Annotated in this window: 55 protein-coding genes and 1 tRNA gene (1 of these 56 only partly in view); 27 read left to right on the top strand and 29 right to left on the bottom strand. The window is 67.7% G+C overall.

The window, feature by feature from the left end; genetic code table 11:
* Both BCY78_RS16640 and BCY78_RS16635 read left to right on the top strand, forming a co-directional pair.
* Positions 1–1,648 carry the 3' portion of an ABC transporter transmembrane domain-containing protein gene (locus BCY78_RS16640; protein ID WP_068304162.1) on the top strand. Its footprint begins 149 nt before the window's first position, so the window shows 1,648 of its 1,797 coding nt (coding positions 150–1,797); its start codon lies beyond the left edge, outside the window; the stop codon is at positions 1,646–1,648.
* Between the two features lie 74 nt (positions 1,649–1,722).
* Positions 1,723–2,721: an LLM class flavin-dependent oxidoreductase gene (locus BCY78_RS16635; RefSeq protein ID WP_068304160.1), complete on the top strand. Its 999-nt coding sequence runs from the start codon at positions 1,723–1,725 to the stop codon at positions 2,719–2,721.
* Here BCY78_RS16635 and BCY78_RS16630 read toward each other — a convergent pair.
* Positions 2,718–3,617: an EamA family transporter gene (locus BCY78_RS16630; protein WP_068304157.1), complete on the bottom strand. Its 900-nt coding sequence runs from the start codon at positions 3,615–3,617 to the stop codon at positions 2,718–2,720. The two genes, BCY78_RS16635 and BCY78_RS16630, sit on opposite strands and share 4 nt — an antisense overlap.
* Positions 3,614–4,555: a hypothetical protein gene (locus BCY78_RS16625; protein ID WP_068304154.1), complete on the bottom strand. Its 942-nt coding sequence runs from the start codon at positions 4,553–4,555 to the stop codon at positions 3,614–3,616. Before BCY78_RS16625 ends, BCY78_RS16630 begins: the two co-directional genes overlap by 4 nt.
* 104 nt (positions 4,556–4,659) lie before the next feature.
* Here BCY78_RS16625 and BCY78_RS16620 point away from each other — a divergent pair, with 104 nt between their 5' ends.
* Positions 4,660–5,136 carry an MgtC/SapB family protein gene (locus tag BCY78_RS16620; protein ID WP_068304153.1) on the top strand — a complete coding sequence of 159 codons (477 nt, stop codon included), beginning with the start codon at positions 4,660–4,662 and terminating at the stop codon, positions 5,134–5,136.
* A gap of 1 nt (position 5,137) precedes the next feature.
* Here the strand turns inward: BCY78_RS16620 and ftsY are convergent, their stop codons facing one another.
* The gene (gene ftsY, locus BCY78_RS16615; protein WP_068304152.1) at positions 5,138–6,169 is read right to left on the bottom strand and encodes a signal recognition particle-docking protein FtsY; all 1,032 of its coding nucleotides are present in this window, start codon (positions 6,167–6,169) and stop codon (positions 5,138–5,140) included.
* A 112-nt stretch (positions 6,170–6,281) separates the two neighbouring features.
* Between ftsY and BCY78_RS16610 the strand changes: the two genes are divergently transcribed.
* Both BCY78_RS16610 and BCY78_RS16605 read left to right on the top strand, forming a co-directional pair.
* The gene (locus BCY78_RS16610) at positions 6,282–7,328 is read left to right on the top strand and encodes an alkane 1-monooxygenase (RefSeq protein WP_158515947.1); all 1,047 of its coding nucleotides are present in this window, start codon (positions 6,282–6,284) and stop codon (positions 7,326–7,328) included.
* Between the two features lie 99 nt (positions 7,329–7,427).
* Positions 7,428–7,889 carry a hypothetical protein gene (locus BCY78_RS16605; RefSeq protein WP_083195093.1) on the top strand — a complete coding sequence of 154 codons (462 nt, stop codon included), beginning with the start codon at positions 7,428–7,430 and terminating at the stop codon, positions 7,887–7,889.
* A 97-nt stretch (positions 7,890–7,986) separates the two neighbouring features.
* Here BCY78_RS16605 and doeB read toward each other — a convergent pair whose 3' ends face one another.
* Positions 7,987–8,979 (bottom strand): N(2)-acetyl-L-2,4-diaminobutanoate deacetylase DoeB, encoded by a 993-nt coding sequence (gene doeB / locus BCY78_RS16600; RefSeq protein ID WP_068304150.1) that lies wholly within the window; start codon positions 8,977–8,979, stop codon positions 7,987–7,989.
* A 102-nt stretch (positions 8,980–9,081) separates the two neighbouring features.
* On the opposite strand from doeB, the gene BCY78_RS16595 reads away from it, so the two are divergent.
* Positions 9,082–10,452 carry an aspartate aminotransferase family protein gene (locus BCY78_RS16595; RefSeq protein WP_068304148.1) on the top strand — a complete coding sequence of 457 codons (1,371 nt, stop codon included), beginning with the start codon at positions 9,082–9,084 and terminating at the stop codon, positions 10,450–10,452.
* Positions 10,453–10,639: 187 nt separating this feature from the next.
* Here BCY78_RS16595 and BCY78_RS16590 read toward each other — a convergent pair whose 3' ends face one another.
* Genes BCY78_RS16590 through BCY78_RS16580 form a run of 3 tightly spaced genes read right to left on the bottom strand, consistent with a single transcriptional unit; the run spans position 10,640 to position 13,392 of the window.
* On the bottom strand, positions 10,640–11,458 hold the full coding sequence (locus tag BCY78_RS16590; RefSeq protein WP_068304146.1) for a DMT family transporter: 819 nt from the start codon (positions 11,456–11,458) through the stop codon (positions 10,640–10,642).
* A gap of 1 nt (position 11,459) precedes the next feature.
* A complete protein-coding gene (locus BCY78_RS16585) occupies positions 11,460–12,608 on the bottom strand; it encodes an aminotransferase class V-fold PLP-dependent enzyme (RefSeq protein ID WP_068304145.1) in 1,149 nt (382 codons plus the stop codon).
* Positions 12,609–12,657: 49 nt separating this feature from the next.
* On the bottom strand, positions 12,658–13,392 hold the full coding sequence (locus tag BCY78_RS16580) for a polysaccharide deacetylase family protein (RefSeq protein ID WP_068304144.1): 735 nt from the start codon (positions 13,390–13,392) through the stop codon (positions 12,658–12,660).
* Between the two features lie 110 nt (positions 13,393–13,502).
* Here BCY78_RS16580 and BCY78_RS16575 point away from each other — a divergent pair.
* From BCY78_RS16575 to BCY78_RS16565, 3 genes are all read left to right on the top strand, one after another.
* Positions 13,503–13,576: transfer RNA gene (locus BCY78_RS16575), tRNA-Gly, on the top strand.
* A gap of 181 nt (positions 13,577–13,757) precedes the next feature.
* A complete protein-coding gene (recA, locus tag BCY78_RS16570; RefSeq protein ID WP_068304142.1) occupies positions 13,758–14,825 on the top strand; it encodes a recombinase RecA in 1,068 nt (355 codons plus the stop codon).
* Entirely contained in the window at positions 14,822–15,397 is a 576-nt protein-coding gene (locus BCY78_RS16565) for a hypothetical protein (protein WP_199523173.1), read from the top strand. Before recA ends, BCY78_RS16565 begins: the two co-directional genes overlap by 4 nt.
* A gap of 115 nt (positions 15,398–15,512) precedes the next feature.
* Here BCY78_RS16565 and BCY78_RS16560 read toward each other — a convergent pair whose 3' ends face one another.
* Positions 15,513–15,935, bottom strand: a complete 423-nt coding sequence (locus BCY78_RS16560) for a metallopeptidase family protein (RefSeq protein ID WP_083195092.1) — start codon at positions 15,933–15,935, stop codon at positions 15,513–15,515.
* A complete protein-coding gene (locus BCY78_RS16555; RefSeq protein ID WP_068304138.1) occupies positions 15,914–16,879 on the bottom strand; it encodes a helix-turn-helix domain-containing protein in 966 nt (321 codons plus the stop codon). Before BCY78_RS16555 ends, BCY78_RS16560 begins: the two co-directional genes overlap by 22 nt.
* 59 nt (positions 16,880–16,938) lie before the next feature.
* Here BCY78_RS16555 and BCY78_RS16550 point away from each other — a divergent pair, with 59 nt between their 5' ends.
* The 3 genes from BCY78_RS16550 to BCY78_RS16540 all read left to right on the top strand — a co-directional run bounded on the left by BCY78_RS16550 (position 16,939) and on the right by BCY78_RS16540 (position 19,731).
* Positions 16,939–17,664: an alpha/beta fold hydrolase gene (locus BCY78_RS16550; RefSeq protein ID WP_068304136.1), complete on the top strand. Its 726-nt coding sequence runs from the start codon at positions 16,939–16,941 to the stop codon at positions 17,662–17,664.
* An 89-nt stretch (positions 17,665–17,753) separates the two neighbouring features.
* Entirely contained in the window at positions 17,754–19,079 is a 1,326-nt protein-coding gene (gene gltX, locus BCY78_RS16545; RefSeq protein WP_068304134.1) for a glutamate--tRNA ligase, read from the top strand.
* A 70-nt stretch (positions 19,080–19,149) separates the two neighbouring features.
* The gene (locus BCY78_RS16540; RefSeq protein WP_083195091.1) at positions 19,150–19,731 is read left to right on the top strand and encodes an N-acetyltransferase; all 582 of its coding nucleotides are present in this window, start codon (positions 19,150–19,152) and stop codon (positions 19,729–19,731) included.
* Positions 19,732–19,767: 36 nt separating this feature from the next.
* Here BCY78_RS16540 and BCY78_RS16535 read toward each other — a convergent pair whose 3' ends face one another.
* The 3 genes from BCY78_RS16535 to BCY78_RS16525 all read right to left on the bottom strand — a co-directional run bounded on the left by BCY78_RS16535 (position 19,768) and on the right by BCY78_RS16525 (position 22,876).
* On the bottom strand, positions 19,768–21,669 hold the full coding sequence (locus BCY78_RS16535; protein WP_068304132.1) for a VWA domain-containing protein: 1,902 nt from the start codon (positions 21,667–21,669) through the stop codon (positions 19,768–19,770).
* Between the two features lie 100 nt (positions 21,670–21,769).
* Positions 21,770–22,468 (bottom strand): NUDIX hydrolase, encoded by a 699-nt coding sequence (locus tag BCY78_RS16530; RefSeq protein ID WP_068304216.1) that lies wholly within the window; start codon positions 22,466–22,468, stop codon positions 21,770–21,772.
* Positions 22,469–22,477: 9 nt separating this feature from the next.
* Complete coding sequence (locus tag BCY78_RS16525; protein WP_068304131.1) at positions 22,478–22,876, bottom strand: DUF983 domain-containing protein; 399 nt, start codon at positions 22,874–22,876, stop codon at positions 22,478–22,480.
* A gap of 277 nt (positions 22,877–23,153) precedes the next feature.
* Between BCY78_RS16525 and BCY78_RS16520 the strand changes: the two genes are divergently transcribed.
* The 4 genes from BCY78_RS16520 to BCY78_RS16505 all read left to right on the top strand — a co-directional run bounded on the left by BCY78_RS16520 (position 23,154) and on the right by BCY78_RS16505 (position 25,426).
* Positions 23,154–23,816, top strand: a complete 663-nt coding sequence (locus BCY78_RS16520; protein ID WP_068304127.1) for a hypothetical protein — start codon at positions 23,154–23,156, stop codon at positions 23,814–23,816.
* A gap of 104 nt (positions 23,817–23,920) precedes the next feature.
* Entirely contained in the window at positions 23,921–24,490 is a 570-nt protein-coding gene (locus BCY78_RS16515; RefSeq protein WP_068304126.1) for an RNA polymerase sigma factor, read from the top strand.
* Positions 24,487–24,918 carry a hypothetical protein gene (locus tag BCY78_RS16510; RefSeq protein WP_068304124.1) on the top strand — a complete coding sequence of 144 codons (432 nt, stop codon included), beginning with the start codon at positions 24,487–24,489 and terminating at the stop codon, positions 24,916–24,918. Before BCY78_RS16515 ends, BCY78_RS16510 begins: the two co-directional genes overlap by 4 nt.
* A gap of 7 nt (positions 24,919–24,925) precedes the next feature.
* On the top strand, positions 24,926–25,426 hold the full coding sequence (locus tag BCY78_RS16505; RefSeq protein WP_068304122.1) for a periplasmic heavy metal sensor: 501 nt from the start codon (positions 24,926–24,928) through the stop codon (positions 25,424–25,426).
* A gap of 69 nt (positions 25,427–25,495) precedes the next feature.
* On the opposite strand, the gene BCY78_RS16500 is transcribed toward BCY78_RS16505, so the two are convergent.
* Positions 25,496–26,893 (bottom strand): diguanylate cyclase, encoded by a 1,398-nt coding sequence (locus BCY78_RS16500; protein WP_068304120.1) that lies wholly within the window; start codon positions 26,891–26,893, stop codon positions 25,496–25,498.
* Between the two features lie 213 nt (positions 26,894–27,106).
* Here BCY78_RS16500 and BCY78_RS16495 point away from each other — a divergent pair, with 213 nt between their 5' ends.
* The 4 genes from BCY78_RS16495 (at position 27,107) to BCY78_RS16480 (ending at position 29,862) form a co-directional block, all read left to right on the top strand.
* Positions 27,107–27,385 carry a DUF3572 domain-containing protein gene (locus tag BCY78_RS16495; RefSeq protein WP_158515946.1) on the top strand — a complete coding sequence of 93 codons (279 nt, stop codon included), beginning with the start codon at positions 27,107–27,109 and terminating at the stop codon, positions 27,383–27,385.
* A gap of 23 nt (positions 27,386–27,408) precedes the next feature.
* Complete coding sequence (locus BCY78_RS16490) at positions 27,409–28,095, top strand: HAD family hydrolase (protein WP_068304116.1); 687 nt, start codon at positions 27,409–27,411, stop codon at positions 28,093–28,095.
* Between the two features lie 75 nt (positions 28,096–28,170).
* A complete protein-coding gene (locus tag BCY78_RS16485) occupies positions 28,171–28,797 on the top strand; it encodes a heme NO-binding domain-containing protein (protein WP_068304114.1) in 627 nt (208 codons plus the stop codon).
* Positions 28,798–28,812: 15 nt separating this feature from the next.
* Positions 28,813–29,862: a GGDEF domain-containing protein gene (locus tag BCY78_RS16480; protein ID WP_068304111.1), complete on the top strand. Its 1,050-nt coding sequence runs from the start codon at positions 28,813–28,815 to the stop codon at positions 29,860–29,862.
* A gap of 90 nt (positions 29,863–29,952) precedes the next feature.
* Here BCY78_RS16480 and BCY78_RS16475 read toward each other — a convergent pair whose 3' ends face one another.
* From BCY78_RS16475 to BCY78_RS16430, 10 genes are all read right to left on the bottom strand, one after another.
* Entirely contained in the window at positions 29,953–31,119 is a 1,167-nt protein-coding gene (locus tag BCY78_RS16475) for a M24 family metallopeptidase (protein WP_068304109.1), read from the bottom strand.
* 53 nt (positions 31,120–31,172) lie between these two features.
* The gene (locus BCY78_RS16470) at positions 31,173–32,306 is read right to left on the bottom strand and encodes a DNA recombination protein RmuC (protein ID WP_068304107.1); all 1,134 of its coding nucleotides are present in this window, start codon (positions 32,304–32,306) and stop codon (positions 31,173–31,175) included.
* Between the two features lie 10 nt (positions 32,307–32,316).
* The gene (gene mutL, locus BCY78_RS16465) at positions 32,317–34,233 is read right to left on the bottom strand and encodes a DNA mismatch repair endonuclease MutL (RefSeq protein ID WP_068304105.1); all 1,917 of its coding nucleotides are present in this window, start codon (positions 34,231–34,233) and stop codon (positions 32,317–32,319) included.
* A 39-nt stretch (positions 34,234–34,272) separates the two neighbouring features.
* A complete protein-coding gene (locus BCY78_RS16460; RefSeq protein WP_068304103.1) occupies positions 34,273–35,598 on the bottom strand; it encodes a pitrilysin family protein in 1,326 nt (441 codons plus the stop codon).
* Entirely contained in the window at positions 35,595–36,923 is a 1,329-nt protein-coding gene (locus BCY78_RS16455) for a pitrilysin family protein (RefSeq protein ID WP_068304102.1), read from the bottom strand. The genes BCY78_RS16460 and BCY78_RS16455 overlap by 4 nt, the downstream gene beginning before the upstream one ends.
* A 118-nt stretch (positions 36,924–37,041) precedes the next feature.
* On the bottom strand, positions 37,042–37,572 hold the full coding sequence (locus BCY78_RS16450; RefSeq protein WP_068304101.1) for a DUF3035 domain-containing protein: 531 nt from the start codon (positions 37,570–37,572) through the stop codon (positions 37,042–37,044).
* Positions 37,573–37,636: 64 nt separating this feature from the next.
* A complete protein-coding gene (gene lspA, locus BCY78_RS16445; RefSeq protein ID WP_068304099.1) occupies positions 37,637–38,107 on the bottom strand; it encodes a signal peptidase II in 471 nt (156 codons plus the stop codon).
* Positions 38,108–38,111: 4 nt separating this feature from the next.
* A complete protein-coding gene (gene purH, locus BCY78_RS16440) occupies positions 38,112–39,695 on the bottom strand; it encodes a bifunctional phosphoribosylaminoimidazolecarboxamide formyltransferase/IMP cyclohydrolase (protein WP_068304098.1) in 1,584 nt (527 codons plus the stop codon).
* Between the two features lie 14 nt (positions 39,696–39,709).
* The gene (locus tag BCY78_RS16435) at positions 39,710–41,464 is read right to left on the bottom strand and encodes a heparinase II/III family protein (protein ID WP_068304097.1); all 1,755 of its coding nucleotides are present in this window, start codon (positions 41,462–41,464) and stop codon (positions 39,710–39,712) included.
* A gap of 45 nt (positions 41,465–41,509) precedes the next feature.
* Entirely contained in the window at positions 41,510–42,733 is a 1,224-nt protein-coding gene (locus BCY78_RS16430) for an RsmB/NOP family class I SAM-dependent RNA methyltransferase (RefSeq protein WP_068304096.1), read from the bottom strand.
* Positions 42,734–42,810: 77 nt separating this feature from the next.
* On the opposite strand from BCY78_RS16430, the gene BCY78_RS16425 reads away from it, so the two are divergent.
* Complete coding sequence (locus tag BCY78_RS16425) at positions 42,811–42,987, top strand: DUF1674 domain-containing protein (protein ID WP_068304094.1); 177 nt, start codon at positions 42,811–42,813, stop codon at positions 42,985–42,987.
* 73 nt (positions 42,988–43,060) lie between these two features.
* Here BCY78_RS16425 and BCY78_RS16420 read toward each other — a convergent pair whose 3' ends face one another.
* From BCY78_RS16420 to rbfA, 4 genes are read right to left on the bottom strand one after another with little or no spacing between them, the layout of a single operon-like run.
* Entirely contained in the window at positions 43,061–43,405 is a 345-nt protein-coding gene (locus tag BCY78_RS16420) for a hypothetical protein (RefSeq protein WP_068304092.1), read from the bottom strand.
* A 45-nt stretch (positions 43,406–43,450) separates the two neighbouring features.
* Positions 43,451–44,899, bottom strand: a complete 1,449-nt coding sequence (locus BCY78_RS16415; protein WP_369808706.1) for a YdiU family protein — start codon at positions 44,897–44,899, stop codon at positions 43,451–43,453.
* A 52-nt stretch (positions 44,900–44,951) separates the two neighbouring features.
* Positions 44,952–45,719, bottom strand: coding sequence for a phosphodiester glycosidase family protein (locus BCY78_RS16410; protein WP_083195099.1), 768 nt, complete (start codon positions 45,717–45,719; stop codon positions 44,952–44,954).
* Positions 45,706–46,137 (bottom strand): 30S ribosome-binding factor RbfA, encoded by a 432-nt coding sequence (gene rbfA, locus BCY78_RS16405; protein ID WP_068304088.1) that lies wholly within the window; start codon positions 46,135–46,137, stop codon positions 45,706–45,708. Before rbfA ends, BCY78_RS16410 begins: the two co-directional genes overlap by 14 nt.
* Before the next feature lie 90 nt (positions 46,138–46,227).
* On the opposite strand from rbfA, the gene dapB reads away from it, so the two are divergent.
* On the top strand, positions 46,228–47,037 hold the full coding sequence (gene dapB / locus BCY78_RS16400) for a 4-hydroxy-tetrahydrodipicolinate reductase (protein ID WP_068304086.1): 810 nt from the start codon (positions 46,228–46,230) through the stop codon (positions 47,035–47,037).
* Positions 47,038–47,112: 75 nt separating this feature from the next.
* Positions 47,113–47,640 carry a GNAT family N-acetyltransferase gene (locus BCY78_RS16395; RefSeq protein WP_068304085.1) on the top strand — a complete coding sequence of 176 codons (528 nt, stop codon included), beginning with the start codon at positions 47,113–47,115 and terminating at the stop codon, positions 47,638–47,640.
* Between the two features lie 95 nt (positions 47,641–47,735).
* On the opposite strand, the gene BCY78_RS16390 is transcribed toward BCY78_RS16395, so the two are convergent.
* A complete protein-coding gene (locus tag BCY78_RS16390; protein ID WP_068304083.1) occupies positions 47,736–49,991 on the bottom strand; it encodes a DEAD/DEAH box helicase in 2,256 nt (751 codons plus the stop codon).
* 118 nt (positions 49,992–50,109) lie between these two features.
* Between BCY78_RS16390 and BCY78_RS16385 the strand changes: the two genes are divergently transcribed.
* From BCY78_RS16385 to BCY78_RS16375, 3 genes are read left to right on the top strand one after another with little or no spacing between them, the layout of a single operon-like run.
* Positions 50,110–50,955, top strand: coding sequence for a GyrI-like domain-containing protein (locus tag BCY78_RS16385; protein ID WP_068304212.1), 846 nt, complete (start codon positions 50,110–50,112; stop codon positions 50,953–50,955).
* Positions 50,952–51,545, top strand: a complete 594-nt coding sequence (locus tag BCY78_RS16380; protein WP_068304081.1) for a GyrI-like domain-containing protein — start codon at positions 50,952–50,954, stop codon at positions 51,543–51,545. The genes BCY78_RS16385 and BCY78_RS16380 overlap by 4 nt, the downstream gene beginning before the upstream one ends.
* Complete coding sequence (locus tag BCY78_RS16375) at positions 51,538–51,924, top strand: DUF1801 domain-containing protein (protein ID WP_068304079.1); 387 nt, start codon at positions 51,538–51,540, stop codon at positions 51,922–51,924. The genes BCY78_RS16380 and BCY78_RS16375 overlap by 8 nt, the downstream gene beginning before the upstream one ends.
* A gap of 177 nt (positions 51,925–52,101) precedes the next feature.
* On the opposite strand, the gene BCY78_RS16370 is transcribed toward BCY78_RS16375, so the two are convergent.
* Entirely contained in the window at positions 52,102–53,061 is a 960-nt protein-coding gene (locus tag BCY78_RS16370; RefSeq protein ID WP_068304078.1) for an L-malyl-CoA/beta-methylmalyl-CoA lyase, read from the bottom strand.
* Positions 53,062–53,390: 329 nt separating this feature from the next.
* On the opposite strand from BCY78_RS16370, the gene dgcN reads away from it, so the two are divergent.
* Positions 53,391–54,392, top strand: coding sequence for an N-acetyltransferase DgcN (gene dgcN / locus BCY78_RS16365; RefSeq protein WP_068304077.1), 1,002 nt, complete (start codon positions 53,391–53,393; stop codon positions 54,390–54,392).
* Positions 54,393–54,573: the final 181 nt, after the last annotated feature.

The raw sequence follows: 54,573 nt of genomic DNA, 5'->3' as shown, positions 1-54,573 counted from the left end.
GCCCTTGGCGGTGCGCCGGGTGGTCGATGGCTTCGGCTCGGGCGAGCTGGTGCTGCTCAACCAGTATTTCGTCGCGGCCCTCGCGCTGGCGGGGTTGCTCGCCGTGGGGACAGGCCTGCGCTACTACATGGTCACCCGGTTGGGGGAACGCGTGGTGGCCGATATCCGCAAGGCGCTGTTCGCCCGTGTGATCGGCATGTCGCCCGCCTTCTACGAGCGGATCCTGTCAGGTGAGGTGCTGTCGCGCATCACCACCGACACGACGCTGATCCAGTCGATTGTCGGCTCCTCCGTTTCGGTGGCGCTTCGCAACGTACTGATGCTGTTCGGTGGTCTGATCCTGCTGGCGCTGACCTCGCCCAAGTTGACGGGCCTTGTGCTGCTGCTGGTCCCCGCCGTGATCATTCCCATCGTCACCTTGGGCCGCCGCCTGCGCCGCCTCTCGCGCGAGAATCAGGACTGGATCGCACAATCGTCGGGCAATGCCTCCGAGGCCATCGGCGCCGCGCAGACCGTGCAGGCCTTCACGCATGAGACCCGCTCCATCGCCGCCTTCGACACGGTGACGGAGAAGAGCTTCGACATCGCCATGATCCGCATCGCCACCCGCGCGATGATGACCGTGGTGATCATAGCGCTGGTGTTCTCGGGCATTGTCGGCGTGTTGTGGATCGGGGCCATCGACGTGCGCGAAGGCAGCATGTCCATCGGCGAGCTGGTGCAGTTCGTGATCTACTCGGTGCTGGTCGCCGGTTCGGTCGGCGCCTTGTCCGAGATCTGGGGCGAGCTGCAACGCGCCGCCGGCGCAACCGAGCGTCTGATCGAGATGATGGAGGCCATCGATGCCGTGCAGGACCCGGCCCAGCCGCGCCTGCTGGCCGCGCCGGTGCAGGGCGCCGTCGCCTTTGACAACGTGCGGTTCCACTATCCCTCGCGCCCGACGCAATCGGCGCTGGACGGGATTTCGCTCAGCGTGAAGCCCGGCGAGACGGTGGCGCTGGTCGGCCCCTCGGGCGCGGGCAAATCCACGATCATCCAGCTGTTGATGCGTTTCTACGACCCGCAGGAAGGGGCGGTGACGCTGGACGGCCACGACCTGCGCGACCTGTCGCGCGCGGATCTGCGCGGCGCGATGGCGCTGGTGCCGCAGGACCCGGTGATCTTCGCCACCTCGGCGCGCGAGAACATCCGTTTCGGCCGCCCCGATGCCACGGATGCCGAAATCGACGAGGCCGCCCGCGCCGCTGCCGCGCATGACTTCATCACCAAGCTGCCCGAGGGGTATGAGACCCAGCTGGGCGAGCGTGGGGTGATGCTCTCGGGTGGCCAGAAGCAGCGCATTGCCATTGCCCGCGCCATCCTGCGCGACGCGCCGGTGTTGTTGCTCGACGAGGCGACCTCGGCGCTGGATGCGGAAAGCGAGCGTCTGGTGCAGGATGCCGTCGACCGGCTGTCCGAGGGGCGCACGACCATCGTCGTCGCCCACCGTCTGGCCACCGTGCGCAAGGCTGACCGGATCGTGGTCTTCGATCAGGGCCGCATCGCCGCCGAGGGCACCCATGCCGAGCTGGTGGCGCAGGGCGGCCTCTATGCCCGGCTGGCGCGGCTGCAGTTCACCGACGGTGCGGCGGAACTGACCGAGGGGTAAGCGGGCGCGAAGCCGCCGCCCCGGGTCTTGTTCGGGGCGGGCCACGGCTTAGGTCAGGGCAAAGGAGATCCGCTTTGCACCACGTTTCCATCCTCGATCTGTCGCCGGTGCCCGAAGGCAGCACCCCCGCCGATGCGCTGAAGGCCACGGTCGCGCTGGCGCAGGCCGCCGAGCGGCTGGGCTATCACCGCTTCTGGCTGGCCGAACATCACAACATGCCCGGCATCGCCAGCGCCGCGACAGCTGTCGTCATCGGCCATGTCGCGGGCGCAACCAGCCGTATCCGCGTGGGCGCGGGCGGGATCATGCTGCCGAACCATTCGCCGCTGACGGTGGCCGAGGCCTTCGGCACTTTGGAGACGCTCTATCCGGGCCGTATCGACCTCGGGCTCGGCCGGGCGCCGGGGACCGACCAGATCACCATGCGCGCGCTGCGCCGCCACATGCAGGCCGAGGATACCTTCCCACAGGACGTGATGGAGCTGCTGGCCTATTTCGGCGAGAATGCCGAAGCGCGGGTGCAGGCCGTGCCCGGCACCGGGACCAACGTGCCGCTCTATATCCTTGGCTCCAGCCTCTATGGCGCGCAGCTGGCGGCCTATCTGGGCCTGCCCTATGCCTTCGCCTCGCATTTCGCACCGCAAGCGCTGGACGAGGCGCTGGCGATCTACCGCTCCAGCTTCCGGCCCTCGGATTACTTGAAGCGCCCCTATGCCATCGTCGCCGCGGGCTGCTTCGCCGCCGAGACGGATGACGAGGCGACCTATCTGCGCTCGTCGATGCTGCAAAGCTTCGCGCGGCTGCGCTCGGGTCAGCCGGGCAAGCTGCCGCCGCCGATCCGCGATGTCGAGGCCGAGATCCCGGCAGCGATCATGCATCAGGTGCAGGGCGCACTCAGCTTCTCGGCCACCGGCGGGCCCGAGACGCTGGAGACGCAGCTCAAGGGCCTGATCGCCCGCACCCAGCCCGACGAGCTGATCCTGACAGGCGCGATCTGGGACCCGGCGAAGCGCATCCGCTCGATCGAGATCGCGGCCGAGGTGGTGCAGGGCCTGCTGGAACCGGTGGCTTAAGCCGCCAATTGGACGATGATCGCCCCCGCGGCGATCATCCCCATCAGGGCGACGCGGCGCGGGCCGGTACTTTCGCCCAGCATCAGCCAGCCGATGAGCGCGGCGAAGACCGTCGAGGTCTCGCGCAGCACCGCTGCCTGCCCGACGGGCCCGAGGCGCGTCGCCAGCATGATGCCGCCGAAGCTGGCGAAGGCCACCAGCGCGCCGATGAAGCCCCGTTTGAGCAGGTTCGCCCGATCCGCCGGTGCCATCCGTGCCATGCGCCGGGCGAAGACGATCGGCATGGTGAAGGCGTCGATCATGAAGAACCACGCCAAGAACGTGAACGGGTCGGCGGTCGAGCGGATGCCATAGGCGTCATAGGTCGTGTAGACCGCGACCATCGCCCCCGTTGCCACGGCAAAGCCGAGCGCCGGGACCAGCGTGTCTCGGTTCACGGTGATCTTGCGCAGGTTGTACAGCGCGAGGCCGTAGATCCCCGCCAGCAGCACGCCCACCCCGGCCCATTGCCAGAGGTTGAAGCTCTCGCCGAAGAAGATGATCGCGCCGATCACCGCGAACAGCGGGCCGGTGCCGCGCACGACCGGGTAGACGACGGTATAGGCCCCACGTTCGTACGTCAGGCCCTGCAGGATCTTGTAGACGAGGTGGATGACATAGACGCCCGCGAAGATCGGCCACATGTGGGGCTCGGGCCAGGGGACCACGAACAGCGCCACCGGGGCGGACATCAGGAAGGCGAAGATGTCGATGCCCGCGCGCGAGAGCCACGGATCGTGGCGGCCCTTCTGCAAGGCGCCGAAGATCGCATGCAGCACCGCCGCGGCGAGGGCGAAGGTCATCGACAGGTAGAGACCCGTCTGCGTGCCCTCGTGCGAAATCAGCCAGTCACTCAATCGGGGGCGCCTTCGGATATCGGGTCATAGGAAATCCCGATCTGCACCCCCTCGAAGGCAGAGGCAAGCGCCTCGGCCCCTTCCAGCCCGCCCAGATGGCCGAGTTGCGTCAAGCGCATACCGTCTGGTGCATCGAGCGTGATCCCCAGATCGCCGCGCGGATTGGGGAAATCGGCGATGAAGGCGGCCATCGCGGCGCGGGTTTCGGGGGGGAAACTGGCCTCGGGCAGGGCGGTGACCAGCGCGGTTGCCTGCGCGCGCTGCATGTCGGCCTGAGGCTCCATCGGCAGGGCCGGGTCGAAATACGCGGTGACAATGGGGGCCAGGAGATAGCGTTCGAACAGGCCGGCGGTGTGGATGTCCAGTCGCGCGGTCTGCAGCAATGCTCCGGCTGGCGTTGCCGGGTCGATCCCGGTCAGCGTGGCGGTCAGGCTGGCGCGGCTGTCATCGGGGAAATCGATATCGGCTTGCGACACGGTCACGACGCCCTCGCGATGGGTGACGCTGAGGCGCAGGGCCATCCCGGCTGAGGCGCGCGATTGCGCCAGCATCACATAGTCCCAGACCGGCTGATCGACATGCGACAACATGCCGAAGCCCTCGGCCACCAGATCGATCCGGTCAGGCAAGGCGCCCTGCATCAGCGCCTCCAGCCCCGAGGCCGCCCAGCTGATGCGCTCTGCGTGGAAGATGTGGCGGGGGCTACGCACCAACACATTGTCGACGCGGCAATGCCCCTCCTCGGTCACCGGTGCCGCGAGGGGTTCGCCTTCCGGCGGGGTTGCGCCCAGGAAGGCCATCAGCAGCGCCCAGCTGGACAGGCAGGCGTTGCTCTCCATCATCGGGGCCTCGGGCGGGAAGGGGAAGGTCTGGGCCTGTGCCGTCGGGGCGGCGGTCATCGTAAGGGCAAGGGCGGCAGCAAGGGCGGAGCGGGTCATCGGGGCGTCCTTTGCGGATACGGTTACGCGGGTACAGAAGGCGATCTGCGCGACAGGGACGCCGCCCACTGGACGGATAACGCGCGGGCCCTAGAAAAGGTCTCATGTTGGAGATGATAATCGCCGAATTCACCCCGGTTCAATCCGCCGTCGCCGCCCCGGTCGCGGCGTTGCGGCTTTGCGTGGCCGTGGTGTTGGGCGCCGTCATCGGCATCGAGAGAGAGTGGCGGCGCAAGGCGGCGGGGCTGCGGACGCATATCCTCGTGTCGGTCGCGGCCTGCCTGTTCGTGATCCTCGGGCTGGAGATCAGCGCGCTCGATTTCGGCACGGCCGGCGAGCAGCGCAACGATCCCCTGCGCATGATCGAGGCGGTGACGGCGGGTGTGGCCTTCCTTGCCGCGGGCACGATCTTCACGGCGAAGGGCGAGGTGAAGAACGTCACCACCGGCGCCTCGCTGTGGTTGGCGGGCGCGGTCGGTCTGGGCTGCGGCACCGGGCAAGAGCTGCTGGCCGCGATGGCCACGGTGATCGTGGTCGCGGTCTTGGCCCTGCTGCGGCTGGTCGAGCGGGACGAGGGCTAGGTTACTTCGACAGGCCGGTCAGGGCGTCGGCGAAGTCCTGCGGGTCGAAGGCGGACAGGTCGTCGATCTGCTCGCCCACGCCGATCGCATGGATCGGCAAGCCGAAGCGGTCTGCCAAGGCCACCAGCACACCACCGCGCGCCGTGCCGTCGAGCTTGGTCATGATCAGACCCGAGACATCGGCCATCTGCCGGAAGACCTCGACCTGCGTGACCGCGTTCTGGCCGGTCGTCGCGTCCAGCACCAACAGCGTGTTATGCGGCGCGGTCTCGTCCTTCTTGCGGATCACGCGGACGATCTTCGCCAGCTCTTCCATCAGGTCGGCGCGGTTCTGCAAACGGCCTGCGGTGTCGATCATCAGCAGGTCCGCGCCCTCGGCCTGCGCGCGGGTCAGCGCGTCGAAGGCCAGCGACGCGGGGTCCGAGCCCTCGGGCGCGGTCATCACCGGCACGCCGGCGCGTTCGCCCCAGACCTGCAGTTGCTCGACCGCGGCGGCGCGGAAGGTGTCGCCGGCGGCGATGATCACCTTCTTGCCGGCGGCGCGGAATTGCGAGGCGAGCTTGCCGATGGTCGTGGTCTTGCCCGCGCCGTTGACGCCGACGACCAGCACGACCTGCGGCTTTCTCGGGTACAGGGGCAGGGGACGCGCGACCGGCTCCATGATCCGGGCGACCTCGTCGGACAGGGCGCGCTTGATCTCGTCGGTGGTGACGCGCTTGCCGAAACGGCCAGCGGCGATATTGGCGGTGACCTTCAATGCGGTCTCGACGCCCAGATCAGCCTGAACCAGCAGGTCCTCCAGCTCTTCGACAAATTCGTCATCCAGCACCCGGCGCGGCGCGTCCTGCCGACCGGTCAGGCGCGACAGCAGACCCGGTTTCGCGGCGTCCGGCGCGATGATCGGCGCGGGCGAGGGGACGGGGGCATCGGGCGCCTCGGGTTCGGGCGCGGCCGAGACCAAGGCATCCAACCCCTCGTCGAGTTTCGAGGAGGAGCGGAACATCCGTTCCTTGAGCTTGCCGAAGAAGGACATGGGCTCTCCCGTCGCTTGCGCCGTTACTTATTGTGCAGTTAGCCTCTGAGTCGCATGGATGGAAGAGGCGTGAAGCCTTATGTTCGCCGTGTTCGCCTGCCAAGGTAGTGTCATGCGCCTGTTCATCTACACTTTCGCCACATTCCTGCCCGCCATCCTGCTGATCCCGGGGGCTTTGTACGGTGGCCCGGTCCTCTGGGCCGCGCCGTTTTCCATCGGCCTGATGTGGATCGTGATGGACCAATTGCCAGACCCCACTGATGGGCGCGAGCTGCCCGTGGGCGACGGTCTGTTGGTGGTGCTGGGGATACTGCAGCTGACGCATCTGCCGCTGGGCGTCTGGGCGATGAGCTCGAACCTGCATGGCTTCGACTGGCTGATGGGGATGATCGGCTTCGGCCTGTTCTTCGGGCAGGTCGGCAATCCGGCCTCGCATGAGCTGATCCACCGCTCGGACCGGCTGATGACGCGGCTGGGGACCACGGTCTACATCGCTTTCCTGTTCGGCCACCATGTCTCGGCCCACCGGCTGGTGCATCACCCCTATGTGGCGACGCCGCAGGACCCGGTCTCGGCCACCAAGGGCACCGGCTTTTGGTCCTATCTGCCCTTTGCCTGGTACGGCAGCTTCATGTCGGGCTACAAGGCCGAGAAGGCCCTGCGCCAGCGCGGTCAGGCGCGCCGCCGCAATCCCTATGTCTTCTACGTGGTGGGCGAGTTGTCGCTGGTCCTTCTGACCTTAGTGCTGGCCGGGCCGTGGGGGCTGTTCATCTATGTGATGCTCTGCGCCCATACCCAGTCGCAGATGCTGATCGCCGACTACGTCCAGCATTACGGGCTGCGCCGCCGCCGTCTGCCCAATGGGCGGTATGAGGCTGCCGGTCCCTGGCATGCCTGGAACTCGAAGGGTTGGTATTCCTCGGCCGTGACGCTGAACGCGCCGCGCCATTCGGACCACCACGCCCATCCCGCGCGGCCCTATCCGCAGCTGACGCTCCCTGAGGGTTCGGCCATGCTGCCCGCACCTCTGCCGGCGATGGCGATGCTGGCGATGTTCCCGCCCCTGTGGAAGCGCGTGATGGACCCGCGGCTGGAGGCCTTGCTGGATCAGCAGGCACAGGCGCCGCGCACCTCGCCGGACGTGATGCCCGCGCATTGAGTGGATCGGCGGTCTCTCGCTAACGTGAGGCCGGGGCGCTGGCCTCAGGCCGGGGGCTCTGGCACGATGGCTGGGTTGATGCCTGAGAGGGAAGCGTTCATGAGCCTCGTATTCCGCCGCCTCGTTTCGGTCGCCGCCTTCGGTGTGGCGCTGGGCGTGGCCCTGCCTGCCCTGTCTCAGAACGGCCCGATGAGCACCCCTGTGGTGCCCGAAGGCTCGCCGATGGGGGCCGAGGAATTCGACGCCTACACCCAAGGCCGGACCCTGTCCTACGCCATTCAGGGCCAGCCCTACGGCATCGAGGAATACCTGCCAGGCCGCCGTGTGCGCTGGTCCTTCGTCGGCGACGAATGCCAAGAGGGCATCTGGTACGAGCGCGCGGGCAACATCTGCTTCGTCTATGAGAACGCCCCGGCGAACGAACAATGCTGGAGCTTCTATCCCACGGACAACGGCATGCGCGCCGTCTTCCAAGGCGAGGGCGGCCCCTCGACCGAGCTTTATGAAGTGCAGCAGACGGATGGCCCGTTGACCTGCATGGGCCCCGGTGTGGGCGTCTGAGACGAATTCGTCTGACCTATTGCGTGAGGTTGGGAAAGTGAAAGGGCGGGGCCGGTGGTCTCGCCCTTTCTCCATCGCGGTGTTGAATTTGTGAGGGTCAGTTCAGTGCCACGGCGACCACGGCCAGCGTGTCGCCGATCTGGACGATGCCGGGGAAGTGCCGCGCGGCGAGGATGCCGGGGCGCTGGGCGGTGATCGTCGCGGGCAGGCTGCCGGTCCGATCCAGCGGCCAGATCCGTGCCAGAGGCTGGCCCGGCACCACCTCTTCACCCAGATCGACCAAGGGTTCGATCAGACCGGTCTCGGGCGCGGTGTGGTAGCAATCATCGTCGGGCATATCCAGCATCACCGAAGGCGCGCGCTCGATCTCGCCGGGCAGGATGCCCGCATGGATAAGCACGTTGCGCAGCCCCTTGCGCGCGATCCGGGCCGAGCGCGCCGTGGCCGTGCCGCCGCCGCCCAGCTCCGTCGTCACGAAGGTCTTGCCCTGCGCCTCCACGGCGGTGTCATACATGCCGACCGCGTCGATCTCGCGCAGCATCAGCGAATAGGGGGCGTTGAACGCCTCGACCGCCTCGTCACAGGCGGCCTGTTGCAGCGCGTCGTCGAGGTAATGCGCGCAGGCGAAAGGCAGGAAGTCCAGCGTCTTCCCGCCCGAGTGGAAATCCACCACCACATCGGCCAGAGGCACCAGCGTGTCGTTGAAGTAATTCGCAATCTTCTGCGTGACCGAACCATCGGGCGCGCCCGGAAAGGCCCGGTTCAGGTTCACCTGATCGATGGGCGAGACCCGGGTGCCGGCGCGGAAAGCGGGGTAGTTGAAATAGGGCACGATGATCAGCCGCCCGGTGACCTCCTCGGGTTCGATCTCGCTGGCCAGTGCCTGCAACGCAATCGGTCCCTCGTATTCATCGCCGTGGTTCGCGCCGGTCAAAAGCGCCGTCGGGCCGGGCCTGCCCACGATCACCGTCAGCGGGATCATCACCGCGCCCCAGGCGCTGTCATTGCGCGAATAGGGCAGTTTCAGATGCCCGTGCCGCTTGCCGGGGGCGTCCAGCGAAATGGTCGGGCGGATCGGGTTCTGGGTCATGCGGCACTCCCTCGATTGGCGCCATCCTGCCGCCCAAGGGGGGCGGGGTTCAACCCCGGGGACAGGGCTGTTAGCCTGCCCCTCGCAAAAGGAGGTGCCGTGATGATGACCAATGACCAGCTTGCCCAATGGGACCGCGAGAGCTTTTTCCACCCCTCGACCCATTTGGGGCAATTCGCGCGCGGTGAGGCGCCGCAGCGGATCGTCACCGGCGGCGAGGGCGTCTACATCACCGACCGCGACGGCAACCGCCTGCTCGACGGCTTCGCTGGGCTCTATTGCGTGAATGCGGGCTACGGGCGGCGCAAGATCACGGATGCAATTGCCAAGCAGGCCGGGGAGCTGGCCTATTACCACGCCTATGTCGGCCACGGGACCGAGGCCTCGATCACGCTGTCGAAGATGGTCATGGACCGCGCGCCTGCGGGCAAGTCGAAGGTCTATTTCGGTCTTGGCGGTTCGGATGCCAATGAGACCAACATCAAGCTGGTCTGGTATTACAACAACATCCGGGGGCTGCCGCAGAAGAAGAAGATCATCTCGCGCTGGCGGGGTTATCACGGCTCGGGGCTGATGTCGGGCTCGCTGACGGGGCTCGAGCTGTTCCACCGGAAGTTCGATCTGCCTCTGGGTCAGGTCGTCCATACCGAGGCGCCCTATTTCTACCGTCGCCCCGATCCGGCGATGTCCGAGGCCGATTTCACCGCCTGGCTGCTCGCCCAGCTGGAGGCGCTCATCGAGCGCGAGGGCCCCGAGACCATCGCCGCCTTCATCGGCGAGCCAGTGCTGGGCACGGGCGGCATCGTGCCGCCGCCCGCCGGTTACTGGGAGGGGGTGCAGGCGATCTTGTCGAAGCACGACATCCTGCTGATTGCCGACGAGGTGATCACCGGCTTCGGGCGGTTGGGGACGATGTTCGGCTCGGACCATTACGGAATGAAGCCGGATCTGATCACCATCGCCAAGGGCCTGACCTCGGCCTATGCGCCTTTGTCCGGGTCCATCGTCGGTGACCGGATGTGGCAGGTGCTGATGCAGGGCACGGATGAGAACGGGCCGATCGGTCATGGCTGGACCTATTCCGCCCATCCCATCGGCGCGGCGGCCGGGGTGGCCAATCTGGAGCTGATCGACGAGCTGGGGCTGGTCGAGAACGCCGCGACGGTCGGGGCCTATTTGCGGGCCAAGATGACCGAGGCTCTGGGCGATCATCCCAATGTCGGCGAGATCCGCGGCGAGGGGATGCTCTGTGCGGTCGAGCTGACCTCGGACCGCGCGACGCGGGCGGGCTTCACGCCGGTGGCGAGTGTCTCGGGCAAGGTGGTTGCGGGGATGGTGAAGCGCGGGGTGATTGCGCGGGCGATGCCGCAGGGCGACATCCTCGGCTTCGCACCGCCCCTGTGCCTGACCGAAGGGGAAGCGGACGAGATCGTCCGGGTGACCGCCGAGGCTTTGCGCGAGGTGTTGGGCTGAGCCTGCGCGGAGCCGCGCATGGACGACGCGCGCGGGGGCGTTCCAAAGGGCGATCCCCGCGCTTTATGTCTGCCAGACCCGGATGACCTCGCCGCGTGGCGCCCAGCCCGGCCAAATCGCCGCCGCGTGGGGGCGCGTCGGCGATGCGCGGCGGCCTTCGGCCTTGGCTCCGCGCGGGTGCGGGGATCTAGCGCCGCGCCGGCACCATGGCCAGCGCAACCCCGGCCAGCACCACCGCCGAGGCCGCCATCGCCCCCGCGCTCAGGCTCTCGCCCAGCATCAGGGCGCCTGCGACGATGGCGATGATCGGCACCGTCAGCTGCGCCACGGCGGCCCGCGCTGCGCCCAGCTGCGGCAGCACCGCGTACCAGAGCGCATAACCCAGCCCCGAGGTCACCGCGCCCGAGAGCACCGCCAGCGCCAAACCCTTGCCGGTGAAGTCGCCAAACTCGGCGGGCAGGCAGGCCAGCACAACCAAAGGCGTCGCCAAAAGGAAATTCGCCGCCGTCGCCTTCAGTGGGTCCTTCGCCCCGCGCCCGGCCAGCGAGTAGAGGCCCCAACCGACCGCCGCCACAGCCATCGCCAAGGCGGGCAACAGCGCGGGCACAGCGCCCGTTCCCGGCAGCAACAACGCCGCCAACCCGGCCAAGGCCACGCCTGCGCCGATCAGACGCCGCACGGGGACCGCGTCGCCGCCGACCAAGGCGCCCGCCAGCATCGTCACCTGCACCCCGGCAAAGAGGATCAGCGCGCCGATGCCCGCGTCCAAGGCCACATAGGCCAGAGAGAAGCCGACGAGGTAGAGCGTCAGCCACAGGGCCGGCAAGAGGTTCGCACGCGTGGGCCGCGCGCGGGCCAAGAGCCCCAGAACCACGGCCCCGGCGACCACGCGGATCAGCGCGAAGGGCAGGGCCTCGATCAATCCCGCGCCCACGGCCAGCCGGTTCAGAATGGAGTTCGCCGCGAAGGCGACCATCACCAAGGCCGTGAGCGCGATCAGGCGCATGTCAGAGGTCGTTGCCCGGCTGGTCCAGCGCCACCGCCTTCAGCGCGGCATCAAGCCGCGACAGCGTGCCGGGAACGTCCTTCAGCTTGTCCAACCCGAAGAGGCCGATGCGGAAAGTGCGGAAACCCTCGCCCTCGCCGACCATCAAGGGCACGCCCGCGGCGATCTGGTAGCCCGCGGCGGCGAAAGCCGAGCCGTTCTGCAGCTCGGGACGCTCGGTGAAGCACACGACGACGCCCGGCGCGCCATAGCCTTCCGCCGCCAGCGCCGGATAGCCATAGGCCGCCAGCAACGCCCGCGCGCCCTTGCCCAGCGCGAATTGCGCGGATTTGGCGGCGTCGAAACCCATCTCCTTGGTTTCCATCATCGCATCGCGGAACCCGGCCAGCGCATCCGTCGGCAGGGTCGCATGATAGGCGTGACCACCGTCCTCATAAGCCTTCATGATCGCGCGCCATTTTTTCAGATCCAGCGCAAAGCTGTCCGAGGTGGTGGCCTCGAGACGCGCCTCGGCGCGCGGGCCCATGACCACGATGCCCGCCGAGGGCGAGGCGCTCCAGCCCTTCTGCGGGGCCGAGACCAACACGTCGACACCCAGCGCCTTCATGTCGACCCAGGCGCAGCCCGAGGCGATGCAATCGAGCACCATCAGCGCACCGACCTCATGCGCGGCATCGGCCAGCGCCTTGATGTAATCGTCGGGCAGGATCATGCCGGCCGCAGTCTCGACATGCGGGGCGAAGACGGCTTCCGGCTTCTCGGACAGGATCTTCGCGGTGACCTCTTCGATGGGCGCCGGGGCGAAGGGCGCCTGCGCGCCGTTACCCGAGGGGCGGGCCATCATCACGTCGGTGCCCTCGTTCAGGTGGCCGGCGTCGAAAATCGCGCTCCAGCGGAAGCTGAACAGGCCGTTGCGCACGACCAGACACTTGCCGCGGGCGAACTGCCGGGCAACCGATTCCATCGCATAGGTCCCGCCGCCGGGCACCAGCGCCACGGCCGAGCCGTTGTAGACCTCTTTCATCACCGCCGAGATGTCGGTCATCACGCCCTGAAAGCGCTTCGACATGTGGTTCAGCGACCGGTCGGTAAAGACGACCGAGAACTCGTCCAATCCACCAGCGTCGATATGGTCATGGAGGGCGGGCATCGGGGGGCTCCGTGTTTGGGATTCGGCCCAAGGGCCGTCGACGCGCACCCTAGGGTGTGGGGGCGGAGGACGCAATTCCGGGCTCGATACCACCCGCGGCAAGCAGCTCATTCAGCGTGACCAGCCGAAAGCCCCGTGCGCGCAGGCCGTCGATGATGGCCGGCAGGGCCTCACGCGTTGCGGCGCGCGAGGGGTAGAGCGCGTGCAGCAGGATGATGGAGCCGGGGCGCGCCTGCTCGATGGCTGCGCGGGCGATGCGTTCGGGCCCGGCATTGGGGTCGCTGTCGGGCTCCACATCCCACAGGATCGTCAGCCGGTTCTGTTCCGCCAGCACCCAGGGCAGCACGAACAACCGCTTGCCATAGGGCGGGCGGAAATGGAGCGGCCCGGTCTCGCCCGCGGTGCGCAAGGCTGCGTCGGTGCGTGCGAGCTCGGTTTCCACGACAGAGGGGCGGACCAGCACCATGCGTTGATGGCTGAACGAGTGGTTGCCCAACTGGTGCCCGGCGGCCGAAAGGGCGGCGGCCTCGGCGGGATGGGCTTCGATCTCGCGCCCCGTCAGAAAGAAAGTCGCGCGGACCCCTCGGCCCGCCAAAACGCCGAGGAGAGCGGCAGTCTGCCCCTCGGTCGGGCCGTCGTCGAAGGTCAAGGCGACGAGGGGCTGATCGGTCTCCACGCGCGTCACCAAGGTGCCGAACAACTGATAGCTGCGCGAGCGTGACAGCTGCCATAGCCCCGCCGAGAGGGCGGCCAGCATTAGGACAAGGATCAACAGACGGCGCATGTCCGCAGTGTTGCGTCAAGCGGGCCTTGCGTCGAGTCACGCTGGCGTCACCGGCATCCCGGATCGCCCCTTGCCGATCCTCGCGCAAGGCGCTATCCCATCCGCACCTGGCGGGTATGGTGTAGTGGTAGCGCCTCAGCCTTCCAAGCTGATGGGGCGGGTTCGATTCCCGCTACCCGCTCCAGGTTTTCCCCGAAATCGACACGATCCGGCGCCCATGGGTGCATTTCTCAACCTCTTGTTAACCAAGTGGGCGCAGAACGGACCTTGCAATGTTCTCTTTTTGTCCGCATATTGGCGCGAACAAGACAAGAACAAATGCGTTATTGCCGCCCGGAACGGGCCGTGAAATAAGGGGTCAAACCATGGCAACGGCGAGCCTACTCGACATGCAGGACAAGCGCGCACAAGACAAGCAGAAGGCGCTCGACTCGGCGCTGGCGCAGATCGAACGGCAGTTCGGCAAGGGCTCGATCATGAAGCTCGGCGCCGACAACCCCGTGGCTGAGATCGAGGCGACCTCGACCGGTTCGCTGGGCCTCGACATCGCGCTGGGCATCGGCGGCCTGCCGAAGGGCCGGATCATCGAGATCTTTGGCCCGGAAAGCTCGGGCAAGACGACGCTGACGCTGCATGTCATTGCCGAGGAACAGAAAAAAGGCGGCATCTGCGCCTTTGTCGATGCCGAACACGCGCTGGACCCGCAATATGCGAAGCGCCTTGGCGTGAACCTTGATGAGCTCCTGATCTCGCAGCCGGACACCGGTGAGCAGGCGCTTGAGATCGTCGATACGCTGGTCCGTTCGGGCGCCGTCTCGGTGGTCGTGGTCGACTCCGTCGCCGCGCTGACGCCGAAATCGGAACTCGAAGGCGACATGGGCGACAGCAGTGTGGGCGTGCATGCCCGCCTGATGAGCCAGGCCATGCGCAAGCTGACGGGTTCGATCGCGCGCTCGAATTGCATGGTGATCTTCATCAACCAGATCCGCATGAAGATCGGCGTGATGTTCGGCTCGCCTGAGACGACGACCGGCGGTAACGCGCTGAAATTCTATGCCTCGGTGCGTCTGGACATCCGCCGCATCGGCTCGGTCAAGGACCGCGATGAGGTGGTCGGCAACCAGACCCGCGTGAAGGTGGTGAAGAACAAGGTCGCACCGCCCTTCAAGCAGGTCGAGTTCGACATCATGTATGGCGACGGGATTTCCAAGACCGGCGAGCTTCTGGATATCGGCGTGAAGGCCGGTGTCGTTGAGAAGTCGGGTTCCTGGTATTCCTACGGTGATGAGCGGATCGGGCAGGGGCGTGAGAACGCCAAGAGCTACCTGAAGTCGAACCCGCAGGTCGCGTTCGAGGTCGAGGACAAGATCCGCGCCGCGAACGGCCTCGATTTCCAGATGAACGAAGGCGACGATTCGCTGGTGGACGATTGACCGACACCGGCGGAACCATCGCCCATGTGACGCGGGAAGAGCTGGATGCAGCTCTCCCGCAGGTGCTTGCAGCGCCCAAGGATGGCGCCGCGATCGAGATGCTCTGCCTGCGCCCGCAGCGCAACCAGCGCGCTTTCGTCGATGAGCTTACGGTCACCCAAGCCGAAGGCATCCCCGGCGAGCGCTGGTTATGCGAGCCCTGGCTCCGCCTTGAGGATGGCAGCCCCCATCCGGGTATTCAGATCTGCATTGTGTCCAAGCAGGTGCTGGATCTCGTCTGGCGCGACCGCGAGAATGTCGTGCATCCGGGCGATACCTTCACGGTAGACATGGACCTCGGCGAGGCCAACTTGCCCGAAGGCACCTTGCTTCAGGCCGGGACAGCCGTCCTGCGGGTCAGCGAAGTCTTCAACGACGGCTGCGTGAAGTGGAAGGTTCGCTACGGCGCCGCGGCCAAGGACTGGCTCGTCGCGCCCGGAAACCTGACGCACCGTCTGCGCGGCATCCTGTGTAGCGTGGAGCAAGACGGCGTGATCCGGAATGGCGATCGCCTGACCAAGATCGCCGGATAAGCCACCGAGGCTGCCCCGTCCAGCGGACGGCGGCGCGTCAGCGCGCGCCGGCCGCCTTACCCCCAACGGGAGGGGGCGCATCTTCGATGCGGCGGCGACGGGCGGGAGCCTCGCGTCACTCCCACCAGCGGTCGATCCGGGCGATGTCCTCGTCCGACCAGCCAAGGTGATGCGCCAGTTCATGCACGAAGACATGCGTCACCAGAGCGCCCAGCGTGACATCGGCGCGGGCGGACCATTCATCAAGGATCGCAGCGCGGAACAGCCAGATCATGTCCGGCTGCTGCGCGACATCCATCACCGATTTCTGCGTCAGCGGGATACCGTCATAGAGACCGGTCAGCTCAAGCGGGTCATCCACCCCCATCTCCGCCAGAACATCATCGCTGGCGACCTCCTCGACCTGCACGAAGATGTCCTTCGCGGCGACATCGAAAGGCGCCGGCAGATCGGCGCGGGCCTGTTCAGCCAAGAGGGCGATGTCATCGAGGCTGGGCGCGCAAATATCTGACCAGCTCACCCCTCGCCCCTCCGCCATGCCCCAGGCGCCACGCCATAGGCCGCGCGGAACGCTCGCGAAAACGGCGCCGCATCGGTGTAACCGACCGCCAAGGCGACCTCACCCACGGGGACCGAGGATTGCGCTGGGTCGCGCAGCATCTGCGCGGCCATGGTAAGCCGCTCTCGGGTAACCGCGGCGGCGAAACCGTCGTCGTCACGCGCCAGCAGGCGCTGGACTTGCCTGATGGAAAGTCCCAGCTCCGCCGCACAATCGCTCAAGCCCCAACCGGCCCGCGTGGCGTTCCTCCGGATCGAGGCCCTAATACGCAGAAGGGGCCCGGCAGAGGGCGAAAGATCAGTCTCGTCGTCTGCTGCCAAGCCGACCAAGGTCAGCAGGACAGCATGCAAGCCATCGACCGAAACGCCGCGCTCGGCGCCTTCGGTCAAGGCCAGGGCGGCCTCGCTCAGCAAGCGGCCATAGACCGGATGGTCCGACAAACGGTGCGGGCCGGGCGCGAAATCCACGGGCACCAGCCGCTTGGGCAGCAAGAGCGATGCCACCCGCAGACCCGCGCGGCGGGAATGGTCCAGCGTGAATATGCGGTCGCTGTCGAACAGGCCGACCTCGCCGGGGTGCAGATCCAGACGCTTCCCGGCCTGTTCTATCCCGCAGATGCCGTCGAACTGCAGGTTCACGTACCAGCACGGCTCAGGCGACGCGGCGATGTCTGCGCGGGTGCGGATCACCTGATGTGCGCGGGCCGAGACATGGTTCAACGCCCCCGCCGGCATGGCATGGGACCGGACGACGGAACGGAAGCCCGCCCGCGCCCCGTGCGACAATTCCGGCGACAGGGGCGTGAAGGCGGCGCAGATCCCTTCGCGGTAATACTCGAAGGCCTCGGGCGCGGGCACGTCGCTGGTGTCCCAGATCCGGGGCGGCATGGCGGTTTCGGTCAAGGCGCTGGCGCGTTGGGTCATGGCGCAAAGGATGGCGTGCGGGCAGGCTGGCGTCTAGTCATGCTTTAGGGAGGAAGCCCATGACCACCTACGTTCTCGTCCATGGCGCCTGGCACACCGGCACCGAATTCGAACCCGTGGCCGACGCCATCCGTGCCGAGGGTCATACCGTCCATTGCCCGACGATTGCGGGCAACCGGCCCGGCGATAGCAAGGAGATCGGCCTCGATACGGCGGTGACCTCAATCGTCGATTACCTTGCGGATAACGCGCTCACCGATGTCGTGCTTCTGGGCCATTCCTATGGCGGCATGGTCATCACCGGTGTCGCCGACCGCGCGCCCGAGAGGATCCGGCGGCTGATCTATTGGAATGCCTTCGTGCCGAATGATGGCGAGGCATTGAATGACCTCGTGCCGCCGCATTACGTCGCGCTTTTCGATGCCGTCTCGCAGGCCAGCCCCGACAATTCGGTGATGCTGCCCTTCCCGATCTGGCGCGAGGCTTTCATCAACGACGCCGATCTGGCGTTGGCCGAGCAGGCTTTCGGCGTGCTGAACCCGCATCCCTATGCGACCTTCACCGACAAGATCGCGCTGTCGAAGAACCCGGCCGAGATGGAATTGCCGAAATCCTATCTCTATTGCACCGAGGATTGCGCGCTGCCCCAAAGCCTCGGCTGGCATCCGCGCCTGTCCGAGAAGCTGGGCCTGTTCCGCCTCGTCTCGATCCCCGGCAGCCATGAGCTGTGCTTCACCGATCCTGCCGCTTTGGCCGCGGGCATCCTGAAAGCCGGGCGCGACTGACACGCAACCCCGCCTTGCGTTGGGCAAAACGGCGCGGAACTGGACAAATCGCGGGCCTTGCGGCATGAGAACGCCAACAGGAGATCACGATGACCGTCACCCGTTTCGCCCCGTCGCCCACCGGCTACCTGCATATCGGCAACCTGCGCACGGCGCTGTTCAACTACCTGATCGCGCGCAAGACGGGCGGTCAGTTCATCCTGCGCCTCGACGACACCGATCAGGAGCGCTCGAAGCAGGAATATGTCGACGGGATCAAATACGATCTCGAATGGCTGGGCCTGACCTGGGACCGGATCGAGCGTCAGTCCGAACGTCTGGACCGCTATGCCGAAGTGGCCGACCAGCTGCGCGCCTCGGGCAAGTTCTACGAATGCTTCGAAAGCCCGACCGAGCTGGATCTGAAGCGCAAGAAGCAGCTCAACATGGGCAAGCCGCCGGTCTATGACCGCGCCGCGCTGGCCCTGACGGAGGCTGACAAAGAGAAGCTGCGGGCCGAGGGTCGTGAGGGCTATTGGCGCTTCCAGCTCGATCTGGAGCGGATCGAGTGGAACGACGGTATTCTGGGCGACATCTCCATCGACGCGGCTTCGGTCTCGGACCCGGTGCTGATCCGCGCAGACGGGCAGGTGCTGTACACCTTTGCTTCGTCGGTCGACGACACCGACATGGGCGTCACGCATATCGTGCGCGGTGGCGACCATGTGACCAACACCGCGACGCAGATCCAGATCATCAAGGCGATCGGTGGCACGCCGCCGTCCTTCGCGCACCACTCGCTGCTGACCGGCGCGCAGGGTGAGGCGCTGTCGAAGCGTCTCGGCACCCTGTCGCTGCGCGATCTGCGGGCGCAGGGCGTGGAGCGGATGGCGCTTCTGTCGCTGATGGCGCGTCTGGGCTCGTCCCAGCCGGTCGAGCTGCGGGCGAACCTCGACGAGATCGCCGAGGGCTTCGAGCTGTCGCAATTCGGCTCGGCCCCCACGAAGTTCGATGCCGAGGATCTGTGGCCGCTGACCCGCGCCCATGTGCAGGCGCTCCCGGTCGAGGCCGTCGCCGACCACCTCACCGCCATCGGTGTCCCGGCCGAGATCGCGCCGGCCTTCTGGGACGTGGCCAAGGCCAACGTCACCCGCATCGCCGATGTGGACCAGTGGTGGGCTCTGTGCCGCGACGGGGCCGAGCCCAAGGTCGCCGAGGAAGATGCCGAATTCATCGCCGAGGCCTTCAAGATGCTGCCGCCGCCGCCCTATGGCGCGACCGCCTGGTCGGACTGGACCAACGCCGTGAAGGCCGCGACGGGCCGCAAGGGCAAGGGTCTGTTCATGCCGCTGCGCAAGGCCGTGACCGGCATGGATCACGGGCCGGACATGTCGGCGCTGATGCCGCTTCTGCAGAAAGTCCCGGGCCGCGGCTGATCCCGCGCCCTGACGACACGTTGCGCCGCCCCTCATCCGGGCGGCGCTTTTCATTCGACCGGAGGCCCCGATGGACAACGCCGCTCTCTGTCGCTCACTGGCCCGCGCGCTGATCGATGACCCGTTCTACCGCGCCGTCAGCGACGCCGCGCGGGACGAGGAACACCGGGTCGAGCTGCTGGCGCGCTACATGGCCCCCTCGCTGGTGGAATCCGAGGCGGTGGGCGAGGTGCAGCGCGCCGGCGACATGGCCGCCGCCCTATGGCAATTGCCTGAAGCTGGGCCTGAGGCCTCGGGCCGTGCGGCGAAGGCGAAGAAGGCGACCTTCCTGCGCGAGGTCGGCCCGGAATGCCTGTCCGCCTATGAGGCCGTCTGTGCCGAGATGGTCGCCCGCACGCCCGAGGCGCTGGCAGAGGCGTGGTATCTGTCGATCCTCGGCACGGCGCCCGAGGCGCGCGGGCAGGGTCTTGCCGCTGGATTGCTGGCGCGGACCTTGGCGCGGGCGGATGCGGCGCGGGCGGTGAGCTATCTTGAGACGTTCAACCCGCTCAGCCTGCCGTTCTACACGCGCATGGGCTTCACCGAGGCCACGGCGCTGCATGAACCGGTGACCGGTCGCGATTATTGGCTGCTGGTCCGTCCCGCGCGCTGAACGGAAAAGGGCCGGTCCAGCGACCGGCCCTTTCCCTTACTTGTCCGCAGCCGGCGCCGCCGGAGGGGCAGGGGGCACGAAGCCCGGCACCACGGTGATCGGCCGGGTGGCGATGATGCCCCGGTTGCCGCGCATGTCCTCGGCGATGAAGCGGAGGCGATAATCGCCGGGCTGATCGGGCAGCATGAAGCTCACGCTGGTCTGCGCCGGATCGAGATAGGCATAGGCCAGCTCGCCCCCCATCTCGGTCTGCGCGGCGGGCACCAGTTCGATCCAGTTGCGCGACAGGGCAGGGCCGGTCCATTGCACCGTCAGCTCCGTCGCCGGACCCACCCGCTCGGGCGCGGTCAGGCTGGCCACGGGCGGCGAGACCTGCAGCGGGCGCGTGATGGCGGCATAGCGCCCCTCGGGACCTTCGACGATGTAGCGGATCTCGTAGTCGCCCTCGGGCAAGGGGGCGATCAGCGCCAGCGGATTGCCTTCGGTCACATAGGCATCGGCGGCGGCGGCATGGGTCCGCGTCGCGCCGGCTTCGATGATGTCGATGTAATCGCCCTCGGCCTGCGGGCCGGTCCAGTCGATGGCGATCGGGCTGCCGGCAGAGATGACGTCGGGCGCCGACAGCGAATAGGTCAGGTCCCCGACCTCGAGCGGTTGCACGCTGAGGACGCGGGGATCCTGGCCCTCGACGGCTTCGACATAGCGCAGATCATAGGCGCCGGGCGTGGCCGGGGCCTGAATGCGGACCTGCGTCGCGCCGGCCAGCATCGTGAAGCTCTGCGGCTGGTGTGTCCGGGTGGCGCCGCGCTCGACGATGTCGATGTAGTCGCCTTCGTTCAGCGGGCCGTTGACCGCCACGTCGATCCAGCTCAGCGCCGGGGCCGAGACGGGGGCGGTGAGCGTCGCTTCGGGCAGCGGGGTCTCGAAGGGGCGGGTCAGCTGCGGCTCTTCGGGATTGGTGCCCGCGACGAAGCCGGTCTCGAAGCCATAGTCGAATTCGGCATCCGCGTTGAAGAGATGGCAGCGCGCTTCCTCGATGAAATACGAGCCTTGGGGCTCGTATTGCCAGATCGTGCACTGCGCGTCGTCGGCACAGGCCTGTTGGCACATCTCGGCGGTGCCATCAGCGGGGAAACTGATCTCGGCCGGTTGGGCGGCGCCGGTGCCGCGGCTGCGGCCCGTGGGCGACAGTTGCAGGTCCCGCTGGAAGGCCGGGCCGGGATACCAGGGGCCGGGGGCAGCGGCGGGCTCGACGGTCAGGGGGTCGGGCTCCGGCTGCGGCGCGGGTGCCGGTTCCGGGGTGGCGAGGGTCTGGGTCAGCGCCTCGGTCAGGGCTTCCGCGTCATCGGCCTGGAAATAGCGCCCGCCGGTTTCCTCGGCGAGGCAGGCGACCTGCGCGCCTTCCTCCTCGCTGAGGCCGAAGCCCACGACATGCGCGGTGAAATCGACGCCCGAGGCCTCCAGCTCTCGGGCCAGGGCGCAGGGGTCGGCCTCGCAGGTTTCGATCCCGTCAGTGACCAGCACTACGGTCGCCGGATCCTCGGAATGGCGCAGCACCTCGGCGGCGCGGCGGACAGCGTCGGTCAGGGGCGTGCGGCCCTGAAAGCGCATCGTATTGACGCGCTCGGCGATCTGCGAGGCCGAGCCTGCGGCGGGCTCGACCATCACTTCGATGTCGGAGCAATCGCCCCGGCGACGGTGGCCATAGGCAATCAGGCCCAGCGTCGCGTCGGGGTCCATGCCGGCAAGGACATCGGCCACCACATCGCGGGCGATCTCCAGTTTCGGGATGCCGTCGATCTGCCCCCACATGGAGCCGGAGCCATCCATGACGATCATCGTGCGGGGGGTGATGGGGGTGGTCTGCGCGAGGCCGGCTTGAGCCGAGGCCATAAGGAACAGCGCGGGCCAAGCGGCCCGCAGAGGGTAATGCACCATGAGAAAAGTCCTGACGATAGAAAACCGGAAAGTTGTGCCTCCGGTTTCACCCTCGCGCAAGAGGGCATCACGCGCTCGTTAGGGGCCGTCAGTAAGCCCGTCAGGCGATCCGGCGGAAGATCGACTCGGCGCCGGAATTGTCGAAGAACGGCACGCTCTCCTGCCCGCCTTCGCGCAGGATTGCCTCGGCCTCGGCCAGCACGACCTCGGTGATGAAGGGCAGATCCAGCTTCCGGGCCTCGGCCAGTTCGATCCAGTGCAGGTGGCTCAACTCATCCGTCGCGCGCGAGAAATCGTCGAGGTCCCCCGCCACGCCCGAGGCATCGGCAAGGAAGAACCGCGCATCGAAGCGGCGCGGGCGGCCCTTGGGCGTCACGGCGCGGAACAGGAAGCGCAACCCGTCCGCGGCGGGCAGCAGGCCGGCCTTGGCGAAATCGGCCCAATCGGGTGCGATATTGCCGGGCCAGTCACCGGGGCAGCCCAGCATCAGGCCGGATTCCTCCCACAGCTCACGCAGGGCAGCGGCGGCCATGGTCTGCGGAGAGGGCGCCGTCTCGGTCACCGGCAGCTGCGCGAGGCGGCGGACCTCCTGCTCGGGCAGGGGGCGGCCCAGCGTCACATGCGCATCCGAGGGATCGACCGCGCCGCCGGGGAAGACGTATTTCGACGGCATGAACACCGCACCCGCCCCGCGCTGGCCCATCAGGACACGCGGGGTGTCGGTCTGCGTGTCGCGCACCAGCACGATGGTGGCGGCGTCGCGGATCGGCACGACGGGGGCGTCGACGGTGTCTGCCATGCTCATGGATCAGCGGCCGTCGTCGAAGCCGTGCATCCGGCGCGACCATTGCAGGGCCACCAGCGCGCCCTTGAAGCGCGGCAGAAGATACAGCGCCATGCCGAGGGCCACGGCCCAGCACAGGGCGATCATCACCCAAGGCTCCGGCCGGAAGGCGAGGAACACGGCGAGGTAGATCGCCATGATCACCTTGCCGACCACGAGGATGGTCAGATAGGCGGGGCCGTCGTCCGCCCGGTGGTGGTGGAACGCCTCGCCGCAATCGGGGCAGGCATCGGCCACTTTCAGGTAGCCCTTCATCATCCGGCCCGTGCCGCAATGCGGGCAGCGGCGCGACCAGCCGCGGCGCAGCGCCGGGCCCAGCGGGCGGTCGTCGACGGGTTCGGTGGAGGTCACGGTCATCGTCATGGCTTGGTCCTGTCTGCCGCAATCGGGCGGCTTTGTTCCGGGGAGGGCCGCTTTGCGGCAGACCAACGGCTCTCGCGGATCCGGAACTCTGTCGGATCCGACGGGCCACCGTCACTGTTCGGGGTCGGGCTCAAAATGGGGGAAGGTAACAAACAGGTCAAGTTCAGCTTTCGCCCGAAAGCTGCGACGGAATGTCTGGGTCTGCCCGTTAGACAGGCATCAACGCGCTGACGATGCCTCGTAACCTTCGGAAAGCGCCCTTGATTGGAGAGCAAGTATGAACACCAAGACCCTGACCGCCGTTGCCCTGCTGCTGGCTGCCATCCCGGCTGCCTCCTTCGCGCAGGACGCGGCTACCCCGGCCCGCCCGACGCCGCCGGTCCTCGATTTCGCGGCCGCCGACACCGATGGCTCGGGCGGGATCTCGACCGAGGAATGGTCGGCCTATGCCACCACCCTGCGCGATGCGCGCCGGGCCGAGATGATCGGCGCCCGCGCCGACGCGCTGATCGCCGCGGCAGATGCCGATGGCAATGGTGCCCTCACCCGTGACGAGCTGGTGACCGGCATGACCGCCATGGGCGAAGAGCGCCGCGACGAAATGCGCGAGCGTTTCGCCATGGGCCGCCACGGCGGTGACGAGCGTGGCCCGCGCATGGGCCATGGCGACGACCGCGGCGAGCGCCACGAGATGCGCGGCGAGCGTGGCGAACGCCATGAGCGCGGCGAGCGTGGCGAGCGGGCCGAGCGCGGTGAGCGTGGAGACCGTGGCGAGCGCCGGATGGCCGGCATGCACGACCGTATGGGCGAGCGTGGCGAGCGCGGCGGCATGGGCTTTGCCCGGATCGACGCGGACAGCGACGGGCAGATCAGCCCGGAAGAGCTGGCCCATGCGCAAGAGATGATCAACTGGATGGCCTCGCGTCCGCAGCGCGGCTGAGTTGCATGACACCGGGCCGGGCGTTACCTCTGGGGGACGCGCCCGGCCCACCAAGGGCTGCACGCGACCAATGACTTCGGATGCCCAGGGATAGCGCCGCATATATGACTTCGACCGAGGGCCTCAGCGACGATGCGCTGCTGGTGCAATACGCTGCCGGCGATCCGCAGGCGGCCCGGCTGCTTGTCGAACGGCTGGCGCCGCGCGTTCTGCGCGTGACGCAACGCCTGTTGCAGGACGCGGCCGAGGCCGAGGATGTCACGCAAGAGGCAATGCTGCGGCTGTGGAAGATCGCACCACGGTGGGAGCCGGGCGGGGCCAAGCCCTCGACATGGTTGCATCGCGTGGCGGTGAATCTGGCGACCGACCGGTTGCGGCGGCGGCGGGGCGTCGATTTCGACGAGATCGCCGAGCCTGATGACCCGTCTCCGGGCGTGGTCGAGACGATGATCGATGGCGAGAGGCGCCGCGCGCTGGACGAAGCGCTGGCCCTGTTGCCGGACAGGCAGCGCGTGGCGGTGGTGCTGCGCCATCTTGAGGGGATGTCGAACCCCGAAATCGGCACCGCGATGGGGATCGGCGTCGAGGCCGTGGAAAGCCTCACCGCGCGGGGGAAACGACGGCTGGCCGAGCTTTTGTCCGGGCGGCGCGATGAATTGGGGTATGAACGATGACACGCGATCTGGAAAAGCACAGCACGGACCCGTTTGGCGACGACGGTCTGGACGCCCTGTTCGCCGAGGCCCGCGCCGAGGCGCCGCCGCCCCTGTCCGCAAGTTTCGAGGCCCGGCTGATGTCGGCCGCGCTGGCCACGCAAGCGGTGGCCGCGCCGCCGGTCCGGGGCGGGTTCTTCGCCCGTCTGAAGGGGCTGCTGACCGAATTCGGCGGCGCCCCCTCACTGGCGGGCATGGGCGTGGCCGGGTTGGCGGGCATCTGGATCGGCTTCGCCGCGCCGGGGCCGACCGCTGATCTCGTCAGCTCCTTCTGGCAGGGCGCCGCCAGCGTGTCGCCCAGCCTGTCCGACTGGTCCTCCTCGACCAGCGGGTTCCAGTATTCCACCGGGTCCGAGCTGCTGAGCCTGCTCGACACCGAGACCGATTGAGGCGGCCATGAGCGATCCCCTGAACACCCCCGACGCCCCGGCGCCGAAACCCCGCAAGCCGGGCCGCCGCCTGCGGCTGGCGCTGATCGCCTCTCTGGCGGTGAACCTGCTGGTCATCGGCGTGCTGGCCGGTGGCGCCTGGCGCGCCAAGCAGTTCGAGCCCGGCCCTCCGGGTCAGCCGGACATCCGGGCCTTGTGGCATGCGCTGCCGCGCGAAGCCCGCAGCGAACTGCGCGAGCGCTCACGCGACATGGGGCCGATGGGCGAACGTCCCAGCCGCGAAGAACGGCGCGAGCGGGCCGCGGCGATGAACGCATCCCTCTTGGCCGCCCTGCGCAGCGAACCCTTCGATCCAGCACAATTTGCCGCGCTGATGCAGGGGGACCGCGATGCGCTGCAACGGCGGATCGACGCCGCGAATGCCGCCTTTGCCGCGCAGCTGGCCGCGCTGACGCCGGCACAACGGTCCGACATGGCCGATGAGCTGGAAGAACGCTGGGACGACTGAGCTGACCGCCAGAATCCGGCTTTGACCATCGACGCCGCCCTTGATCGGGGCGGCGTTTCTCGTGGGCGCTTAGGCCGCGTTCGAGATCGTCACCTGATTGCGGCCCTCTGCCTTTGCGGCAAGGAGGGCGGCATCGGCGCGGGCCAGCATGTCTTGTGCCAGCGCCTCGCCCCCACGTGACACCGGCTGGCCGGCCACGGGTCCCAGCGCCAGACCGACGGAAATGGTGACCTCGACCGAGCCGTCGCGGCCGGGCAGGGGGACCGTGGCAGCGGCCACCGTCCGGCACAGTCGCTCGGCCGTACTGCGCGCGGTCGCGAGCGTCGCTTCCGGCAACACCACGAGGAATTCCTCGCCGCCGATCCGCGCCACCAGATCCGACGGACGCAAATTGTCGCGCAGCCGGGTCGCGACACTCTCCAGCACCGCATCGCCGGCGGCATGGCCGAAGGTGTCGTTCACCGATTTGAACCGGTCGAGGTCCAGCAGCATCACCGCGAAGGGCCGCCCGGTTTCCTGCGCGCGCACGGCGATCCGGTCGAGATGGGCCAAGGCATAGCGCCGGTTATAGAGGCCGGTCAGCGAATCCGTGACCGCCATGCGCAGCCCGTCCGACACCGCCTGCCGCAGCTGGTCGGCGCGGCGTTTGCGGGCGACATGGAGGCCGATGCGCAGCGCGGTTTCCTCGGCGTCCATGGGCAGCGGGATCAGGTCGGAGGCGCCGACATCCAGCGCCATCGCCGCAACTTCGGGGTCGGCCTTGTGCAAGACCAATGCCATCGCCGCATGCCGGCTGGGCCGGCGCGAGCGCAGATCCGCGATCAACCGCTGGCCCGAGCCCTGCGCCCCAAGATCCGCGGCAATCAGGAAGAAATCCGGCACCGCACTGTCGGACATCGGCCCGAGGGCCGCGGCCGGGGTCAGGACCACCAGCCGTTCCTTCAGATGCGGGGCTAAGGCGGAACGCCAGGCGATGGCAATCGCGGGTTCGGCCGCGATCAGGCCGACGCGACCGGGCATCTCGAACACGCCCTGATCCTCGGCCAGATCCAGCGCGCCCCAGGTCTCGGACCGCAGGCGCAGCTCGGCCTCGGTTTCGCGCGCGCGCAGAAGGGCGCGGATGCGGGCCAGCAGGATGACCTCATTCAGGGGTTTGGTGAGGAATTCGTCCGCCCCCGCCTGAAGCGCGCGCAGACGCGCCTCACGGTCGGTGGAAGCGGTGATGATGACCACCGGGATATGCGTCGTTACCGGATTGGCGCGCAATTGGCGACAGACCTCGATCCCAGATTGATCCGGTAGCTCCATGTCGAGAAGGATCAGCCGTGGCTGTTCGTCATGAGCGATCCGAAGGCATTCCGCCCCGGTCGCCGCCTGCAAGGTCTCGTAACAGGCCGCGTTCAGCTTAACCTTCAGGATGATCCTGTTGGTCGCCAGATCGTCTACGATGAGAATCCTGCCTGTCATGCGATGTCCTGCCTCAACGTTCCGGATACTCGCCAGCCCTTTTCCGGAGGGGCGGATCTCCGCCGCGCGCCCTGTCGTCGACAAAGCTGTTGGCGCGGTCATTTCCCTTGTACACGCAGTTCATGGAACGTAGCTCCTAGATAGCGGGCAAGAAGTTAACGAAACCTTTCCCGTTGTTTACCATTTGGCCATTTTGTGGGGATTTCGATGGCAATGTCGCAAGATTCCGCCGAGGCCTTCGCCGCCTCTGTCCTTGCCTGGCTGGCCGAGGATCACGGGCGCATCGGCAGCTTCCTCGGCTGGTCCGGTGAGAACCCGGCAAGCCTGCGCAGTCGGTTGACCGATCCGGGCCTTCTGCTGGCGGTGCTGGATTTCCTGATGACGGACGAGGCCCTGCTGCTGGAAGCCTGCGCCGCGCTCGACGTGCCTCCCGAGACCCCCGGACAGGCGCGTCAATCGCTGCCCGGCGGCGCCGAGTATCACTGGACCTGACCCTCTCTCACGGACTTCGACCCATGCAAGACATTCGCGCGATCCTGTTCGACAAGGACGGCACGCTGTTCGATTTTCAGGCCACCTGGGGCGCCTGGGCCCGCGATCTGCTGGCGCGCCTCGCACCGGGCGACACGGCCCGGCAACAGGCAATCGCCGAGGCGATGCTCTATGATCTGGAGACCGCGCGGTTCCTGCCGGCCTCGCCGGTCATTGCCGGAACCGGGGCCGAGGTCGCGGCCCTGATCGCCCCCGCGGCCGGCCACCCCGCCGCCGCGCTGGAGGCCGAGATTGCCCGTTCGGCGGCGACGGCCCCCCTGGCGCCGGCGGTGCCCTTGCGGCCGCTGTTGCAGGGCCTGCGCGCGGGCGGGCTGAAGCTAGGCATCGCCACCAATGATTACGAGGCGGTGGCGCGTCGCCATGTGGCCGGGCTGGACGATCTGTTTGATTTCATTTCGGGATTTGACAGCGGTCATGGCGGGAAACCGGCGCCTGGTATGCTGCTGGCCTTCGCCCGGCACTGCGGTGTTGCGCCGGCGCAGGTGCTGATGGTCGGGGACTCGCGCCACGATCTGGAGGCCGGTCACGCCGCCGGGATGCGCACTCTGGCCGTGCTGACGGGGGTGGCGGTGACCTCGGATCTTGAGGATCTGGCGGATGCGGTTCGGCCCGACATCGGCCATATTCCCGCGCTTCTTGGCCTCGGGTGATCGGAAACGCTCGGGCGTTTGCTTTTTCTTAGGGGCTTCGCGCGACGCTGTTCGCGTTACGAGGTGGGGAATGGCATGCACGGGCTGATAAACAAGGCGTTGCAGAGCTTCTTCAGTGATTCGTTCGGGCCGGCGGCCTGGCGGGACATCGCCCTGCGCGCGGGTCTCGGCCGGGTTCTGGATTCCGATGGGTTCGAGGCGATGCAGAATTACGACGACGCAGTGACCGTTTCCATGCTGGATGCGGCCGCCGTGACGTTGCGGCGGCCAAAGGAAAGCCTGCTCGAGGATCTGGGCACCTACCTTGTCTCGCACGAGCGGATGGAGCCTCTGCGCCGGCTGTTGCGCTTCGGCGGGGTCAGCTTCACCGACTTCCTCTATTCACTGGACGATCTTCAGGGACGCAGCCGCCTCGCCGTGGCCGATCTTGCCGTGCCGGACCTGTCGATCCGCGAGATCGGACCGGATAGCTTCCGGCTGATGTGCCGGGGGCAGTTGCCTGGCTTCGGCCATGTGCTGGTCGGGGTGCTGCGGGCGCTGGCCGATGATTACGGCGCCTTGGCCGTGCTGGAGCACGCTGGCGAGGGCGTAGACTGTTGTGATGGCAACGAAATTCCCTGCTGCGAGAGTATCGAGATCGTGGTGCACGACCCCGCGCACCAAGATGCGAAACGCTTCGAGCTTGCGGCGGAAACGTTCTGATGGGCCTTTCGACACATGGATGGTGACTTGCGACATCCCGGTTTCACCTTGGGGCATGCCTCGCTGGGGCAGCTGATGCCGATGTATCTCTGGCTGGACGCAGCCGGGCGGATCCGTGGTGCCGGTCCGACGATGCTGAAGCTGTTGGGCGAGGGCGCACTAGGCCAGTCGCTCGACACGCTGTTCGCGCTGCGCAATGGCGGGGATGAGGCCTCGGTCATGGCGCTGGTCCGGGCGCCGAAGCTGCACATGACCCTGCGTGCGGCGCCGCGCACGGCTTTCAAGGGCGTCGCGGTTCCACTGATGGCGGAAGGCGGTGTGCTCTTGAACCTGTCCTTCGGCTACGGCGTGCGCGAAGCCGTGCGCGATCATGGCCTGTCGGCCACGGATTTCGCCGGCACCGATCTGGCGATCGAACTTCTGTACCTGCACGAGGCCAAGACCGCCGTCATGGGCGAGCTGACCCGCATGGCCGACCGGCTGCAAAGCGCCAAATCGCGGGCCGAGGCGCAGGCGATGACCGATCCGCTGACCGGGTTGGGCAACCGCCGCGCGATGGAGGCGGGGCTGGAGCGGTTGCTCAGTGCCGGCGAGGGCTTTGCGCTGGTGCATATCGACCTCGACTATTTCAAGCAGGTCAACGACACGCTGGGCCACGCCGCCGGCGACCATGTTCTGGCCGAGATTGCGGGGAAGCTGCGATCCAGCGTGCGGGGCGGCGACATGGTGGCGCGGGTCGGCGGCGACGAGTTCGTGATGCTGCTGCCGGGCTGCCTGCACGAAACGGCACTCACCCGAGTTGGCAAGACAATTTACGACCACATGCGGGTGCCGATCCTGTTCGACAGCCAGCGCTGCAAGGTGGCGCTGTCGATGGGGGCGGTGCTGGTGCCGCCGGGAACGGCCGACTCCGGCCATGGTCTGTTGGCGGATGCTGACCGCGCGCTCTATGCCTCCAAGGGGGCGGGGCGCGGCCGGATGATGCTGTGGACCGACAGCGAGGAACTGCGCGAATTGGCGCGGACGGTTCCTGTCTCTGACGCGGAGCGTCGCAGCCCGGCGTGACCGGGCAGGGATTCTGGCGATTGTGCCGCGCCTTGAAAGGCGCGGCGACATGTCATCGGGACTGATCGAGCCGGCGAGGCGCCGCGCCTGTTAGCCCTTCACGAACAACTCGGCCGGCAGGTCACAGAGCTTCTCGACCCCGGTCTCGGTGATGAGGATCGGCTCGGTGATCTCGATCCCACCGTCGTCCAGCCAGAGCGCCGGCATGAAGTGGAAGATCATCCCCGGCTTCAGCTCGGTCTTGTCGCCCTTGCGCAGGGACATCGTCCGCTCGCCCCAATCGGGCGGATAGCTCAGGCCGATGGGATAGCCGGTGCGGCTGTCCTTGTGGAAACCGTGCTTGGCCAGCGTGCCGTTGAAGGCCTCGGCCAGATCCTCGCACAGGGCGCCGGGGCGGGCGGTGGTCAGCGCGGCATCGGTTGCCTCCAGAACCGCTTCCTCTGCTCGGCGATACTTGGCGGGCGGCTCGCCGAAGAAGAGCGTGCGTGAGATCGGGCAATGGTAGCGGCGGTAAACCCCGGCGATCTCGAAGAAATGCGCCTCGCCGGCCTGCATCGGACGGTCGTCCCAGGTCAGATGCGGCGCGGTGGCGTCCATGCCGGACGGGGCCATCGGCACGATTGCGGGATAATCGCCCCAAGCGCCGTCAACGCCGATGGTGCCGGAATGCAGGATTTCGGCCACGAGGCGATGCTTGGGCAGGCCGGGTTCGGCCACCTCGAGGATGCGGTGATGCATGGCCTCGACGATCCGGGCGGCGCGGCGCATGCGGGCGATCTCGGCCGGGGATTTCACCGCGCGCTGCCAGTTTACCAACCCGGTCGCATCAACCAGCGACAGGCGCTCGGCCAGAACGGCATGGGCCTTGGCCGAGTAATAGTAATTGTCCATCTCGACGCCCACGCGCCCCGTGGCCCAACCGTGCTGCGCCAGAAGCGCCGACAGGGTTTCCATCGGGTGCTTGGCCGGGTTCTGCACATAGGTGTCGTCGTAGCCGTGGATCGCGTCCTCGCCCATCCAGACGGTGCGCCGGGCGCCGGCCGCGTCCATCGCGCGACCCCACCACAGCGGCGGGCCGTCGGGGCCGATGACCACGGCCTGATGCACATAGAAGGACCAGCCGTCATAGCCCGTGGCCCAGGCCATGTTCGACGGGTCGGTGACGATCATCACATCAAGGCCGGCCGCCGTCATCGCGGCGCGGATCCGGGCGAGGCGCGCGTCATATTCGCTGCGGGAGAAATCGGTATCGTCCATGGAGCCCTCCTTTCGCGGCAGCTTTGCACGCGAGGGCCGGGGGCGAAAGGGGGTCAGCCGTCGAGGCCGAGGCGCGTCGGCGGCGCGTCCTGAGCCAGTTCCTCGAAATCGAAATTGTCCAGCCTTCGGGCACGGCGCCCGGCTTTGTCGGCGGAGATGCGGATTTCAGCCACGTCCTTCTGCGCCTGTGCGAAATGGCGGTCGAGGTTTTCGACCCGGTTGCCCAGCCGGTCGACATCGGCGCAAAGCGCGGCCAGTTCGGCCCGGATCGCGCCGGCCTGTTCGCGCATCCGGGCGTCTTTCAGCACCGCGCGCATGGTGTTGAGCGTGGCCATGCAGGTGGTGGGCGAGACGGTCCAGACCTTCAGCGCGAAGCCCTCGCGCACGAGGTCGGGGAAATTCGCGTGCAGTTCGGCATAGACGGCTTCCGAGGGCAGGAACATCAGCGCGCCCTCAGCGGTCTCGCCTTCGAGGATGTATTTCTCGGCGATGGCGCGCATGTGGTGGCGGATCGCGGCGCGCATCTGGCGGCGGGCTTCCTGCTTCTCGGCCTCGGTCTGGGCGTTGCGCAGGGCCTCGTAGGGTTCCAGCGGGAATTTCGCGTCGATGGCGATGGGGCCGGGGGGCTTGGGCAGATGCACGAGGCAATCGGCGCGTTTGCCGTTCGACAGCACGGCCTGCATGGTGAAGCTGTCGGACGGAAGGGCGCGGGCGACGATGTCATGCAGTTGGATCTCGCCAAAGGCACCGCGGGTCTGCTTGTTCGACAGGATATCCTGCAGGGACAGCACATCGCCCGAGAGCTTCTCGATATTCGCCTGCGCCTTGTCGATGGCTTCAAGCCGCGCGTGCAGGTCACCGATTGAGCGCGCGGTGCGGACGGCAGAACCCTCCAGCGCCTCGCCCATGAGGTCGGCGACCTCGGCCAGCCGCTGCTCCATCAGCTGGACCATATGCGCCTGTGCCTTGGCCTGCGCGTCCGAGACATGGTGCAGCCCGCCGGCCAGATGGGTCTGCCCATCGGTCAGGGTCTGCACGCGCTGTCCCAATTGCTGCATTTGCCATTGCAGGGGCTCGGCGACGCGGGCGGCCTTGGAGGCGGCGCGCAGGACCAAGAGCAACAGCAGGACCAGCGCCCCGGCGGCGATGGCACCCAAGGTCAGGGGATCGGTGAGGTCGAGGGTCATTGCCGAACTATCACCGTCTGCCGAACAGCTTCTCGATATCCGAGAGTTTCAGCTCCACATAGGTCGGCCGCCCGTGGTTGCACTGGCCCGATAGCGGCGTCGCCTCCATCTCGCGCAGCAGCGCATTCATCTCCTCGGCGCGCATCTGCCGGCCCGAGCGGATCGAGCCGTGGCAGGCCATGCGCGAGAGAACCGCGTCGATCCGCGCGCCCAAGGTCTGCGATTGGCCGAGGTCGGACAACTCATCGAGGATATCGAGGACCAGACCCTTCGCATCGCAGGCCCCCAAGGCGGCGGGCGTTTCGCGCACGGCGATGGCGTCGCCGCCGAAGGGCTCCAGCACCAGACCCAGCTTGGCCAGTTCCTCGGCATGATCCAGCAGCTGCTGCGCGTCGCCGGGGGACAGCGAGACGATCTCGGGGATCAGCAGCGCCTGCGCGGTGACGCCGTGGCTGGCGGTCTGGGCCTTCAGGCGCTCGTAGACCAGCCGTTCATGCGCGGCGTGTTGGTCGACGATGACGATGCCGTCCCGGGTCTGGGCGATGATGTAATTCTCATGCACCTGCGCGCGGGCAGCCCCGAGGGGGGCGTCCTGTGGGCCTTGTTCCGGCTCTATCCGCGCGGCGGTGTAGGGTTGGGGTTGCCAGTCGGCGCCGGGCTGATCGGTGGGGGCCCAATCCCGCGGGGCCCAATCGGTGGGGCCTTCGTCCAGCACCGGGTCCGGACGGTGGTCCGGCGCCTGCGCGGCGTAGCTGTCGCGGATCGCGCCGGCGGAGGGGTAGCTGGCACTGGGGCACGAGGCGAAATCCATCTGGTAGACGCGCGGGCCGACGGGTTCGGGACGGAAGGCGCCCAGAGTGTCCGTGGCCACGGTACCCGAGGCGCGGTGCCCGGCCCCCGCCAGCGCATGGCGCAACCCGCTGACCACGAGACCCCGGACGATGCCGGCATCGCGGAACCGGACCTCGGCCTTGGCGGGGTGGACGTTCACATCGACCAGATGCGGGTCGCAATCGAGGAACAGCGCCACCGCCGGATGCCGGTCGCGCGACATCACATCCATATAGGCCGCCCGCAGCACCCCGTAGAGCTGTTTGTCGCGGACCGGACGGCCGTTGACGAAGAAATGCTGCGCCGCCGAAGAGCCGCGCGAATAGGTCGGCAAGGCGGCGAAGCCGGTCAGGCGGAAGCCTTCGCGCTCCAGATCGATGCGCAGGGAATTCTCGATGAACTCGCGCCCCATCAGCCGGGCGAGGCGGGCGCCGAGGGCGTCGAACAGCTCGCCCTGTTCGGCATCGACGCGCAGGATCTCGCGCGCGCCATCGGCATCGTGCAGGGTAAAGCCGACATAGGGCTCGGCCATCGCCAGCTTGCGCATGACCTCGGCGATGGCCATGGCCTCGGACCGGTCGGTGCGCAGGAACTTCAGGCGGGCAGGCGTGGCGAAGAACAGATCGCGCAGCTCGACCTGCGTGCCCCGGTTCAGCGCCGAAGGGCGGACCGGGCCGATGGCCCCGCCGGTGACGGTGATCTCGGCGCCGTCGTGACCCTCGGCCCGCGAGGCGATCTTCAGGCGACCGACCGCGCCGAGCGAGGGCAGGGCCTCGCCGCGGAAGCCGAAGGAATGGATGTCCAGCAGGTCCGAGCCGTCGATCTTGGACGTCGCATGGCGGCTCAGCGCCAAGGGCAGATCCTGCGGCGTCATGCCGTGGCCATCGTCGGTGACGCGGATCAGCGTCTTGCCGCCGCCCGCGTAATCGACGCGGATGCGGGTGGCGCCAGCGTCGAGCGCGTTCTCGACCAGCTCCTTCACCGCCGAGGCCGGACGCTCGACGACTTCGCCCGCCGCGATGCGATTCGCGGCGACATCGTCCAATTGACGAATGACAGGAAGGGCTTGGCTTATCTTGGGGCGGGCGGATTGCATGCCACTAGGCATAGCATGCCGCCCGCCCCGGATAAAGCGTCACTCGGCCGTCGACTCGACGCCTTCGGGCTGCCCGACGACGACGAAGGTCAGGGCCTCGGGGTCGGCCAGACGGCGGGCCACACGCTGGATATCCTCCAGCGTCACGGCCTCCACGAGGTCGTTGCGGATGTTGACGTAGTTGATGTCGTAGCCCTGAAACTGCATCGAGGCGAGGATCCGGGCGATCGAGTCATTGCCGTCGAAGCGCAGCGGATAGGCGCCGGTCAGGTAGGTCTGCGTGCGCTCCAGCTGTTCCTGCGTGATGCCGTCCGCGGCCAGCCATTCGAATTGCTGACGGATCAGGTCGATGGCCTCGGCCGCCGTGGCATTGCCGGTCGACATGCGGCCGACATAGCTGTCACCGAACTGGAACGAGGCCAGCGAGGTGTAGACGCCATAGGTCAGGCCGCGGGCCTCGCGGATCTCGCTCATCAGGCGCGAGGTGAAGCCACCGCCGCCGAAGATATGGTTCATAACGAAAGCCGCCATGAAATCGGGGTCGTCGGCGTCGATGCCGGCGTGGCCGAACTGGATCACCGATTGCGGCGAGTCGAAGGGCACGACGGTGATGCCGGGCGCGCCCTGGAAGGTCATGTACTCGGGCAGCGCGGTTTCGGATTGCGGCAGGTCGGCGGCGATGCGGTCGACGATCTCACCCAGCTCGGTGGCGGAGATGTCGCCGGCAGCGCCGACATGGATGCGGTCGGCGGTGAAGGCGGCCCGATGCGCATCGAGGATGTCATCGAGCGTCAGCGCCCCCACGGTCGCCGGCGTGCCATCGGTGGGCGTGGCATAGGCGTGGCCCGCATAGCCAAGGCGCGCCCAGTTCAGCTGCGCCAAGGCGTCGGGGTCCTGTTGGTCCCGCGCCAGCGAGGCGATGGTCTGCGCACGCACCCGGTCGAGGCTTTGCTGGCCGAATTGCGCATCGTTCAGCGCCGAGAGGGCCAGCGCCACGACCTCGTCGCGGTTCTCGGTCAGGGCGCGGATGGTCATCGAGACGGAATCGCGCCCGGCCGAGAAGCTGACCGAACCCGCCAGCGATTCCAGCGCGGCGGCATAGCCCTGCGCGTCGAGATCGCCGGCGCCCTCCGTCAGAAGCGAGGTCATCAGCGAGACGGCGCCCGCCTTGCCCTCGGGATCGACGGAGGCACCGCCGGTGAAGACCACCTCGATCGACACGAAGGGGATCGAATGCTCCTCGACCAGCCAGGCGGTATGGCCGGCGGGCGAGGTGACATCCTCGATCTCGATGGCCCCGGCGCGCTGGGCGAAGGGCAGGGCCGTCACCAGCGTGACGGCGAAAGCTGCGGCAAACCGGATCATTCTTCCACTCCCATCAGCCAGCCGGTGACCGAGGACCGCCGGTCGAGCTGTCGCGCGGCGGCGACGACTTCCTCGGCGGTGACCTGTTCCAGCACCGTCAGCCAGTCCTCGTTATCCTCAACCGTCATGCCAAGCGCCAGATCGGCGCCCAGCGAATTGGCCCGCGAGGCAGTGTCGTCCAGTTGGTAGATCGCCTCGGCGCGGATCTGCATGCGCACGCGGTTCAGCTGGTCTTCGTCGACCCCGTTCTCGATCAGGCCGGCCAGCACGGCATCGACCGAATCCTCGGCCTGTTGCAGTGTCACGCCGTCGGCGGGCATCACCCCCAGCGAGAAGGTGCCGGTATCCAGCGCCGTGCCATTGTAGCCGGCCCAGACGGAGATCGCGCTGTTGTCGCCATAGACCAGCTGCTGATCCAGAAGCGAGGTCTGCGTCCCGCCAAGGATCGCGGCCAGCACCTGGAAGGCGGCGGCACGGCGCTGGTCGCCGCTTTCGCGCACCGGGGCGAGGTACAGCCGGTTCACATAGGGGCGCGCGACGCGGGCGTCATGCATGATCAGCCGACGCTCGGCATATTGCGGGGGCTCGGTCGGGCGATGGCGCGGGGGCAGATCCTCGACGGCGGGAATCGGGCCGTAGTATTGCTGGGCCATCGCCAGCACCTCGTCGGCATCGACATCGCCCGCCACCACGAGGATCGCGTTGTTGGGCGCGTAATGCACGCGGTAGAAATCAGTGGCGATCTCGCCGGTCAGCTGTTCCATCTCGTGGCGCCAGCCGATCACCGGGCGACCATAGGGCGAGTTCTGGAACAGCGCGGCGCGCATCTGCTCGCCGAACAGCCGGTCGGGGCTGCTGTCGTAATTCTGCCCACGCTCCCGCAGGATCACGTCGCGCTCCGGCAGCCAGTCCGAGCGGTCGAGACGCAGGTTGACCATGCGGTCGGCCTCCATCTCCATCATCAGGGGCAGGCGGTCGGCAGCGATGCGCTGGTGATAGGCGGTGTAGTCGAAGCTGGTGAAGGCGTTATGCGTGCCGCCATTCTCCTGCACCGTGCGGTCGAACTCGCCTTCCTCGAGGTTCTCGGTCGCCTTGAACATCAGGTGTTCGAGGTAATGGGCGATGCCCGACTGGCCGGCAGGATCGTCCGCGCCGCCGACCCGGTACCAGACCATGTGCACGACGACCGGTGCGCGATGATCCTCGATCACCACGACCTCCATGCCGTTGTCCAATTGGAAGAGTTGCGGGTCCTCGGCAAAGGCCGACACGGCCGAGGCCGCGAGGATGACGGTTGCAGCGATCAGGCGCTTGGCAACGAACATGAATTTACGCTCCCCATCTCAGGATGGCGGCAGAATGCCGACCGGCCCGGCGGGGCGCAACGGGGTGTGTCGCGTTTGTGAAGCTTTCCGGGCGGCGAGCAGCGCCAAGGCGCCCGGCTTATTCCGCCGGGGGCGGAGCTGCCGGGGTGCGCACGCCGGCCGCGCGCCAACGCAGCAGCTCGTCCTGCGGGTCGAGGATCTGATCCTCATAGGCGCGGCGGTAGAGGTTGGTGTTGAACACCCGCTCCAGGATCCGGCCACGGCCCCCGCGACGCACATCCTCATCCTCGGTGGCGAGGGTGGTGCGGATGCCATCGGCGATGCCATTCCGGCCGGCATATTGCACCAGCCCCTGATCGGCGGCCGGCACACCGCCCGTCCGCTCGGCCGAAACGCGACCGCCGAGGGCGGCGACGGCATCCGCGCGCGGGTCGGGATCGGTCAGGTTGCTGCCGCCCGGGGTGGGCGTCGGCAGGGTCTGGAAATCCGCCGGGGCCTGCAGCGGCTGCGTCGGCAGCACCGAGAACTCATCGGGCGAATCCGAGCCGGAGCGCGCGTTCATCAGTTGCGGCACTTCGCGATCGCCCGAGCAAGCGCTCAGCGTGGCTAGGGCAAAGGCGGCGACAGAGGCGAAGCGAAGAAAGGTCATCCCGGTTCCGGTCATCAACGGCAGGTCCAAGTCCGCCTTGTCATAGCGGATGGCGCCCCGGTCGTCACGAGGCCTTTTTCCCGCCAGCGGTCACGATGAGCCCGAAGGCGCCGATGAAGATGGCGATATCGGCCACGTTGAAAGCCCAGGGGTTGCGGAAACCGCAGCAGGTGACGTTTAGAAAATCCGCCACGGCGCCCCAGACCACGCGGTCGATGGCATTGCCCAGCGCGCCGCCGATCAGGAAGCCTGCCGCGACTTGCAGCGCCGGATTAGGCCCGTCACGCCGGACCCAGCGCCAGACCCAGACCGAGACGACGATCGGCAGGATCACCAGTGCCCAGCGCAGCCAGGTCGAATCGTCGGCGAACAGGCCGAAGTTGACCCCCCGGTTCCACGCCATGGTCAGGGTGAAGAAGGGCGGCCAGACGTCGATCAGCAACTCGTTGCGCAGATCGAGGCCCACGACCACGCCCCATTTCAGGGCCTGGTCGAGGATCAGGATCGCCAGTGTCGTCCAGAGGGCGATACGCATGGGCTCAGTGCCGGAAGTGGCGCATGCCGGTGAAGACCATCGCAAGACCGGCCTCGTCGGCGGCCGCGATGACCTCGGCGTCACGCATCGAGCCGCCGGGCTGGATCACGCAGGTCGCGCCCGCCGCTGCGGCTTCCATCAGCCCGTCCGGGAAGGGGAAGAACGCGTCCGAAGCAACCGCCGAGCCGATGGTCAGCGGCTGCGGCAGGCCCAGCGCCTCGGCCATGCGCTCGGCCTTCTTGGCGGCGATGAGCGCCGAGTCGACGCGGCTCATCTGGCCCGCGCCGACGCCCACGGTGGCGCCGTCCTTGACGTAGACGATGGCGTTCGACTTGACGTGCTTGGCGATTTTCCAGGCCAGCAGCAGGTCTTCCATCTGCTCGGCGGTCGGCGCCTTCTTGGTCACGACCTTGAGGTCGTCCATGCCGATGAAGCCCGCGTCCTTGTCCTGCACCAACAGACCGCCCGCGACTTGACGGAAGGTCAGCCCCCCGGCTTTCACGTCCGGCAGGCCGTCCGTGGTCAGCAGACGCAGGTTCTTCTTCGCGGCGAAGATTGCTTTCGCTTCGTCCGAGGCGCCCGGCGCGATCACCACTTCGGTGAAGATCCCGGTGATCTCCTGCGCGGTTTCGGCGTCGAGCGGCTTGTTCAGCGCGACGATGCCGCCGAAGGCTGAGGTGCGGTCGCAATCGAACGCGGCCTTGTAGGCCTCGAGCAGGGTTTTGCCACGCGCCACGCCGCAGGGGTTGGCGTGCTTGATGATCGCGCAGGCGGCGCTGTCGGCCGGGTCGAACTCGGCAACCAGCTCAAAGGCGGCGTCGGTGTCGTTGATGTTGTTGTAGCTCAGTTCCTTGCCCTGATGCTGCACGGCGGTGGCGACGCCCTGACGCGCGGTGCCATCGGTGTAGAAGGCGGCGGACTGATGCGGGTTCTCGCCATAGCGCAGGGTCTGGGCCAGCGTGCCGGCGAAGGCGCGGCGGCGCGGGGCTTCGATTTCCAGCGTCTTGGCGAACCAAGTCGAGACCGCCGCGTCATAGGCAGCCGTGCGGGCATAGGTGTTGGCCGCGCATTCCTGACGGAAGCGCGCGGTGGTGCCGCCTTGCTCCAGCTGTTCCAGCAGCGGCGCGTAATCCTCGGGGTCGGTGATGACCGTCACATAGGCGTGGTTCTTCGCGGCTGCGCGCAGCATGGCCGGGCCGCCGATGTCGATGTTCTCGACGCAATCGTCGTAATCGCCGCCCTTCGCGACAGTGGCTTCGAACGGGTAGAGGTTCACCACCAGCAGGTCGATCGGCAGGATGCCGTGCTCGTCCATCGAGCCCAGATGCCCGGCATCCTCGCGGAGCGCCAGCAGGCCGCCATGCACCATCGGGTGCAGGGTCTTCACGCGGCCGTCCATCATCTCGGGGAAGCCGGTCAACTCGGCCACGTCCTTCACCGCAAGGCCGGCTTCGCGCAGGGCCTTGGCGGTGCCGCCGGTCGAGACGAGGTCAACGCCCTTCGCTGCGAGCGCTTGGCCCAGTTCGATCAGCCCGGCCTTGTCCGAGACGGACAACAGGGCGCGTTTGACGGGGACAAGATCGGTCATGGCGGCAGCCTTCCTCATTCCAGAGTAAACAGGTCGCGAGGCAGGGCCAGATCGTCGTCGCGGCCGATGTCGCGGATCGCGAGCGGGGTATCCTGTGCCTTTGCCAGTGTCCAGTTTATCTGGGCGCTATCATCAAGGATAACCGCCCGAACGACGATTTGCTGGCAGGGCCTCGGCGCAAGGCGGCCCTTTTCCAGATAGACCGAGGGCTCCAGCGACATCCGACCCGGCCCGTCGAAGCGGAAGACCCAGATCTCGCCGGACGGCAGGGCCACCGAAACGGCGGACCCGTTGAGGTCCAGCGAGGCATCGGCGTCGGGATGCAGGTGGAAGCGCAAGGCATAGGAAACGCCGCGCATTTTGCCCCGCGTCAGCACCTCCTCGAAGGTCTTTCGATGCGGCGGGTCCAGCGCGGCCAGCGAATCCTCGCCCAGCAGCACCCGGCCGCCATGATCCAGCGACAGGGTGCGGATATGGGTCAGGCCGTGAGTCGCGACGTAGCCGTCATGCGACAGCAGAAGCGACGATCCGTCGCGCTCGTCCGTGCGGTGCATGGTGACCAGCGAGGGGCCGTCGACCAAGGGCGCGCCGCCTTCCTCGGGGCGCGAGGCCCGGCCGAACCGGGCCGAGGACCAGCCGTCGATCGACAAGGTCGAATGCGAATTCGTGGCGCGGCCGGCCTTCTCCCATTCCGGGCCGAAGGGCACGCCCGAGCCTGACGAGACGATCAGCGGCCGACGGTTCGAGGTGAGTTCAAACGCCAGCATCGAGGCATGCGCCTGATGCGACGCCGAGCCCGAGGGCGGTTTGCCCGCGTCGATCAGCAGCGAGGTGCGGCCCCCCTCCAGCCGGGCAAAGCCCATGGCCGTCGGTCGCATCGGGCGCACGGGGACATCGGCAATGGCGAGCGCGTTCTCCAGCCGCCCCTCCATCCCGCGCCCGCCGCCGTGGAAACGGGCCAGCCCGCCATCGGCATGACGCAGGGTGCGCAGGCAAGGCGCGATGCGGGCGACGGCGTGTTCGATGGCGTCGGGGATCGGCACCTCGGCATCCATCAGCACGCTCAGCGCCCAGCTGAGAAGCGTGAAGACCTCCAGCACTTCCTCAGGATTGCGGCCGGGCAGGCCGCCGTCCTCGGCAATGTCGGTGGTGCAGGCGCGGGCCAAGGCCTTGGCCGCGTCGAGGCGATATTCCTCCATCCCCAGAAGGGCATAGGCGGCGTAGAGCAGGCCGGTCAGGGCCTCGAAACGGGGCAGGCCGGGGGCGGCGAAGGTCCAGCGTTTGGCAAGGAACGCAGTCTGCCGGCCCAAGGCGGTGAAGAAGGGGGTGTTCTCGTAGGCCTCGCGCCCGGCGGTCAGGAAAAAGGCGTGGTGCAGCCAGCGAAGGACGCGGCGGCCGGTCAGGTCCGGTTCCCATCCCGGGCCTTCGCCCTCGCCGAATTTGGTGATCCAGTCATGCACCCAGCCCTGAGCGGCCAGTCGCGCCGTGCGGTCGCCATTCGCCGCGAGGTGGTCGAGCCAGGCCATGCCGTGCAGCTCGGCCGCGAATCCCATCGAGGGGGGCTCGATGTCCCAAGGGTGCAGGGTTTCGACCATATGGCCATGCAGCAGGAAATTCCCCGAGGCGAGCTGCCTCCCCTTGGCGAAGAAGCCGACGGTGCGGGGTTCGGGCATCGAGGTGAAGCCCTTGGCAGGCGGTGCCCGGCGCACGGCCCGCGCGGCGCGGCGATTGCCCCACCTCAGCTTGCGCGCTGCCCAACCCTCGTCCATGCCTCACCTCTTTTTGCCTTGGGATAGCGCCAAGGCGGGCCGCTGTCATCCGTTAGGGTGCAACAGCGCCATGTAGAAGCCGTCGATGCCCCCTTCGTGATCATCAGGGCGTGTGCGCCAGCCGCCCTCGGGCGTGGCGCGGCCAAGGGGCAGGGCGGGCGTACGGGCGGTGAGGCCGGGGTGGCGGGCGAGCGCGGCCTCGATCTGCGACTCACCCTCGTCGGGCAGCAGCGAGCAGGTGCAATAGACCAGCCGCCCGCCGGGTTTCAGGAAGGTCAGCGCGCGGTCGATCAGCTGCGCCTGCAGTTTGGTCAGCGCCTCGACATCGGCGGGCTTGCGCACGAAGGGCAGGTCGGGGTGGCGGCGGATCGTGCCGGTGGCCGAGCAGGGCGCGTCCAGAAGCACGGCATCGACCTTCTCGGCGGGCGACCAGTCCAGCGCATCGGCGCAGACGATCTCGGCTGTGAGGCCGGTGCGCGTCAGGTTTTCGCGCAGACGCTTCAGCCGCCCCTCGCTGAGGTCGAGCGCGGTGACCTTTGCGCCCGCCGCGGCCAGCTGCATCGTCTTGCCCCCTGGCGCCGCGCAGAGGTCGAGGACCGACTCACCCGCCTGCACCGCCAGCAGCGAGGCCGGCAGCGCGGCGGCGGCGTCCTGGATCCACCAATCGCCCTCGGCAAAGCCCGGCAGCGCGGTGACCTGCAGGCCCGAGGGCAGGCGGTGCGACAGGCCCACCGGCTCGGCCCCCTCCGGCGCGGATTTGCCGGGTTTCACCGACAGATCGAGCGGCGCCGTGGCGTGATGTGCGGCTTCGATCGCGGCCACGCCCTCGGTGCCGTAGACCCCCTTCAGGCGCCGTTTCAGCCAGCCGGGCAGGGTCTGGACCGGCAGCGCGTCCCAGCCCTCGAAGCCTGCGACCTTGCGCAGGACGGCGTTCGCCATGCCGGCGGCCTTGACCGTGCTGCGGTCGGATTTCAGCGCGTTGACGGTGGCGTTGACGACCCCATGCGAGGCCTCGCCCAGTTCCAGCAGCTCGACGGTGGCGACGCGCAGGGCGGCCATCACCTCGGGCTGCGGCTCGCGGGCCACGAGCGGCCCCAACACCGCTTGCGTGCGGCCGAAATTGCGCAGCGTCGCCAGCGCGAGGCGCTGGGCGCGGGCGCGGTCGGCGGGATCGGCCGGGGGCAGCGGCACCTCGGGCAGCATGGCGCCCTCGACGACGCCGGCGACCAGCGTGGCGGCCATGCGGCGCGGATCGGCGGGATGCGGCATCGGAAACCTCAGGGTTGATGGGGAGCGCAAGCGGGATTACCTAGCCCATATCCCTTTGCCGCCTGCGAGGAAAGCCGATGACCACGTCCGACCTGCCCCCCGCCGCCCAACGGGCTTTGGCCGAGGCCGAGGAAAGGCGCCGGAAGGCCGAGGCCGAGGCGCAGCCGCTGCCCAAGGAATTGGGCGGCCGCAAGGGTCCTGAGCCCGTGCGCTATGGCGATTGGGAGAAGAAGGGCATCGCCGTCGACTTCTGATCGATTGGTGGGGTGAAACCCCACCCTACACCCCGCGCGACCCGTAGGGTGGGGTTTCACCCCACCGTCGCGCCTATCGGATCCGGAAATCCGCGTGGATCCCTGCGCCGCGTTCGGTGACGAACCGCAGCTCGTCCCCCTCGCGCAGCACCGCCTGGCAATCCGTGCCCAAGTCCCGCGTGCCCCAATAGAGGCTGCGGCAGAAGTACCCGTCGCGCCATTGCCATTCGCCGCTCACATCGCGGCCCATGCCGCGTCCGGTGATGCGACCGTCGGCGTTCACCTGCAGGCTGATGCCCAGCCGGGTCAACTGGTTGCCATAGACCAATTGTCGGAACTGCGCGCCATCCGTCACCGGCTCGAAAGCCAACGCGGGCAGGGGCATCAGGGCGAGGACGGCGAGGATCAGTCGGGACATGCAACCTCCTACGCGGCGGGCGCGCGGAAGTTTCAGACCCCGCAGTCAGGTGCCGCAATAGGTGATGTAGCTCCCGAAATCGGCCGGGGGAGGGGTCTCGAGATCTTCGAAACAAGGCCGCTTGGTGAAGGGATCGCGGAAGGCGTCGAGCAGATGCTCCATCGGCGCGCGGTCGCCCTGTTCGGCGGCCTGTAGTGCGGCCTCGACCCGGTGGTTGCGCGGGATATAGAGCGGGTTCACCCGGTCCATCTGATCGCCCGAGGCGGTCCGGCGCGCGGCCCATTCCTGCACCCAGGCATCGAGTCGCGGGTCCCGGTCCAGAAGCGCGCGCAGCGGCACCTCGTCGCCGCGGGCAAGATCGGCCAAGGCGCGGAAACTCAGGGTGAAATCGGCGGATTGCGCGGTGAGCAGGTTCAGAAAGCCGTCGATCAGTGCGTCATCGGCCTCGGCCCCGGACTGTGGCACGCCCAGCTTCTCGGCGAAACGCTGGCGGCGTTCGGTCGCATACAGCGCCTCGGCCCCCTCGATCACCACCTGCACTTCGGGCAAGGCGTCCTGCGGGTTCTCGGCAATGAGCGGCAGCAGCGATTCGGCCAACCGCGCGAGGTTCCAGCGCGCCAGAAGCGGTTGGTTGCCATAGGCATAGCGCCCCTGACTGTCGATCGACGAGAACACCGCCGCCGGGTCATGCGCATCGATGAAGGCGCAGGGGCCGTAATCGATCGTCTCGCCCGAGATCGTCATGTTGTCGGTGTTCATCACCCCATGCACGAAACCGACCGAAACCCATTGCGCGACCAGCGCCATCTGCCGGCCGATCACCCGGTGCAGGAAGGCGAGGTAGCGATCCTCGGTGCCGGTCAGGTCCGGGTCGTGGCGGGCGATGGCGTAATCGGCGAGCTTGCGCAGGCGGGCGATCTCCTGCCGCGCGTAGAAGAACTGGAAGGTACCGACGCGCAGATGGCTCGAGGCGATGCGGGCCAGCACCGCGCCCTGCTTCTGCTGGCCATCGCGCCAGACCGGCTCGCCGGTCGTCGTCGCCGCAAGGGCGCGGGTCGAGGGGATGCCGAGGCCGGTCATCGCCTCGCCGATCAGCACCTCGCGCAGCACCGGGCCCAACACGGCCTTGCCGTCGCCGCCGCGTGAGAACGGCGTGCGGCCCGAGCCCTTCAGATGCAGGTCGCGCCGATGGCCCTCGCGGTCGAGGACCTCACCCACCAGCATCGCCCGCCCGTCGCCCAGCTGCGCCGAGAAACCGCCGAACTGATGCCCGGCATAGGCCATCGCGAGGGGCGAGGCGCCGTCCGGCATGGCCGAGCCCGCCAGCATCGCCACCCCCTCGGGGCTGCGCAGGGTTTCGGGCGAGAGGCGCAGCTCCTCGGCCAAAGCCTCGTTCAGCCAATAGAGCGTGGGTTCGGGCGCGGGGGCGCCGTCGAAGGGGAGATACATCCCCTCAAGGTCGCGGGCGTAGGAATTGTCGAAATCGATGGTCAGCATGGGGCACCTCTGCACCACAGATAGGTGGGATGGCGCGGGGGAAAACCCCTCAGCCCGCGGGCGCGACCAGACCGACGATCGGACCCAGCGGCATGCCCCAGTCCGACCGATCCAGCGAGGGCGCATAAAGACGCGAGACCGACCCGTCGAGATACAGCGCGTTCGGCGTCTCCAATACATCGCGGAAGAAGCGGGCGAACTGGTGGAAGGTCACCGCTGCATCCGAGATGACGAAATAGGCCTGCTGTCCATCGGCACTGACGCCGACGCCGTTGCGGATATGCAGCGAATCCGAATCGGGCAGGAAGCGCGGATGCAGCGCGCCGTCGATGACCAGCATCGGCCCCGATTGCGTTGCGAAGCGGCAATCGCGGCGGCTGTCGGCGAAGGCGCGGCTCTCGATCACGTCGAATCGACCGTCTTCGATGCAGAAGACCCCGTTCGGCAACAGACCGAAGTTCCCCGGCCCCTCACGCGTGACGATGGAGGCGGCTTGCTCGCCCTCTTCGACATAGAGGCCCACGGGCGCACGGTCGGCATGGAACATGCCGGCGTTCATCGCGAACAGCAACCGGCGGCCCTGCTGCTCCAGCGCGCTGGAGAGCCGCCCGAACGAGCCGTAGATCTCGCCGTCGTCGCCGCGTAGGAACAGGCGCAGGTCCTGACCGGCCTCGGCCTGACAATAGGAATAGCGCGTGCCTTCGAAATCGGCGTCTCGGCAGGCGGGCCCTTCGGCCCCTGCAGGCGCAGCGCTCAGCCCCAGTGCGAAAAGCGCACCGAGCAGGCGGAAGCGCCCGAAGGCCTTACTGCGCATCATCCGCAGCATCGTCATCCTCATCCGGCTGAGCCACATCGGCCTGAACGCGGGGGTCGTTGAAGATGCGCCGCGCGTCGTCCATGCGGTCGAAGGTGCCGTCCAGCTCGAACTTCAGCTGGGGGGCGAATTTCAGGCCCAGACCGCCGGCCACCTGATGGCGCAGCTCAGCGCTGGAGCGACGGAGCGCCTTCAGCGCGTCCTCGGCTCCGATGCCGCCCAGCGGCATGACATAGGCGGTGGCATGTTTCAGGTCGGGCGAGGTCGTGACCTCGGACACCGTGATCGACAGGCGGGACAGGTCGGGGTCATGCACGTCGCCCCGTGCGAGGACTTCGGCCAGCCGGTGACGGATGACCTCGGCCACCCGAAGCTGGCGTTGCGTGGGGCCCGAGCCCTGAGAGAAGCGTTTTGCGCACATAGCCCTCATCTAGGGCAGAATGGGGGGCACGAAAAGCGGTTTTCCCGAACTTTTGCGCAGGCTATGGAGGGGCGAGAACAGGAGAACGACATGACCGAGACCCCCTCTATCGTGGTGAATGGCGTCTCCGGCCGGATGGGCCGGATGCTGGTGCAGGTGATCGGGGCCTCGGACAAGGCCCGGTTGGGCGGCGCGCTGGAGCGACCGGGGCATCCGTGGGTCGGCAAGGATCTGGGTGTGATGCTGGGGGGCGCCGCGAATGGCGTCATCGTCTCGGACGACCCGGCAGCGGCGTTGGCCGGCCAGCAGGCGGTGATCGACTTCACCGCGCCGGCGGCGACCGTGGCGCTTGCCCCCGTGGCGATGGCCGCGGGTTGCGCGCATATCGTCGGCACCACCGGCATGACCAAGGACGATCTGGCAAAGCTGGCCGAGGTCGCCCAGTCCGGTGTGATCGTCCGGGCGGGCAACATGTCGCTGGGCGTCAACCTGCTTGTTGCGCTGACGAAACAGGTTGCCAAGGCGCTCGATGAGGATTTCGACATCGAGGTGATCGAGGCCCATCACCGCCACAAGGTCGACGCCCCCTCGGGCACGGCGCTGATGCTGGGCGAGGCGGCGGCGGACGGCCGCGGCGTTTCGCTGGACGAGGCTGCGGTGCGGGGTCGCGACGGGATCACCGGCCCGCGGGAGCGCGGCACCATCGGCTTCACGGCCATTCGCGGCGGCGACATCATCGGCGAGCATGACGTGATGTTCGCAGCCGATGGCGAGCGGATCACCCTTCGGCACGTGGCTTCGGACCGTTCGGTCTTCGCGCGGGGTGCCCTGAAGGCCGCGCTCTGGGCGCAGGGGCGCACGCATGGCGAATACGACATGGCGGCTGTGCTGGGGCTCTGATCCCGGACCCGGAGCGCCTCGTTGAGCGTTGTCCCCGAAGGTGAGTATTTGGGACAAGGTGAAAGGGGCGCGGCCATGCAGGTGACGTTACGCGCACCGGTTGAGGCGGATGCGGCACGGCATGCGGCCTATCCGCCCTCGGCCGAATTCATCCGGCTTTATGGTGGCAATACCGCGGACGTGCCGGCGGCCAGCCTTGAGCGATCCGAGCGGTGGCTGCGCGAGCTGTCTGCCCAGCCCATGGCGCGGATCATCGAGGCCGGGGGCGAGGCGGTCGGCCATCTGCGCCTGCATTCGGTGTCGGCGGCGGATCGCAAGGCGCGGCTGGCGATTGGGCTGTTCGGCGAGGAATTGGTCGGGCGCGGGATCGGGCGGCAGGCGATTCAGCTGGCACTGGACGAAGCCTTTGGCGAGATCGGGCTGCACCGGGTCGATCTGCGGGTGCTGGCCTTCAACGAGCGGGCGATCCGTTGCTACCGCGCTTGCGGTTTCGTGCATGAGGGGACCGAGCGGGAGGCGGCGTTCCTTGATGGCGAATGGCACGACGACTGGATCATGGGTGTTCTGGCGCGCGAGCATGAGGCGCGGCGCGCGGGCCGGTGAGGGCGCACCCGAAGGGCGTATTTCCGGCAGAGTGAACGGGGCGCGTGGCGCGAAATGAAAACGGGGGGCGCTGGGCCCCCCGTTTTCTTAACTGATCAGCGCTTCGGGCGCGGGGCGGGTTTGCCGCCCGGTTTGCCCGTGGGCTTCCCGGCCGGCTTGCGCACGGGCTTGCCGAGGCGGGCCGAAGGGTTGCGCGCGGCTTCCGGGTCGATGCGCGGACGCGCGGGCTTGGCGCCGTCGCCGTCCTTGCCTGCCGGCTTGCGGTCGTATTTCGCCGTCCGCGGCTTGCCGCCGTCCTCGCCACCCTTGTCGAAGCGCGGTTTGCGGTCGCCATAGGCCTTGGCCGGGCGGTCGCCATCCTCGCGACGCGGTTTGTAGGGACGGTCACCCGTCTCGCCGCGCGGCTTGTAGGATTTCTCGCCATCTTCCCGACGCGGCTTGTACGGGCGATCCCCGTCTTCGCGACGCGGCTTGAAGCCACGATCCCCGTCTTCGCGACGCGGCTTGAACGAACGCTCACCGTCTTCGCGTGGCTTGTAGCTGCGCTCGCCCTCGGCACGGGGCTTGTAGGACGGACGGTCGCCGTCTTCACGGCGCGGTTTGTACGGGCGCTCGCCATCCTCGCGGGCCGGGCGGTCACCATACTCCTTGCGCGGCTTGTAGCCACGATCGCCATCCTCGCGCTTGGCGCGGTAGGGGCGGTCGCCCTCGGGGCGCGGCGGACGGGGCGCGCGGGGGGCCGGACGGTCGCCTTCGGCCGGGGCCTCGCCGCGCTCGACCGAGACTTCGCCTTCAAGCGAACCGCTGTCACCCAGAGCCGCCCAGAAGCGGTCGGCGCAATCGTCGTGCAGCTGCGCCATCGTATAGTCGTCATAGATGCGGATGGCGCCGATGTCGGCCTTGGTCAGGTCGCCATTGCGGCACAGCATCGGCAGCAGCCAACGCGGCTCGGCCCGCTGGTTGCGACCGGCGCCCAGCTTGACCCAGAAGCTGCGGTCGAATTCGGCCCGGGCGGCGCGGGGCTTCGGGCCGTCCACGGTGAGCGGCACCACATCCTCGGGCGCCGAACGCGAGGCGAAATAGAGGCGTGACAGGGCGGCGGCCAGTTGCGAGGCGTCGAATTTCTCGGTCAGCGAAGTGATGGCCTCGGCCTCGTCCGCAGTGGCGGCGGCCCAGAGCGTGTCGTCGGTCAGAAGGCGCTCATTGTCGCGGGCCGAGACCTCGGCGGCGCTGGGCGCGGGGCCCCATTCGGCGGTGACACCGGCAAAGCCCAGCAGGCGCTCGGTCTTCTTGCGGGCCGAGCTCGGCACGATCAGCGCGCTGACGCCCTTGCGACCGGCGCGGCCGGTACGGCCCGAACGGTGCAGCAGGGTTTCCTTGTTCGACGGCAGGTCGGCGTGGATCACCAACTCCAGACCCGGCAGGTCGATGCCGCGGGCGGCGACGTCGGTCGCCACGCAGACGCGGGCACGGCCGTCGCGCATTGCCTGCAGGGCGCGCGAACGCTCTTCCTGCGCCAGCTCACCGGACAGCGGCACGACCGAGAAGCCACGGTTCAACAGACGCGCGGTCAGATGGTTCACCGCGGCGCGGGTCTTGCAGAACACCAGCGCGTTCTGGGCCTCGTAGTAGCGCAGGACGTTGACGATGGCGTGCTCGGCATCTTCAGGGGCAACCATCAGCGCGCGGTAGGTAATGTCGCCATGCTGCTCGCGCGGGGCCTCGGTGGCGATGCGCTGGGCGTCGCGCTGATAGGTCTGCGCGAGGCGGGCGATCTGCGGCGAGACGGTGGCCGAGAACAGCAGCGTGCGGCGCTCCTCGGGCAGTTGCTGCAGGATGAATTCCAGATCCTCGCGGAAGCCGAGGTCGAGCATCTCGTCGGCCTCATCGAGGGCCACCGAGGCGACGGTCGACAGATCCAGCGCGCCGCGCTCGATATGGTCGCGCAGTCGGCCGGGGGTGCCGACGACGATATGCGCGCCGCGCTCCAGCGCCCGGCGTTCCGAGCGCGCGTCCATGCCGCCCACGCAGGAGGCGATCACGCCACCGGCCGGACCGTAGAGCCATTCGAATTCCCGCCGCACCTGCATCGCCAGTTCGCGCGTCGGCGCGATCACCAGCGCGCGCGCGGTGTCAGGCGGCGGCATCATGTTGCCGTCGGGCAGCAGGCTGTCGGCCATCGCCAGGCCGAAGGCCACGGTCTTGCCCGAACCGGTCTGGGCCGAGACCAGAAGGTCCTGACCTGCAACCTCTGGTGCCAGCACTGCTGCCTGCACCGGTGTCAGGGTCTCGTAGCCCTTGTCGGCGAGCGCGCGCGACAGGGGAGCAGGCAGGGGAGGGAGGGCGGTCATGGCAGATCCTTGGCTCGGGAAGGCGCCCCCATACGCTCAGGGCACGCGACTGTACAGGGGAAGAATAGCAAGACAGGCAAACTCCGCCCATGCCAGAAAGGGAAAAATGGAGAACGGGATGCCCATCGACTACCGAAAGCGGCTGGAACGGGTCTATGAGGCGATCCATGCCGACCCCGCCGCGACGCCCTCGCTCGATGCGATGGCCGAGTTGGCGGGCATGTCGCGCTTCCATTTCCACCGCGTCTTTGCCGCCATGACTGGCGAGACCCTGGCAGAGGCCGTGCGCCGTATCCGGCTGAACGGCGCGGCGCATGCCTTGGTGCAATCCTCGCGCCCGGTGGCCGAGGTGGGCCGCGCCCATGGCTATCCGAATGCCGCCAGCTTCTCGCGGGCGTTTCGGGCGGCCTATGGTCTGACGCCGGCGGAATTTCGCAAGCGGGGGCAGGCTTTGCCCGCGCGCCTGCGGTCGATGAGGAAAGGAGACAGCATGTTCCCGGTGACCCTTCAGCACGAGGAGCCCCGCCGCCTGATCGGCCTGACCCATATCGGGCCCTATATTCAGATCAACCGGACCTATGCGCGCTTGGGCACCGAATTGGCGACGCGCGGATTGTGGCCTCGGGTCCGGTCGATGGCGGCGATCTATTTCGACGACCCGCTCTATACGCCCGCCGACAAGCTGACCTCCTTCGCGGGCGTGATCGTCGGGGCGGATGTACCCTGCGCCCCGCCCTTGGAAGAACGCGACGTCGCGGGTGGGCGCTACGCGGTGATGAGCTTCACCGGGCCCTATACCGGGCTCGCGGCGGCGTATGACTGGTTCTTCGGCCCTTGGCTGGCGGAAAGCGGCGAGGCCCTGCGCGATGCGCCCAGCTGGGAGCTGTACGTCAATTCGCCGATGGACACCGCGCCCGAGGATTTGCAGACGCTGATCTTCATGCCTTTGGAGGATTCCGCGTGACGGATCTGCTGCAGGGCAAGGTCGGGCGGATCGACCGGGTGACGGTGCCTTCGATGCGCTACCTCGCCATCGAGGGGCAGGGCGCGCCGGGTGGGGCGGCCTATGTCGAAGCTGTGGGCGCGCTGTACCCCTTGGCCTATGCCGCGCGTTTCGCCGGTAAGGCGCGGGGGATCGAGGAGAAGGTGGGCCCGCTGGAGGGGCTCTGGTGGTCGGAGGATTACGCCGTCTTCCAGCCGGGCGGCGACCGCGAGGCGTGGCAATGGCGGATGATGATCCGCGCGCCCTCTTGGCTGGACAGGGACGGGTTTGAGATGTTCCGGGCGGCGGTGGCGAAGAAGGGCAAGGTAGCGCCTGCGGTGCTGGCGCGCGTGTCGCTTTGGTCTTTGGATGAGGGGCTGTGCCTGCAATCGCTGCATCTCGGGCCCTATGCCAACGAGGGCCCGCTCATCGCCCGGATCCATGAGGAGGCCGAGGCGCAAGGGCTTTCGCTGTCCGGTCTACATCATGAGATCTACCTCTCGGACCCCCGCCGCGTTGCGCCTTCGAGGCTGAAGACCATCCTGCGCCAGCCGGTTTCGGCGCGTGGCTGATCCCGTCACCGACGCCATCGACACCGCGCCCGAGGCGGCGCGCGCGGGGCTGCACGCCTTGCGGGCGATGATCCATCGCGTCGCGGCTGAGGAGGGGATAGCGCTGAACGAGGGCCTGCGCTGGGGGCAACCGGCTTTCCTTGCGCCGAAGGGTTCGAGCCTCAGGATCGGGCGGCCGGGCAAGGCCTCGAAGGACTGCGCCGATTTCGCACTCTATGTCCATTGCCAGACGCCGCTCATTGCCGAGTTCATCGCCGGTCCCGGCGCGGGGCAGAGGGTCGAAGGCACCCGCGCCGTGCTGTTTCGTCAGGGCGAGGTCATGGACGAGAAGGCGCTCGCCTTCCTCATCCGTCGCGCGCTGACATGGCACGCGCGCTGAGATTCTTTCTGCATTCCCTGCGGCTATTGGGGACGAATTGGGCCCGATCCTGTCACTTCCCCAACCTGCCCCCATTGTCAGGCGATGGCCCCAAAATGACGGCGCGCGCCGGGTTGCCCCGACGCGCGCGCTCCTCCCCGATGCCCGGCAAACCCTCCCCGGTGCCGGGCCGGGTATTCAGCTGGCCGCGATCAGCTCGGCCTGTTTCACGATCACCTCGGCCTGTTTCATCGAGGCGATGTCGATGAGCTTGCCCTTGTAGGTCGTGGCGCCCTGACCATTGGCCTTGGCCTCTTCCATCGCGGCAAGGATGGCACGGGCATCGGCGACGGCGGCCTCGGAGGGGGTGAAGACCTCGTTTGCCAGCGCCACCTGCTTGGGATGGATCGCCCATTTGCCGACCATGCCCAGCGTGGCCGAACGGCGGGCCTGCGCGCGGAAACCCTCGTCATCCGAGAAGTCGCCGAAGGGGCCGTCGACCGGCAGCACGCCATGGGTGCGGCAAGCGGCGACGATGGCGGCTTGCGCCCAATGCCACGGGTCGGACCAGTACTTCGCGCCCTCGCGCAGCATGTAATAGTCTTCCTGCGTGCCGCCGATGCCGGTCGTGGCCATGCCCATCGAGGCCGCGAAATCGGCCGCCCCAAGGCTCATTGCCTGCAGGCGGGGGCTGGAAGCAGCGATCTCTTCGACATGGGCGATGCCGGCGGCGCTTTCGATGATGACCTCGAAGCTGATCGGCTTCGTGCGGCCCTTGGCGCGCTCGATGGCCGTCACCAGCGCGTCGACGGCATAGACATCCGCCGCGCAGCCGACCTTGGGGATCATGATCTGATCCAAGCGATCCGAGGCCTGCTCCAGCAGCTCGACCACATCGCGATACCACCACGGCGTGTCGAGGCCGTTGATCCGCACGGAGAGGTACTTGTTGCCCCAATCGACCTCATGCGTCGCCTTGATGATATTGGCGCGGGCCTGATCCTTGTCGGAGGGCGCGACCGAATCCTCGAGGTCGAGATTGATCACATCCGCCGCCGAGGCCGCCATCTTCTCGAACAAAGCGACGCGCGAGCCGGGGCCAAAGAGCTGGCAGCGGTTCGGACGGGCAGGGGCGGCGGGTTGGATGCGGAAAGACATATCAGGGCCTCGGCAATGAAATTTCGTCGTGGGCGAAAGCTTGGTTATTATGTTGCGCGACGGGATGCAAGCGGTTTTCTGCAGGCGCAGCCATGGCGCTGTTGCAATGCGGCATGGCCTCGGGTCAGGTTGACTTTGCAAGGCAAGGCTTCTGCGAGCTGTGTCGCCAGCCTGCACGAAACTTCGGCAACTCCGAGCATCTGTCGAAGAATCTTCGCAAGAACCTGCTGTAGCAGGTGCAGAATCCAACGACATTCCACGGATCTTGCGGCAAGCTTGCCGGAATGACCCCTCCGGGCCGTATCGGCCCGGCTGCCAAGGATTGCGCCATGATCGAGACCCCCTATCTGTTGTTCCTGGGCGACGCGCCCGACATGCTGGCTGCCAAGGTGGCACAGGGCATCAAGGACTGGCGCCCGGAATTTGCCGTGGGCCAGTTCCGGCTTGAGGGGTGCAAGGCCGATATGGGCCTGCCGGACATGACGCTGGCCGAGGCCAAGGCCGCCGGCGTGAAGACCGTGGTGATCGGGGTTGCCAACCGCGGCGGCGTGATCAGCCAGTCCTGGAAGAAGGTGCTGGTCGAGGCGCTGGAAGAGGGTTTCGACCTCGCCTCGGGCCTGCATAACCTGCTGCGCCATGAAGAAGATCTGGCAGCCGTTGCCAAGGCGACCGGCCAGACGCTGCACGATGTGCGTATCCCTTCGGTGCAATACCCGATTGCCAATGGCGTGAAACGGACGGGCAAGCGGTGTCTCGCCGTCGGCACCGATTGCTCGGTCGGCAAGATGTACACGGCGCTCTGCATGGAGAAGGAAATGCGCGAGCGCGGCATGAAGGCCTCGTTCCGCGCGACGGGTCAGACGGGTATCCTGATCACCGGTGGCGGGGTGCCGCTGGATGCGGTCATTGCCGATTTCATGGCGGGCTCGATTGAATATCTGACGCCGGACAATGATGCCGATCATTGGGACCTGATCGAGGGGCAGGGCTCGCTCTATCACGTGTCCTATTCGGGCGTGACGCTGGCGCTGATCCATGGCGGTCAGCCCGATGCGCTGGTGATCTGCCATGAGCCGACCCGCGAGCATATGCGGGGCCTGCCGGGCTACAAGCTGCCGACCATCGGTCAGGTGCGCGACACGGCGCTGGCGCTGGCCAAGGTGGCGAACCCGGAGTGTGTGGTGGTGGGGATCTCGGTCAACACCCAGCACATGGCCGATGCCGAGGCGAAGGCCTATCTTGCCAACGTCGAAGCGGAATACGGCCTGCCGGCGACCGATCCGTTCCGCTACGGCGCGGGCAAGCTGGTCGACGCGCTGGAAGCGGTCTGATCGGAGAGGGGGGGAGCGGCCAAGGCGCACGCTCCCCCCCTCTCCGTTCCTGTCTCTTCTATACATCTATCGGTCTCTACCGACAGATTTGACGGGGGATCTGGTGGCTGCGCGTCTTTTCAAAAAAAAAAAATGATAGATGTGGCGTGGACTGAGAGTGTTGAGAAGAAAGCGATAGTGG

This window comes from Pararhodobacter sp. CCB-MM2 (assembly GCF_001691415.1).
In the GTDB taxonomy this organism is placed as follows: domain Bacteria; phylum Pseudomonadota; class Alphaproteobacteria; order Rhodobacterales; family Rhodobacteraceae; genus Pararhodobacter.
This window is presented reverse-complemented; position numbering and strand designations above follow the sequence as displayed.

What these genes read in the sequence shown, in the direction of transcription:
- BCY78_RS16625 (WP_068304154.1), bottom strand. Translation starts at nt 4,555, where the DNA reads ATGACCCGCTCCGCCCTTGCTGCCGCCCTTGCCCTTACGATGACCGCC.
- BCY78_RS16620 (WP_068304153.1), top strand. Translation starts at nt 4,660, where the DNA reads ATGTTGGAGATGATAATCGCCGAATTCACCCCGGTTCAATCCGCCGTC.
- ftsY (WP_068304152.1), bottom strand. Translation starts at nt 6,169, where the DNA reads ATGTCCTTCTTCGGCAAGCTCAAGGAACGGATGTTCCGCTCCTCCTCG.
- BCY78_RS16610 (WP_158515947.1), top strand. Translation starts at nt 6,282, where the DNA reads ATGCGCCTGTTCATCTACACTTTCGCCACATTCCTGCCCGCCATCCTG.
- BCY78_RS16605 (WP_083195093.1), top strand. Translation starts at nt 7,428, where the DNA reads ATGAGCCTCGTATTCCGCCGCCTCGTTTCGGTCGCCGCCTTCGGTGTG.
- doeB (WP_068304150.1), bottom strand. Translation starts at nt 8,979, where the DNA reads ATGACCCAGAACCCGATCCGCCCGACCATTTCGCTGGACGCCCCCGGC.
- BCY78_RS16595 (WP_068304148.1), top strand. Translation starts at nt 9,082, where the DNA reads ATGATGACCAATGACCAGCTTGCCCAATGGGACCGCGAGAGCTTTTTC.
- BCY78_RS16590 (WP_068304146.1), bottom strand. Translation starts at nt 11,458, where the DNA reads ATGCGCCTGATCGCGCTCACGGCCTTGGTGATGGTCGCCTTCGCGGCG.
- BCY78_RS16585 (WP_068304145.1), bottom strand. Translation starts at nt 12,608, where the DNA reads ATGCCCGCCCTCCATGACCATATCGACGCTGGTGGATTGGACGAGTTC.
- BCY78_RS16580 (WP_068304144.1), bottom strand. Translation starts at nt 13,392, where the DNA reads ATGCGCCGTCTGTTGATCCTTGTCCTAATGCTGGCCGCCCTCTCGGCG.
- recA (WP_068304142.1), top strand. Translation starts at nt 13,758, where the DNA reads ATGGCAACGGCGAGCCTACTCGACATGCAGGACAAGCGCGCACAAGAC.
- BCY78_RS16560 (WP_083195092.1), bottom strand. Translation starts at nt 15,935, where the DNA reads ATGGCGGAGGGGCGAGGGGTGAGCTGGTCAGATATTTGCGCGCCCAGC.
- BCY78_RS16555 (WP_068304138.1), bottom strand. Translation starts at nt 16,879, where the DNA reads ATGACCCAACGCGCCAGCGCCTTGACCGAAACCGCCATGCCGCCCCGG.
- BCY78_RS16550 (WP_068304136.1), top strand. Translation starts at nt 16,939, where the DNA reads ATGACCACCTACGTTCTCGTCCATGGCGCCTGGCACACCGGCACCGAA.
- gltX (WP_068304134.1), top strand. Translation starts at nt 17,754, where the DNA reads ATGACCGTCACCCGTTTCGCCCCGTCGCCCACCGGCTACCTGCATATC.
- BCY78_RS16540 (WP_083195091.1), top strand. Translation starts at nt 19,150, where the DNA reads ATGGACAACGCCGCTCTCTGTCGCTCACTGGCCCGCGCGCTGATCGAT.
- BCY78_RS16535 (WP_068304132.1), bottom strand. Translation starts at nt 21,669, where the DNA reads ATGGTGCATTACCCTCTGCGGGCCGCTTGGCCCGCGCTGTTCCTTATG.
- BCY78_RS16530 (WP_068304216.1), bottom strand. Translation starts at nt 22,468, where the DNA reads ATGGCAGACACCGTCGACGCCCCCGTCGTGCCGATCCGCGACGCCGCC.
- BCY78_RS16525 (WP_068304131.1), bottom strand. Translation starts at nt 22,876, where the DNA reads ATGACGATGACCGTGACCTCCACCGAACCCGTCGACGACCGCCCGCTG.
- BCY78_RS16520 (WP_068304127.1), top strand. Translation starts at nt 23,154, where the DNA reads ATGAACACCAAGACCCTGACCGCCGTTGCCCTGCTGCTGGCTGCCATC.
- BCY78_RS16515 (WP_068304126.1), top strand. Translation starts at nt 23,921, where the DNA reads ATGACTTCGACCGAGGGCCTCAGCGACGATGCGCTGCTGGTGCAATAC.
- BCY78_RS16510 (WP_068304124.1), top strand. Translation starts at nt 24,487, where the DNA reads ATGACACGCGATCTGGAAAAGCACAGCACGGACCCGTTTGGCGACGAC.
- BCY78_RS16505 (WP_068304122.1), top strand. Translation starts at nt 24,926, where the DNA reads ATGAGCGATCCCCTGAACACCCCCGACGCCCCGGCGCCGAAACCCCGC.
- BCY78_RS16500 (WP_068304120.1), bottom strand. Translation starts at nt 26,893, where the DNA reads ATGACAGGCAGGATTCTCATCGTAGACGATCTGGCGACCAACAGGATC.
- BCY78_RS16495 (WP_158515946.1), top strand. Translation starts at nt 27,107, where the DNA reads ATGTCGCAAGATTCCGCCGAGGCCTTCGCCGCCTCTGTCCTTGCCTGG.
- BCY78_RS16490 (WP_068304116.1), top strand. Translation starts at nt 27,409, where the DNA reads ATGCAAGACATTCGCGCGATCCTGTTCGACAAGGACGGCACGCTGTTC.
- BCY78_RS16485 (WP_068304114.1), top strand. Translation starts at nt 28,171, where the DNA reads ATGCACGGGCTGATAAACAAGGCGTTGCAGAGCTTCTTCAGTGATTCG.
- BCY78_RS16480 (WP_068304111.1), top strand. Translation starts at nt 28,813, where the DNA reads ATGGATGGTGACTTGCGACATCCCGGTTTCACCTTGGGGCATGCCTCG.
- BCY78_RS16475 (WP_068304109.1), bottom strand. Translation starts at nt 31,119, where the DNA reads ATGGACGATACCGATTTCTCCCGCAGCGAATATGACGCGCGCCTCGCC.
- BCY78_RS16470 (WP_068304107.1), bottom strand. Translation starts at nt 32,306, where the DNA reads ATGACCCTCGACCTCACCGATCCCCTGACCTTGGGTGCCATCGCCGCC.
- mutL (WP_068304105.1), bottom strand. Translation starts at nt 34,233, where the DNA reads ATGCAATCCGCCCGCCCCAAGATAAGCCAAGCCCTTCCTGTCATTCGT.
- BCY78_RS16460 (WP_068304103.1), bottom strand. Translation starts at nt 35,598, where the DNA reads ATGATCCGGTTTGCCGCAGCTTTCGCCGTCACGCTGGTGACGGCCCTG.
- BCY78_RS16455 (WP_068304102.1), bottom strand. Translation starts at nt 36,923, where the DNA reads ATGTTCGTTGCCAAGCGCCTGATCGCTGCAACCGTCATCCTCGCGGCC.
- BCY78_RS16450 (WP_068304101.1), bottom strand. Translation starts at nt 37,572, where the DNA reads ATGACCTTTCTTCGCTTCGCCTCTGTCGCCGCCTTTGCCCTAGCCACG.
- lspA (WP_068304099.1), bottom strand. Translation starts at nt 38,107, where the DNA reads ATGCGTATCGCCCTCTGGACGACACTGGCGATCCTGATCCTCGACCAG.
- purH (WP_068304098.1), bottom strand. Translation starts at nt 39,695, where the DNA reads ATGACCGATCTTGTCCCCGTCAAACGCGCCCTGTTGTCCGTCTCGGAC.
- BCY78_RS16435 (WP_068304097.1), bottom strand. Translation starts at nt 41,464, where the DNA reads ATGGACGAGGGTTGGGCAGCGCGCAAGCTGAGGTGGGGCAATCGCCGC.
- BCY78_RS16430 (WP_068304096.1), bottom strand. Translation starts at nt 42,733, where the DNA reads ATGCCGCATCCCGCCGATCCGCGCCGCATGGCCGCCACGCTGGTCGCC.
- BCY78_RS16425 (WP_068304094.1), top strand. Translation starts at nt 42,811, where the DNA reads ATGACCACGTCCGACCTGCCCCCCGCCGCCCAACGGGCTTTGGCCGAG.
- BCY78_RS16420 (WP_068304092.1), bottom strand. Translation starts at nt 43,405, where the DNA reads ATGTCCCGACTGATCCTCGCCGTCCTCGCCCTGATGCCCCTGCCCGCG.
- BCY78_RS16410 (WP_083195099.1), bottom strand. Translation starts at nt 45,719, where the DNA reads ATGATGCGCAGTAAGGCCTTCGGGCGCTTCCGCCTGCTCGGTGCGCTT.
- rbfA (WP_068304088.1), bottom strand. Translation starts at nt 46,137, where the DNA reads ATGTGCGCAAAACGCTTCTCTCAGGGCTCGGGCCCCACGCAACGCCAG.
- dapB (WP_068304086.1), top strand. Translation starts at nt 46,228, where the DNA reads ATGACCGAGACCCCCTCTATCGTGGTGAATGGCGTCTCCGGCCGGATG.
- BCY78_RS16395 (WP_068304085.1), top strand. Translation starts at nt 47,113, where the DNA reads ATGCAGGTGACGTTACGCGCACCGGTTGAGGCGGATGCGGCACGGCAT.
- BCY78_RS16390 (WP_068304083.1), bottom strand. Translation starts at nt 49,991, where the DNA reads ATGACCGCCCTCCCTCCCCTGCCTGCTCCCCTGTCGCGCGCGCTCGCC.
- BCY78_RS16385 (WP_068304212.1), top strand. Translation starts at nt 50,110, where the DNA reads ATGCCCATCGACTACCGAAAGCGGCTGGAACGGGTCTATGAGGCGATC.
- BCY78_RS16370 (WP_068304078.1), bottom strand. Translation starts at nt 53,061, where the DNA reads ATGTCTTTCCGCATCCAACCCGCCGCCCCTGCCCGTCCGAACCGCTGC.
- dgcN (WP_068304077.1), top strand. Translation starts at nt 53,391, where the DNA reads ATGATCGAGACCCCCTATCTGTTGTTCCTGGGCGACGCGCCCGACATG.